At 61.1% G+C, this 56610-nt stretch carries 52 protein-coding genes (2 of these 52 running past the window's edge); 26 read left to right on the top strand and 26 right to left on the bottom strand.

Features of this window, described 5'->3' with window-relative positions:
* On the bottom strand, positions 1-99 hold the 5' end (the start) of the coding sequence (locus tag GKZ68_RS17720) for a DUF1345 domain-containing protein (RefSeq protein ID WP_173117123.1). 591 nt of this gene lie to the left of the window's left edge; only the first 99 of its 690 coding nucleotides appear in the window; its start codon is at positions 97-99; its stop codon lies beyond the left edge, outside the window.
* A gap of 102 nt (positions 100-201) precedes the next feature.
* Here GKZ68_RS17720 and GKZ68_RS17715 point away from each other — a divergent pair, with 102 nt between their 5' ends.
* The 4 genes from GKZ68_RS17715 (at position 202) to GKZ68_RS17705 (ending at position 2834) form a co-directional block, all read left to right on the top strand.
* A complete protein-coding gene (locus GKZ68_RS17715) occupies positions 202-1239 on the top strand; it encodes a nicotinate phosphoribosyltransferase (protein ID WP_367949177.1) in 1038 nt (345 codons plus the stop codon).
* Complete coding sequence (locus GKZ68_RS22785) at positions 1227-1697, top strand: hypothetical protein (protein WP_367949176.1); 471 nt, start codon at positions 1227-1229, stop codon at positions 1695-1697. Before GKZ68_RS17715 ends, GKZ68_RS22785 begins: the two co-directional genes overlap by 13 nt.
* Before the next feature lie 178 nt (positions 1698-1875).
* Positions 1876-2286 carry an antitoxin Xre/MbcA/ParS toxin-binding domain-containing protein gene (locus GKZ68_RS17710; protein ID WP_254244057.1) on the top strand — a complete coding sequence of 137 codons (411 nt, stop codon included), beginning with the start codon at positions 1876-1878 and terminating at the stop codon, positions 2284-2286.
* Positions 2287-2354: 68 nt separating this feature from the next.
* Complete coding sequence (locus tag GKZ68_RS17705; RefSeq protein ID WP_173117119.1) at positions 2355-2834, top strand: RES family NAD+ phosphorylase; 480 nt, start codon at positions 2355-2357, stop codon at positions 2832-2834.
* A gap of 613 nt (positions 2835-3447) precedes the next feature.
* Here GKZ68_RS17705 and GKZ68_RS17700 read toward each other — a convergent pair.
* The 15 genes from GKZ68_RS17700 to GKZ68_RS17630 all read right to left on the bottom strand — a co-directional run bounded on the left by GKZ68_RS17700 (position 3448) and on the right by GKZ68_RS17630 (position 22390).
* Positions 3448-4542 (bottom strand): AIR synthase-related protein, encoded by a 1095-nt coding sequence (locus tag GKZ68_RS17700; protein ID WP_173117117.1) that lies wholly within the window; start codon positions 4540-4542, stop codon positions 3448-3450.
* 165 nt (positions 4543-4707) lie between these two features.
* Positions 4708-6204, bottom strand: coding sequence for an amidophosphoribosyltransferase (gene purF, locus GKZ68_RS17695; protein ID WP_173117115.1), 1497 nt, complete (start codon positions 6202-6204; stop codon positions 4708-4710).
* 24 nt (positions 6205-6228) lie between these two features.
* Entirely contained in the window at positions 6229-6843 is a 615-nt protein-coding gene (gene purN, locus GKZ68_RS17690) for a phosphoribosylglycinamide formyltransferase (protein ID WP_173117113.1), read from the bottom strand.
* A 3-nt stretch (positions 6844-6846) separates the two neighbouring features.
* Entirely contained in the window at positions 6847-8127 is a 1281-nt protein-coding gene (gene purD / locus GKZ68_RS17685) for a phosphoribosylamine--glycine ligase (RefSeq protein WP_173117111.1), read from the bottom strand.
* Positions 8128-8157: 30 nt separating this feature from the next.
* Entirely contained in the window at positions 8158-8541 is a 384-nt protein-coding gene (locus GKZ68_RS17680) for a nuclear transport factor 2 family protein (RefSeq protein WP_173117109.1), read from the bottom strand.
* A 34-nt stretch (positions 8542-8575) separates the two neighbouring features.
* Entirely contained in the window at positions 8576-9493 is a 918-nt protein-coding gene (locus tag GKZ68_RS17675) for a phosphoribosylaminoimidazolesuccinocarboxamide synthase (RefSeq protein WP_173117107.1), read from the bottom strand.
* Positions 9494-9503: 10 nt separating this feature from the next.
* Complete coding sequence (locus tag GKZ68_RS17670; RefSeq protein ID WP_173117105.1) at positions 9504-10385, bottom strand: phosphoribosylformylglycinamidine synthase subunit PurQ; 882 nt, start codon at positions 10383-10385, stop codon at positions 9504-9506.
* Between the two features lie 36 nt (positions 10386-10421).
* Complete coding sequence (locus GKZ68_RS17665) at positions 10422-13490, bottom strand: AIR synthase-related protein (RefSeq protein WP_173117103.1); 3069 nt, start codon at positions 13488-13490, stop codon at positions 10422-10424.
* Positions 13491-13610: 120 nt separating this feature from the next.
* Positions 13611-14234, bottom strand: a complete 624-nt coding sequence (gene pyrE, locus GKZ68_RS17660; RefSeq protein WP_173117101.1) for an orotate phosphoribosyltransferase — start codon at positions 14232-14234, stop codon at positions 13611-13613.
* Between the two features lie 126 nt (positions 14235-14360).
* Positions 14361-15116: an orotidine-5'-phosphate decarboxylase gene (gene pyrF, locus GKZ68_RS17655; RefSeq protein WP_173117099.1), complete on the bottom strand. Its 756-nt coding sequence runs from the start codon at positions 15114-15116 to the stop codon at positions 14361-14363.
* Positions 15117-15848: 732 nt separating this feature from the next.
* Positions 15849-16634 (bottom strand): S1/P1 nuclease, encoded by a 786-nt coding sequence (locus tag GKZ68_RS17650; RefSeq protein WP_173117097.1) that lies wholly within the window; start codon positions 16632-16634, stop codon positions 15849-15851.
* Positions 16635-16708: 74 nt separating this feature from the next.
* Positions 16709-17305: a Uma2 family endonuclease gene (locus GKZ68_RS17645; RefSeq protein WP_173117095.1), complete on the bottom strand. Its 597-nt coding sequence runs from the start codon at positions 17303-17305 to the stop codon at positions 16709-16711.
* 43 nt (positions 17306-17348) lie between these two features.
* Positions 17349-18764 carry a carbohydrate porin gene (locus tag GKZ68_RS17640; RefSeq protein ID WP_173117093.1) on the bottom strand — a complete coding sequence of 472 codons (1416 nt, stop codon included), beginning with the start codon at positions 18762-18764 and terminating at the stop codon, positions 17349-17351.
* Positions 18765-18865: 101 nt separating this feature from the next.
* Positions 18866-20257 carry a magnesium transporter gene (gene mgtE, locus GKZ68_RS17635; RefSeq protein ID WP_173117091.1) on the bottom strand — a complete coding sequence of 464 codons (1392 nt, stop codon included), beginning with the start codon at positions 20255-20257 and terminating at the stop codon, positions 18866-18868.
* Between the two features lie 84 nt (positions 20258-20341).
* A complete protein-coding gene (locus GKZ68_RS17630) occupies positions 20342-22390 on the bottom strand; it encodes a M13 family metallopeptidase (RefSeq protein ID WP_173117089.1) in 2049 nt (682 codons plus the stop codon).
* Between the two features lie 115 nt (positions 22391-22505).
* Here GKZ68_RS17630 and GKZ68_RS17625 point away from each other — a divergent pair, with 115 nt between their 5' ends.
* The 3 genes from GKZ68_RS17625 to GKZ68_RS17615 all read left to right on the top strand — a co-directional run bounded on the left by GKZ68_RS17625 (position 22506) and on the right by GKZ68_RS17615 (position 23879).
* Positions 22506-22991, top strand: coding sequence for a hypothetical protein (locus GKZ68_RS17625; protein ID WP_217275270.1), 486 nt, complete (start codon positions 22506-22508; stop codon positions 22989-22991).
* A gap of 27 nt (positions 22992-23018) precedes the next feature.
* A complete protein-coding gene (locus GKZ68_RS17620) occupies positions 23019-23276 on the top strand; it encodes a hypothetical protein (protein WP_173117087.1) in 258 nt (85 codons plus the stop codon).
* Positions 23277-23387: 111 nt separating this feature from the next.
* Positions 23388-23879 carry a GNAT family N-acetyltransferase gene (locus GKZ68_RS17615; RefSeq protein WP_173117085.1) on the top strand — a complete coding sequence of 164 codons (492 nt, stop codon included), beginning with the start codon at positions 23388-23390 and terminating at the stop codon, positions 23877-23879.
* Positions 23880-23929: 50 nt separating this feature from the next.
* Here the strand turns inward: GKZ68_RS17615 and GKZ68_RS17610 are convergent, their stop codons facing one another.
* Positions 23930-24676 carry a T9SS type A sorting domain-containing protein gene (locus GKZ68_RS17610; protein WP_173117083.1) on the bottom strand — a complete coding sequence of 249 codons (747 nt, stop codon included), beginning with the start codon at positions 24674-24676 and terminating at the stop codon, positions 23930-23932.
* A 124-nt stretch (positions 24677-24800) separates the two neighbouring features.
* Positions 24801-26030: an IPT/TIG domain-containing protein gene (locus GKZ68_RS17605; protein WP_173117081.1), complete on the bottom strand. Its 1230-nt coding sequence runs from the start codon at positions 26028-26030 to the stop codon at positions 24801-24803.
* A gap of 158 nt (positions 26031-26188) precedes the next feature.
* On the opposite strand from GKZ68_RS17605, the gene GKZ68_RS17600 reads away from it, so the two are divergent.
* The 5 genes from GKZ68_RS17600 to katG all read left to right on the top strand — a co-directional run bounded on the left by GKZ68_RS17600 (position 26189) and on the right by katG (position 30802).
* Positions 26189-26587: a carboxypeptidase-like regulatory domain-containing protein gene (locus tag GKZ68_RS17600; protein WP_173117079.1), complete on the top strand. Its 399-nt coding sequence runs from the start codon at positions 26189-26191 to the stop codon at positions 26585-26587.
* Positions 26588-26599: 12 nt separating this feature from the next.
* Positions 26600-26893, top strand: coding sequence for a hypothetical protein (locus tag GKZ68_RS17595; protein WP_173117077.1), 294 nt, complete (start codon positions 26600-26602; stop codon positions 26891-26893).
* A 321-nt stretch (positions 26894-27214) separates the two neighbouring features.
* Positions 27215-27337 (top strand): hypothetical protein, encoded by a 123-nt coding sequence (locus GKZ68_RS22430; RefSeq protein ID WP_302051997.1) that lies wholly within the window; start codon positions 27215-27217, stop codon positions 27335-27337.
* A complete protein-coding gene (locus GKZ68_RS17590) occupies positions 27334-27948 on the top strand; it encodes a response regulator transcription factor (protein ID WP_173117075.1) in 615 nt (204 codons plus the stop codon). Before GKZ68_RS22430 ends, GKZ68_RS17590 begins: the two co-directional genes overlap by 4 nt.
* A gap of 544 nt (positions 27949-28492) precedes the next feature.
* Positions 28493-30802, top strand: coding sequence for a catalase/peroxidase HPI (gene katG, locus GKZ68_RS17585; RefSeq protein WP_173117073.1), 2310 nt, complete (start codon positions 28493-28495; stop codon positions 30800-30802).
* A gap of 118 nt (positions 30803-30920) precedes the next feature.
* Here katG and ettA read toward each other — a convergent pair whose 3' ends face one another.
* Positions 30921-32588, bottom strand: coding sequence for an energy-dependent translational throttle protein EttA (ettA, locus tag GKZ68_RS17580; RefSeq protein WP_173117071.1), 1668 nt, complete (start codon positions 32586-32588; stop codon positions 30921-30923).
* Between the two features lie 292 nt (positions 32589-32880).
* Between ettA and GKZ68_RS17575 the strand changes: the two genes are divergently transcribed.
* From GKZ68_RS17575 to GKZ68_RS17565, 3 genes are all read left to right on the top strand, one after another.
* Positions 32881-34200 (top strand): DUF349 domain-containing protein, encoded by a 1320-nt coding sequence (locus GKZ68_RS17575; protein WP_173117069.1) that lies wholly within the window; start codon positions 32881-32883, stop codon positions 34198-34200.
* Between the two features lie 78 nt (positions 34201-34278).
* Positions 34279-34500 (top strand): DUF2795 domain-containing protein, encoded by a 222-nt coding sequence (locus GKZ68_RS17570; protein ID WP_068339058.1) that lies wholly within the window; start codon positions 34279-34281, stop codon positions 34498-34500.
* A 110-nt stretch (positions 34501-34610) separates the two neighbouring features.
* The gene (locus GKZ68_RS17565; RefSeq protein ID WP_254244056.1) at positions 34611-35294 is read left to right on the top strand and encodes an ABC transporter ATP-binding protein; all 684 of its coding nucleotides are present in this window, start codon (positions 34611-34613) and stop codon (positions 35292-35294) included.
* A 58-nt stretch (positions 35295-35352) separates the two neighbouring features.
* On the opposite strand, the gene GKZ68_RS17560 is transcribed toward GKZ68_RS17565, so the two are convergent.
* Complete coding sequence (locus GKZ68_RS17560; protein ID WP_173117067.1) at positions 35353-36564, bottom strand: lycopene cyclase family protein; 1212 nt, start codon at positions 36562-36564, stop codon at positions 35353-35355.
* A gap of 136 nt (positions 36565-36700) precedes the next feature.
* Here GKZ68_RS17560 and GKZ68_RS17555 point away from each other — a divergent pair, with 136 nt between their 5' ends.
* The 3 genes from GKZ68_RS17555 (at position 36701) to GKZ68_RS17545 (ending at position 41321) form a co-directional block, all read left to right on the top strand.
* Positions 36701-38794, top strand: coding sequence for an OmpA family protein (locus GKZ68_RS17555; RefSeq protein ID WP_173117065.1), 2094 nt, complete (start codon positions 36701-36703; stop codon positions 38792-38794).
* A gap of 147 nt (positions 38795-38941) precedes the next feature.
* Positions 38942-39976 carry a PorP/SprF family type IX secretion system membrane protein gene (locus GKZ68_RS17550; protein WP_173117063.1) on the top strand — a complete coding sequence of 345 codons (1035 nt, stop codon included), beginning with the start codon at positions 38942-38944 and terminating at the stop codon, positions 39974-39976.
* Positions 39977-40043: 67 nt separating this feature from the next.
* Positions 40044-41321 (top strand): SUMF1/EgtB/PvdO family nonheme iron enzyme, encoded by a 1278-nt coding sequence (locus GKZ68_RS17545; RefSeq protein WP_173117061.1) that lies wholly within the window; start codon positions 40044-40046, stop codon positions 41319-41321.
* A 169-nt stretch (positions 41322-41490) separates the two neighbouring features.
* Here the strand turns inward: GKZ68_RS17545 and GKZ68_RS17540 are convergent, their stop codons facing one another.
* A complete protein-coding gene (locus GKZ68_RS17540; RefSeq protein WP_254244055.1) occupies positions 41491-42204 on the bottom strand; it encodes a ComF family protein in 714 nt (237 codons plus the stop codon).
* A 142-nt stretch (positions 42205-42346) separates the two neighbouring features.
* On the opposite strand from GKZ68_RS17540, the gene GKZ68_RS17535 reads away from it, so the two are divergent.
* Genes GKZ68_RS17535 through GKZ68_RS17525 form a run of 3 tightly spaced genes read left to right on the top strand, consistent with a single transcriptional unit; the run spans position 42347 to position 43901 of the window.
* On the top strand, positions 42347-42745 hold the full coding sequence (locus GKZ68_RS17535; RefSeq protein WP_173117059.1) for a carboxymuconolactone decarboxylase family protein: 399 nt from the start codon (positions 42347-42349) through the stop codon (positions 42743-42745).
* Positions 42735-43112: a hypothetical protein gene (locus GKZ68_RS17530; protein WP_173117057.1), complete on the top strand. Its 378-nt coding sequence runs from the start codon at positions 42735-42737 to the stop codon at positions 43110-43112. The genes GKZ68_RS17535 and GKZ68_RS17530 overlap by 11 nt, the downstream gene beginning before the upstream one ends.
* Positions 43113-43127: 15 nt before the next feature.
* Positions 43128-43901, top strand: coding sequence for an exodeoxyribonuclease III (locus GKZ68_RS17525; protein WP_173117055.1), 774 nt, complete (start codon positions 43128-43130; stop codon positions 43899-43901).
* 100 nt (positions 43902-44001) lie between these two features.
* Here the strand turns inward: GKZ68_RS17525 and GKZ68_RS17520 are convergent, their stop codons facing one another.
* A complete protein-coding gene (locus GKZ68_RS17520) occupies positions 44002-45948 on the bottom strand; it encodes a T9SS type A sorting domain-containing protein (protein ID WP_173117053.1) in 1947 nt (648 codons plus the stop codon).
* Between the two features lie 531 nt (positions 45949-46479).
* Between GKZ68_RS17520 and GKZ68_RS17515 the strand changes: the two genes are divergently transcribed.
* Complete coding sequence (locus GKZ68_RS17515; protein WP_173117051.1) at positions 46480-47850, top strand: sigma-54 dependent transcriptional regulator; 1371 nt, start codon at positions 46480-46482, stop codon at positions 47848-47850.
* Positions 47851-48188: 338 nt separating this feature from the next.
* Here GKZ68_RS17515 and GKZ68_RS17510 read toward each other — a convergent pair whose 3' ends face one another.
* Positions 48189-48569, bottom strand: a complete 381-nt coding sequence (locus GKZ68_RS17510) for a T9SS type A sorting domain-containing protein (protein ID WP_173117049.1) — start codon at positions 48567-48569, stop codon at positions 48189-48191.
* A 170-nt stretch (positions 48570-48739) separates the two neighbouring features.
* Here GKZ68_RS17510 and GKZ68_RS17505 point away from each other — a divergent pair, with 170 nt between their 5' ends.
* Complete coding sequence (locus GKZ68_RS17505; RefSeq protein ID WP_173117047.1) at positions 48740-49855, top strand: NAD(P)/FAD-dependent oxidoreductase; 1116 nt, start codon at positions 48740-48742, stop codon at positions 49853-49855.
* Between the two features lie 161 nt (positions 49856-50016).
* Positions 50017-51135 (top strand): type III polyketide synthase, encoded by a 1119-nt coding sequence (locus tag GKZ68_RS17500; protein ID WP_173117045.1) that lies wholly within the window; start codon positions 50017-50019, stop codon positions 51133-51135.
* A 394-nt stretch (positions 51136-51529) separates the two neighbouring features.
* Here the strand turns inward: GKZ68_RS17500 and GKZ68_RS17495 are convergent, their stop codons facing one another.
* Together GKZ68_RS17495 and GKZ68_RS17490 are read right to left on the bottom strand one after the other, a co-directional pair.
* Entirely contained in the window at positions 51530-51802 is a 273-nt protein-coding gene (locus GKZ68_RS17495) for a hypothetical protein (RefSeq protein WP_173117043.1), read from the bottom strand.
* Positions 51803-51943: 141 nt separating this feature from the next.
* Positions 51944-52648 (bottom strand): methyltransferase domain-containing protein, encoded by a 705-nt coding sequence (locus tag GKZ68_RS17490; RefSeq protein ID WP_254244054.1) that lies wholly within the window; start codon positions 52646-52648, stop codon positions 51944-51946.
* A 120-nt stretch (positions 52649-52768) separates the two neighbouring features.
* Between GKZ68_RS17490 and GKZ68_RS17485 the strand changes: the two genes are divergently transcribed.
* Positions 52769-53674: an SMP-30/gluconolactonase/LRE family protein gene (locus GKZ68_RS17485; protein WP_173117041.1), complete on the top strand. Its 906-nt coding sequence runs from the start codon at positions 52769-52771 to the stop codon at positions 53672-53674.
* A 10-nt stretch (positions 53675-53684) separates the two neighbouring features.
* Here the strand turns inward: GKZ68_RS17485 and GKZ68_RS17480 are convergent, their stop codons facing one another.
* A complete protein-coding gene (locus GKZ68_RS17480; protein WP_173117039.1) occupies positions 53685-54899 on the bottom strand; it encodes an NAD(P)-dependent oxidoreductase in 1215 nt (404 codons plus the stop codon).
* A gap of 171 nt (positions 54900-55070) precedes the next feature.
* Between GKZ68_RS17480 and gcvP the strand changes: the two genes are divergently transcribed.
* Positions 55071-56610, top strand: partial view of an aminomethyl-transferring glycine dehydrogenase gene (gcvP, locus tag GKZ68_RS17475; RefSeq protein WP_173117037.1) — the 5' portion only. It continues 1385 nt past the right edge of the window; only the first 1540 of its 2925 coding nucleotides appear in the window; the start codon lies at positions 55071-55073; its stop codon lies off the right edge, out of view.

Here is a 56610-nt window from a genome sequence, read left to right as displayed (position 1 = left end):
CGCGATGGCACCCATTAATAAGGCAACGAGCAGGCGGCCCGACGCTGGCAGGTGGCCTACCCGATGCAACAGCGCCCGCGGTTCAGAAGGTGTATTCACGGAGCCAAGGTAAGGCGCGGGGCGTGGTGGCCAGATGAGGCTTGGGTGTAGCCGGGGGCCGGGCCGGGCCTTCACTTGCAATTTTTAGCCTTGCTTTGTCCCATGAACGACGCGCCCCTTTCCGGCCTCTACCGGCCCTCGCTAGCCCTGCTCACCGACCTCTACCAGCTCACCATGGCCTACGGCTACTGGAAGCAGGGCCTGCACGAGCGCGAAGCGGTGTTTCACCTCTACTTCCGCAAAGCTCCTTTTAATGGGGGCTACGCGGTAGCGGCGGGCCTGGCGCTGGCCGTCGATTACCTCGAAACGCTGCGCTTTTCGGATAAAGATATTACTTACCTGGCTAGCCTGCAAGGCAACAAGGGCAGCCGGCTTTTCCCCGATGAGTTTCTGGCCTACCTAAAGAATTTAAAATTCACCTGCGACGTGGATGCCGTGGCCGAGGGCACGGTCGTCTTTGGCAATGAGCCACTAGTGCGCGTGCAGGGCCCGCTGCTGCAAGCTCAGCTAGTCGAAACGGCGCTGCTTACGCTCGTCAATTTCCAAACCCTTATCGCCACCAAGGCGGCCCGCGTGCGCGACGCCGCCGGCCCCGACGACGCCGTGCTGGAGTTTGGCCTGCGCCGCGCCCAGGGGCCCGATGGCGGGCTAGGGGCTAGCCGGGCGGCCTACCTCGGCGGGGCCGATGCCACCAGCAACGTGCTGGCCGGCCAGCGCTTCGGCATTCCGGTGCGCGGCACCCACGCCCACAGCTGGGTCATGACCTTTGCCAATGAGAAAGAAGCCTTCCGCGCCTACGCCGACGCCTTCCCCAACGACTCGGTGTTTCTGGTCGATACCTACGACACCCTCGACGGCGTGCGCCACGCCATCGAAGTAGCCCTCGAAATGCGCCAGAACGGCCACGAGTTGGGCGGTATCCGCCTCGACTCGGGCGACCTGGCCTACCTCTCCAAAGAGGCGCGTAAGCTACTCGACGCGGCCGGCCTGGAAAAGGTGCGCATCGTGGCTAGCAACGACTTAGAAGAAAACCTCATCACCAGCCTCCGGCAGCAGGGCGCTCGCATCGACACCTGGGGCGTGGGCACCCAGCTCGTGACGGCCTACAACCAGGCGGCTCTCGGGGGGTGTACAAGCTAGCCGCCCTGCGCACCGCCGAGGGCCAGGGCTGGGACTTCACCATTAAGCTCTCCGAGCAGCAGGCCAAAACCAGCATCCCCGGCATCTTGCAGGTGCGCCGCTACCTGGGCGAGGCCAGCCAGCCCCGCGCCGACATGATTTACAACGTGGCCGCCGCCCAGCCGCTGCCCGCCGCCCCCATCCTCCTCGACCCTGCCGATGCCACCCGCCGCCGCCCCGTGCGCCCCGGCGCGCCCTACGTGGACCTGCTAGCCCCCGTGCTGCGCCAGGGCCGCCTCGTGCAGCCCCTGCCCACCCTGGCCGAAAGCCGCGCCCACGCCCGCCAGCAGGTGGCTAGCCTCGACGCCAGCATCCGCCGCTACCTCAACCCGCACGTGTACCCGGTGGGCCTGGAGCAGGGGCTGCACGAGTTCCGCACTCAGCTGATGCTGGAGAAGCGGCCGGTGCGGCCGGCGTAAACTATCCTCTGTTAGCCAGCGTTATATTGCCAATTGGCAGCTACCTTAGCGCTAATTGGCAAAAACTATGCATCATATCGGCGGCACTTCTGCATCAATAGGCGGCCATGCTGGCTCACAGCCAGACAACCGCATTGCGGCTACCCCGGCAGCACGCGATACAGTCACGTCGATACCCGTGGCCACCGCTACCGGCGTGCGCTTTGTAGAACAGGTACGTACCGGATGGTCGTTGGAGGCTGGGCAGCAGCACGCACGGCAACTGGCGGCTAAGCTGGGTATGACGCTGCACGAACTAGCGCTGGTTCTGGCAACGGCCGAGCGAACTTTTGCCCGGCAGCTCAGTGCCAAACCCTCCGAGAAAACGCTGGCCTTTACCAAAGCCCAGGCCGAGCGACTGCTACTGTTACAAGCCCTGACCAATCACGGGGTAGAGGTATTCGAAGACCAAGGGAAATTTAACCGCTGGCTGCGCCGGCCGTTGCCCCTGCTACAACAGCAGTCGCCTTTGCAGCTGCTGGATACGGTAACCGGCTTTCGGGTAGTAGACCAATTGCTGGGGCGCATAGCCTATGGGGTGTATAGCTAGCCAGCTAGCAGCATCTAACAACTTGCTGAAAACGCCCCCCTACTTTTGAGTCGAATCTATTCTGCTTGATGCCGCAGCACGTTTACCGCATTCAAACGCAACGCTTTGCCGCTGCCGCCCTCAGCGGCGAAGGTGCCCGCTTATACGGCGGCCGCTGGAATCCCGACGGTGTACCGCTGGTGTATACCTCCACTTCGCCCGAGCTAGCGCTACTCGAAGTACTGGTGCATCTCGATGGCACGCCATTCAGCGACCTGCCGCCTTTCGTGCTGATTACCATCTCCGTGCCCGATGCAGCCATCGAAGCAATAGCCGAAACCGACCTGCCACCCGATTGGCAACAGCAACCCGCCCCCACAGAATTAGCCCACTTCCTGCTGCCTCGCCTGCAACCCGGAAATCTTTATGTCGGTTTCTCCGTGCCCTCTGTGGTGCTTCCCAGTTCACCTAGCCGCAACATACTGCTCAACCCACAACACCCCTTGATGCCGCAGGTGCGAGTAGTTTCTACAGTTCCAATCACATTTGATGAGCGGCTACGGCCGTAGAAGTGTTTATACGAGTTTCGCACGCAGCTCATGCTGGCGAAGCGGCCGGTGCGGCCGGCGTAGGCTGCTTTTACACATGAGCAAAGCTCCTACAAGCAATAAGTTAGTCTTATTGCTTGTAGGAGCCAATTATTATCATGTACGCTTTCCGAATATCTACAGTAGCCATAGCAACCATAGGGTTGACGACACTAGGTGTTGTTTCTTGCCAACGAGCGGGTGTGGTCCCACCACCAGATTCATACTTAACTTTTATCGATAAGCCGCATACAGTAGTGGTAAAGGGGCGGGTATACTATGGAAAGACTGGCGCTGACACTTTTCTAATGCGTGATTTTAGAGTAGTATTCAGCCACAAACTAAATGGCGGCATTACCGAATCAGTTACCGACAATACAATGCCCCGAACAGGACATTATCGAATTCGACTGCGAGCTGGCTATAATTATGAAGCGGCTTTAATGGTAGGTGACTGCCGAATAGAAACCCAAGAATGGGCACTCTCTAACAAGGCCCATGACTCTGTCAGTATTAAAAACTTTTACATGGACTACCCTGACAGCACTGCGTATGGCGGCTGTTTAAGTGGCTGGTATCCGCGAGCCGTTAAGCCCTAGTACTTCAACTCCCCCGCCGCAACGCGCAGCGTTACGCCGGCTTCGGCGGTGAGGTAGCCGGCTAGCTGGGCCTGGTAGCCGCTTTGGGCGAGCTGCTGCGCGGTGGCTTCGGCGGCTTCGGGGGCTACTACGAGCAGCATGCCGTTGCCCATATTCCAGTAGAGGTAGGCGGTTTCGGGGCTGATGCCGCCGATTTCGCAGAGGCGCTGCATGGCGGGCAGGGGCGCGAAGAGGTTGTCGAGCACCGCGCCAAGGCCATTTTTGAGTACCCGCTTGAAGTTGTCGGCCACGCCGCCGCCCGTGATGTGGGCCGCGCCGCGCAGGGGCAGGCCGGCGTCGAGCACTGCCGTGAGGGCGGGCGCGTAGATGAGCGAGGGCGCGAGCAGGGCCTCGCCCCAGGTGGCGTACTGGTCGGCATCGGTGCCGTCGTAGGGCTGGGTATGCCAGTTGTCGCCGAAGAGGCGCTGCAAGGTCTTGCGGGCCAGCGAGTAGCCGTTGGAGCGGAACGAGGGCGAGCGCAGGGCCATCACGGCATCGCCGGCCTGGGCGGTGGCGCCGCTCAGGGGCTGGGTTAGGCTGGGGTGCAGCACGCCGATGGCCGTCGAGCACCAGTTGAAATTCATGCGGGCGCCGGGGAAACCGCTGATGCGGTTGCCCAACTCGGCAATTTCGCCGCCGGTGATGGCGATTTTCGAGAACTGGCAGGCGTCGTGCAGGCCGCGCATCATCTCGTCCACCACGTCGTAGTCGAGGGTATTCACGTCGATGATGTTCGAGAGATTGGTGGGCACGAAGCCGGCGGCGATGAGGTCGTCGGCGGTCATGGCCACCAGGTCGTAGCCTAGCGTGTCGTACTTGTCGAGGCGCTCGCCCAGCTCGATTTTGGTCCCGATGCCATCCGAGCTGATGCCCAGGCGCTCCTGGCCGAAGCGGATTTCGTTGCTAAAGCCGCCGTCGAGGTCGCGGGCGGGCTCGCCGGGCAGACCGGCGCGGGTAGCAAACGTCTTTTTCGACCAGTTATAGGCGTTTTTCGAGGCGGCGTTGCCGAGGTCGATGGAGTAGCCGGCGTCGGGGGTTTGGGCGTTGTTCATAAAGTGTATAAACGAGATACAAACGAGATACTTAGAAGAACTTACAAGAACGTCATGCTGAGCTTGTCGAAGCATCTCTCCCGCGCCATTGGCTTAGCAACCCTAGCGGCGTGGCAGAGATGCTTCGACAAGCTCAGCATGACGTTCTTTTTTGTATGCACAGCACTAGTGCTCGGTCGGCGCGGGGGCCTTGGCACTCACCGACTCGCCCTTTTTCTCGCTTCGGTGGCTCTGGCGCTCCTCCTGGATGTGGCGCAGGTAGCGCGTCACATCGCCGGTCGGGTACTTGCCGGTGAAGCACGCGAAGCACGAGCCGCCATGGCCGCGCTCCTCGGCAAACAAGTCCTGCAAGTCGCTCAAATCCTGATAAATAACCTTGTCAGCCTCAATATAGTGGCAGATTTCCTCCTCCGTGTAGTTGGCCGCAATCAGCTCGGTGCTCATGGCCATGTCGATGCCGTAGATGCAGGGTGATACGATGGGCGGCGCGCTCGAAATAAAGTACACCTCGCTAGCCCCCGCCTCGCGCAACAAGCGCACAATACGCCGCGACGTGGTGCCGCGCACGATGCTATCGTCTACCACCGCTACCTTTTTGCCTTCCACGAAAGCGCGGATGGGGTTTAGTTTTTTCTTCACCACGTCTTCGCGGCCGGCCTGGGTGGGCACGATAAACGAGCGGCCCATGTGGTTATTTTTCACCAGCGCCCGGCGGTAGGGCACGCCGATGGCCTCGGCTAGCCCCGACGCCGAAAAGTAGCCCGACGACGGCACGTCAATCACCATATCGGGCTTGAGGCCGGCATCAACCACCTTGCGGGCAATGATTTTGCCGAGGCGCACGCGCTCGCGGGCCACCAGGCGGCCGTGGATGGTCGAGTCTTCGCGGGCGAAGTAAATCTGTTCGAACACGCAGAAGGCCTTGGGCAGCGCCTGCTGGTTTTTATAGTGAACCTTGTAGTCGTTGTCGATAAAAATGGCTTGGCCCGGCCCCACGTTCTCGACAAATTCAAAGTCGAGGTAATCAAAGCAGGTACTTTCCGACGCGAAGGCATACACCGGGCCTTCGGGCGTATCGCGGCGGCCCATCACCAGCGGCCGGATGCCCAGCGGGTCGGTGAAAGCCAGCAGGCCGTGCCCGGCAATGATGGTAACGGTGGCGTAGGCACCCTTCACTAGCTCCTGGGTCGTTTCCACTGCGTCGAAGATATCGACCACCGAAATCCGGTCCAGGTCCTTCACCCGCAGCTCCGAGGCGAAGGTGTACATGATAAGCTCCAGGTCGTTGGTCGTCTTGGGCAGCACGTGGTACTTCTCGTGCAGCAGCTTGGCCACGTCGCGGAAGTTGATGACGTTGCCGTTGTGCACCATGGCTAGCCCAAACGGATAGCTCGTGGTGAACGGCTGCGCCAGGTCCGAGTCGTTGGCGCCCTGCGTGGTGTAGCGCACGTGCCCGATGCCGGTATTGCCCGTCAGCTTCTTGATATGCTTGGGCTTAAACACGTCATTTACCAGTCCCTGGCCCTTGTGCAGGTGAAAAGTATCGCCGTCGAAGGTGGCAATGCCGGCGGCATCCTGCCCGCGGTGCTGCAGGGCAGTGAGGCCGATAATCATATCGCCCACCACACGCTCGGGGCCGTGAAAACCTACAATACCACACATAATCAGTTAATTATGAGTTAGAAATTATGAATTATGAGTTGGAAGGGTGGGGATAGCAGCCCCCGTAATAAGGTTTGCCAAGGTTTCGGCGTATAAGGTATGCTCCACGGCCAGGCCCCGGCGCTGCACTTCGGCCAGGGTATCGGCCCCTATCAAATTTACAACCTCTTGAGCTAGAATGGGTCCGGTGTCGAGGCCTTCGTCAACTAAATGCACGGTTATCTTGGTTTCGGACAGACGGTTATCAAACGCCCATTCGTAGGCGTGCAGGCCTTGGTGCTGGTGCGTATCGGCGGGGTGAATATTGATGATGCGCCCCGCAAACGCCCGCACGAAGGCCGGCGACAGCACCCGCATGTAGCCCGCTAGCACCACGTAATTGGGTCGATATTCTCGCAGAATATCAACGACTTCCAAATCAAAACTTTCGCGCTTGCGGCCTTTGGAAGGCAGGCTAGCCGTGGGCAGGCCCAGCGCGGCGGCGGCATCGAGGCCCAGCGCCGCCGGGTCGTTGCTAAATACCACGGCCACTTCGGCTAGCCCATGCAATACGCCCGCGCGCACCGCCTCGGCCAGCGCCAGCATATTGGAGCCGCGGCCGGAAAGCAGAATCGCGAGGCGGGCGAGGGGCTTGTGCATCCGTTAATAAGCGCTCGTTTCGAGCTGCGGCGTGGGGCGCTGGCCAATGTCGGGGCGCACGTATTTATCTTGAAAATAAACCAGCTCCACTTCGGCGTAGGCTAGCTGCACGGCGGTGGGTAGGTCGGGCCCGTGCGCCACGAGCACCGCCACCCGGCCGCCATTGGTAAGCAGCTCACCAGGTTGGTCGCCCGCTTTCACGCCCCCCACAAACACCTGCGTGTCCTCACCCTGATTACCAATGCCGTGAATTGGAAAACCCGTCGGAAACTGCGCGGCCGGGTAGCCGCCCGAGGCTAGCACCAGGCCCACGAAGGCGCCGGGCCGCTGCTTCACCACCGTTTGCGCCAGGGTGCCATCGAGCGTGGCGGTTATGAGGTCGAGCAGACTCGTTTCGAGCGCGGGCAGAATCACTTCCGCCTCGGGGTCGCCAAGACGCACGTTGTACTCGAGCAGCTTCGGCCCGCTAGGGGTTAGCATCACCCCGAAGTAGAGAAAGCCTACGAAGTCGAACGGCTCGGCTTGCAGGCCGCGCAGCGTGGGGTCAATAATGTCTTTACGAATAGCGGCCAGCCAGTTATCATCCAGAAACGGCACCGGGCAATACGCGCCCATGCCGCCCGTGTTGGGGCCTTCGTCGCCCGCCAGCAACTGCTTGTGGTCCTGGGCCGGGGCTAGCAGCCGGATGCGGTTGCCATCGGTGAGGCCGATGAGGCTCACCTCGGGACCGGTCAATTTTTCTTCGAGCAGCACCGAGAACCAGCCTTCGTGCAGCTCGCGCAGCTCGGTGAGAGCCGCCCTACCCTCGGCTACGGAGCTGCATACGTACACGCCTTTGCCGGCGGCTAGGCCATCGTATTTCACCACTACCTGGCCGGCTAGCTCCTCCACCTTGGCCTGGGCATCGGCGAGGCGGTCGCTGCGGTAGCTCCAGGCGCGGGCCGTGGCTACCCCGTGGCGGCGCATAAAGTCCTTGCTCCACACCTTCGAGCTTTCGAGCGTGGCCGCCTGCCGGCGCGGGCCAAACACGCGGATGTCGGTATCAAGGAAATAATCGGCTACGCCGGCCGCCAGCGGCGCTTCCGGCCCCACCACGATGAGCTTGACGTTCTGCTCGTTGCAGAAATTCTGGATAGCCGGAAAATCGGTGGCGCTGATGCCAGCCACGCTACCGGGGATGCCGGCGTTGCCGGGCAGCACGTGCACGGTCGCGCCATCCTGGCGGAGCTTGGTGGCCAGGGCGTGCTCGCGGGCACCGGAGCCGAGGAGGACGAGTTGTTTCAAATTGCCGCTCACGTTACGAGGGAGTGTTCTTTAGCTAAAATCTTGAATGAAAGCAATTAACTCGTCGCGAAAAGAAAAAACTGAGCGACCAGAAAATTGCAGCGTAGTTCCTGCCTTTATTCCGTTGGGCAAGTCGGTAGCCGTGATAGCGAAGTAGTCGATATCGGCCTCGGCCTGCTCGCCCAGCCAGCGCAAGGCCGTGATGCGCTGGGTGCGCTCCGCGAACCACGCGGCGGCCCGGATAGCCTGGCTTTCAAAGGCCTCCTTGCTGTCCAGCCGCACCGTCACGTCGCCGTTGGTCGAGTGCTCGAATTGCACAGCCGGGTGCAGGCACGCCAGCATGCCGGGCACGTCGAAGCCGTTGTAGGCTTCAATGTAGCTGTCTACCAACTTTTCAGCTTGCGTTGCTTCCATTGTAGCGGGCGTATTTACAGTGCTTTCCGCATTACTATTTGAGTAAGCCAGCCTTCACTAGGTTGCGGGTCAGGCGCTCGGTTACGTCCTCGGTATCACCGGCCGTGGCTAGGGGCTGGCCCACAACGCGCTGGTAGATGTCGAGGTAGCGATTGACGGCCTCCTGGGTCACCTCGGGGGTGAGGGCGCGGGGGTAGGCGCCATCCTTCTTATTGGCAATGAGCCACTGGCGGATATACTCCTTGTCCATCTGCTCGGCGCCCTCGGGGTTGCGGGCGTAGTCGGCGGCGCTCCAGAAGCGCGACGAATCGGGCGTGTGGATTTCGTCAATCAGAATCAACTCGCCGTCCAGCAGGCCGAATTCGTACTTGGTATCAACCAGAATGATGCCCTGCGCCGCCAGCAAATCGGAGCCGACCTTGAACAGCTCCAACGCCTTTTCGGCCATCTTGTCGTACAATTCCTGGCTTACCCAGCCCTCGCGCACGAGGTTTTCGGGGGTGATTTCGCGGTCCGACTCCTCCTTGGTGGTCGGCGTCACGATGGGGGTAGGGAACTGCTGGTGCTTAGTCATCCCGTCGGGCACGGTCACGCCCGAGAACGTGCGCTGGCCGCTCTGGTAGCCGCGCAGCATCGAGCCGGTGAGGTAGTTGCGCACCACCATCTCCACCTTAATGGGCTGCGCTTCTTTCACCAGCATGGCGTTGGCGTCCACCATGCCCTTCACGTGGTTGGGGATGATGTGGGCCGTTTTCTCAAACCAGAAGTTGGCTAGCCCATTGAGCACCGCGCCTTTGTTCGGGATGGCCGTTTCGAGCACCGAATCAAAGGCCGAGAGGCGGTCCGACACCACGATGAGACGGGTGCTGTCGTCGATGCGAAAGCTGTCGCGGACTTTGCCACGGTGCAAAAGCTGGAGCTGGGGGGTAGCGAAATACGGGAGCGTGTTCATACCGAATAACTTATGCGTGGGTGGCAGGCGCACTGGCTTCCTGGGTCCGGCGGGTGAGGTACGTGACAATGTTCTTGAAAATCGCCAGGCCCTCCCCTTCTTCCTGAAGCTCGCCGCGGCGCTTTTTCAAGCCCCAATCGGGATGGTTGCAGCCGGCCAGGTAGGCCTCGGGGTGCGGCATGAGGCCAAAAATGTGGCCCGTAGGGTCGGTGAGGCCAGCGCAGTTGAGGTCGGCGCCGTTGGGGTTGAGCGGGTAGGTGCCGGTTTCCTGGTCGTCGTGGCCGGCGTAGGTCAGGCAGTTGAGCCCTAGGTCGGTAATGCGGTCGCGGATGGCCGCGTCGGGCACTACCAAGCGGCCTTCGCCGTGGCGCACAGGCACTTCAAAGGAAGTCAGCTCGCTCAGGAAGGGTGTAGGCGTTTTCGTTTGCGCATTCACCTTGAGGCGTACCCAGCGGTTTTCATAGCGGCCCGAGGCGTTGTGCGTCAGTGTCACTTCGGGCTGAAAATCGCCACCTAGGTTGGGCAGCAACCCGAGCTTCACCAGTACCTGAAAGCCGTTGCAGATACCCAGCACAAACTTGCCGGCGGCCACAAACTCGCGGATGTCGCTGAGCAGCGTGCGGCCCGCATCGCCGGTCTGGCGGTAGCGCAGCTTGTTGGCCAGCACCACACCCGAGCCTAGGTCGTCGCCGAACGAGAACCCGCCCGGAAAATTCAGAATATCAAAGTCGTGGATGCTCACCCGGCCGTGCAGCACCTCGTTGAGGTGCACGATGGTGGCCTCACCGCCCGCTAAGCGGTAAGCGGCGGCCATTTCCTCTTCGCAATTGATGCCGAAGCCGGTCAGGATGAGGGCTTTGGGGGCCTGGGCTAGGTCTGCTAGGTCTGCCATGTTATGTTTTGTCACGTGGTCCTTGCTCACTGCTCGTTAGTGCTGGATGGCCGCGGCGGGCTCCAAGCCAATAGTTCGGTTTACGGGGCCGTTAGTCCAGGCGGTGCGCAGGTCGTAGGTCGAAGCGTTTAGCAACTCTTGCGTCCCGTGCAGCACGCGTAACTGGCCATCGGCCGTTACGCGGCCCAGGCGCGTAGCTCGCTGACCTAGGATGCCTTCGAAGGCCGTCACGTCTTCCGGCGCGATGCTCACCACAAAGCGCGAATGCGACTCGCTGAACAGCAGCGCCGTAGGCGACAAGTCGCCCGCTAGGCTACCTAGGTCAAGGTCAGCGCCCAGGCCGTCGCGGCCGAAGGTGCTCTCGGCCAGCGCTACGGCGAGGCCGCCGTCGCTCAGGTCGTGGCTGCTCTGGATGAGGCCTTGCGCGTTGGCTTCGCCCACCAGGGTGTACAGTGCTTTGGCTTCTTCGAAACGCACCTGCGGCACGTTGGCACCCAGCTCGTTGTAGAGCTGGTAGAACTCCGAGCCGCCTAGCTCATCGTAGGTTTCACCGAGCAGATAAATCACGTCGTCGGCCTGCTTAAAGTCGGAGGTCACGACTTGGCGCACGTCCTCGACCTTGGCGGTCATCGAGTAGAGCACCGTGGGCGGTACCGAGATTTTCACCCCGTCGGCCTTGAAGTCGTTCTTCATCGAGTCCTTGCCCGAAGTCAGTGGGATGCAGTAGGCCGCGCAGGCATCGCGCAGGGCCTGGCACATCTGCACCAGCTTGGCGAGCTTCTGCTTGCCGTCGGGGTTGATGGCGGGGTCGTACACCGAATCGGGCACGCAGAAATTGTCGTTTACCGACCAGAAATTCCCGTCGCCCGGCGTGAGGTTGGGCAGCTTGCCGCCCACCGAAATAATCTGCCGCACGGCCTCGTCGAACGAGCCGGCCGACATGTGGTAGGCGTCGAGGTCGCCCATGCGGGGCAAAATGCCGTTGCTCACGGCCACGCCTTCCCAGCTCTCGAAATTGAAGCGCACCACGGCAGCATCTTGCGGGGCCTGGCCGGTGGCGCCCATCAGGGGCTTTACCACCGTGCGACCCTTCACCTCGTGGTCGTACTGCCGAATCACCGACTCGCGCGAGCAGATATTGAGCGAACCCATCAGCTTGAGCAGCACGTCGTTGTAATCGAGGCTAGCGGGCAGCGCGGGCTCCTGGGCCGCGGGCTTCACGTACTCGGCCAGCAGGGTTTTGCGCGGCACGCCGTTGTGCAAAAACTCCAGCGAGAGGCCCGCAATCGGCTGGTCGTCAAACTTTACGTCGAGGTAGCCCTCAGCGTTGAAGAAGCCAATATCGGTCAATTCTACCTCCATTTCGCGACCTAGGGCCAGCAGCTCGTCCATTTTTTCGGGAGCCACGGCTAGGGTGAAACGCTCCTGCGACTCGCTCAGGAAAATCTCCCAGGGCTTGAGGCCGGGGTATTTAAGGGGCACTTTCTCCAGCTCTACCACCGCACCGCCGGGGATGAGCGCCAGCTCGCCGATGCTCGACGAGAGGCCGCCCGCCCCGTTGTCGGTGCTGCACCGGATGAGGCCGCGGCGCGTGGCGAGGATGAGGAAGTCCATCGCCAGCTTTTGGGTGATGGGCGAGCCAATTTGCACGGCCGTGGCGGGCGCGGCTTCATCCAGCTCGATGCTGCTGAAGGTCGCGCCGTGGATGCCGTCCTTGCCCACCCGGCCGCCGGCCATGATGATGCGGTCGCCGGGCAGAATGACCTTTTCCCAGCTGTCTTTCCCGTCCAATTGCATCGGCATCACGGCGCCGGTGCCGCAGTACACGAGCGGCTTGCCGCGGTAGCGGTCGTCGAAGATGATGGCCCCGTTCACGGTCGGCACGCCCGACTTGTTGCCGCCGTCCTCGATGCCCTTGCGCACGCCTTCAAAAATGCGGCGCGGGTGCAACTGGCCAGTCAGCAGTTCCCCGTCGTAATCCGGGTTGCCAAAGCACAATACGTTGGTATTGAACAGCAAGCGCGCACCGCCAATGCCAGTGGCTAGCGGGTCGCGGTTGTTGCCCAATATGCCCGTGATGGCCCCGCCGTAGGGGTCGATGGCCGAGGGCGAATTGTGCGTCTCGACCTTCCACACAAACAGCGACTCGGGGTTAATCCGCACCGCGCCGGCGTTATCCGAAAACACCTTAATGAGCCAGTCGTTGCCGTTGGCCCGCAGCTGGCGGTCTACTTCGCTGGTCGCGCCCTTGATGAAGGTTTTGAACAGCCCGTCAATCTCTTCCTCCGCGCCCGTTTCCAGGTTCTTGTACTTGATAACGGCGCTGAACTCCTTGTGCTTGCAGTGCTCCGACCAGGTTTGGGCCAGAATCTCCATTTCGCAGTCGGTAGGGTCGGCGGACAGCCCTAGGCTGAGGCGCTGCTCGCGCACGCTGCCCTGGCCGAAGTAGTCGCGGATGGCCTGCATTTCGGGCAGGTTGAGCGCGTACACGTTGTCCTTGCTCAGTTGCAGCAACTGTTCGTCGCTGAGGCCACCCAGGGCGATGGTTTCGGTGCGGGCGTCGGCCCCGCCGCCGGGGCGCGGCGTGTAGTCGCGGATGCCGTCGGCCACCGCGCCCACCTCGAAGCGGTTGATGAGTTTGTTGCCCAGCAACTCTTCGGCTAGCCGACGAAGGTCGGTGGCGGGCAACTCATTCTCCACAAAGTACAGGCGCTTCGAGAAAATGTGCTGGGTGCGGGTGTCGATGGGCTCGTTGAGGAAGTCGCCGAGCGCATTCTGGGCCGAGGTGCCCCCGTCGTCCGTCACGCCGGGGCCTTTGGCCACCAGGATGTAGCTGTTGAAACCCGCGGGCGCGGCCACTTCATCGATGGCGGCGGTGTGCAGCACGGGGTCTTGCAGGCAGGCGGCGGCAAAGTCGGCGACTTGCGCGGCGCTCATACCGGGGTAGCGCACGGCATAGAGCGCCGCGCTGCGCACCTGGCCGGTGGCTAGGCCTAGGTGGCGGGCCGCGTCGGCGGCCACGCGCTGGCCGTCGCCGTCGTGCCGGCCGGGTTGGAGACTGAGGAGGATGGAATGCTGGTTGGTTTCCAAATTAACTTTTGTCATGCTGACGGCGGCGGCATCTTATCACTGCTGCCTCCGTCAGATTTACTAATCACCACGTTGCGAGTGTGATAAGGTCCTTCGCAAGCGTATGCCAGGTAAGGGTTGACAGGTGGTAATGGATTATTTGGCATCGGGCCGACTGCCCGGCTTCACGGCCGGAATCCCGGCCAGGTGTTCCGGCACCGCATCGGCCGCGAACACGGCCGCCTGCACCGGCAACAGCGCAAAGTTCGGGAACGGAAGGCCAGCTTTCCCATTCGTACGGTCAATTAAAGAGGCCACTGCGAGTACTTCAACCCCCATTTCCTTCAACACCCGCGCTACTTCGAGGGTGCTTTTGCCAGTCGTAACTACGTCTTCGGCAATTACTACCCGCTCGCCGGGGCTCAGCGTAAAGCCGCGCCGCAGAGTCATTTCGCCATTCGCATCGCGCTCGGTAAAAAGCGACGGCACGCCCAGCTGCCGGGCCAGCTCGTAGCTCACCACCACGCCGCCCATCGCGGGGCCTACCACCGTGTCGGGCACCAGGCCAGCCTCGCGCAGGCGCTGGGCCAGCACCGCCATCGCGGGCGCGGCCAGGTCGGGCTTGCGCAAAAAGCGGGCGCACTGCACGTAGGTATCCGAGTGCAGCCCCGACGAGAGCTTGAAATGCCCGTTCAGGAGCGCACCTTCTTCGCGCAGCTGCGCTTCGAGGATGGTAGCGACTTCAGCGGCGGGGAGGTCGGGGGTAAGTTGGTTGGTCATAGTAAAATTTGCGTCTGTCATGCTGAGCTTGTCGAAGCATCTCTGCCGCTTCGTTGAATGGCTCAGAAGAAGCGGTAGAGATGCTTCGACAAGCTCAGCATGACAGACGACTTAGCGAATCAATTATTAAACAGCTACTGCGCGGTGCTCATTAATCTCGTTCATAAGCTCCCGCGCTGCTGCTGCCGAATCCTCGGCTTGCCAGATGCTGCGCGAAGCATTAATCAGCAGCCCGCCGCCGTCGGCCAGCAGGCCCGCTTTCATTACCGAGGCCAAGTCGCCGCCTTGCGCGCCTATGCCGGGCACCAGAAACCACTGCGTGGGGCACAACTGGCGCAGGCGGCCTAGGGCCGCCGCGTCGGTAGCGCCGGCCACAAGGCCAATGTTGCCGTGGGTGGCGTCGAGGTCAGCGAGCAGTTTGGCCGTGAACTCGCTCACGGGCTCGCCGCTGGCTAGCTCCGCCTCCTGAATGGGCGAATGGTTCGAGGTTTTGGCCAGGGCGAAGACGAACTTGCCGGGGCGGGCGAAGGGCACCACCGCATCGGCGCCCATGTAGGGGTTCACCGTCACGGCATCGACGCCTACCACGTCGTAGGCAAACTGCGCGTAGTGCATGGCCGTGTTGGCGATGTCGCCAAACTTGCCATCGAGGATAACCGGGATGCCATCGGGCACGGCGGCCACCACTTGGCGCAAGAGCTGCGTGCCGTTGCCCCGGCTCAGGAAGAAGGCCAGATTAGGCTTGAAGGCAGCGGCGTAGGGCGCGGTTTCGGCGATGACCTGCGGCAGGCGGCGCGTCACGTCTTCGTCGGAGCCGGTGGGGTCGAGGCCCACGCAGAGCAGCGTATTGGCCTGGGCAACGCGAGTGAGGAGCTTTTGCATAGCTGGTAGCGAAATGTAGCGCGGACCTTGTAGTCCGCGTTTGGCTCATATTGCGGGCGCAGACTACAAAGTCCGCGCTACAAATTAGGCAAAAACAAAAGCACCCGGCAGAACCAGGCGCTTCGCAGTCAAATATTTAGGTGATATTATCGCATTTTGCCCGGTCAACGTTTTTGCGGGCGTGGGTGACGCGCACGCTGGCACGGGTACCGGCCGGGCATAAAAAAACCGCCTCATACAGATAGGGCGGCAACTGAAAGAACGAAGCAAAAAACGAATCGCAGGACGAATGGCAAACGGCGGCAGCCGGCCGGGCTTTCCGCAGCACGGCTTGGGTAGCCGTTTCCTGCTTCATCCACTGGCGGTTGCTTGCGTTCACAGTGCAAAATTACCCATTCTTGTTTTGAGCGCAAGGCTATGTTTAACAAAAAACCTTTTAGCAGCTTTTCTCGGTTCGCGTTTTCTGCGCTGCGCTAGGCGCTTAGGCCGTTTTTAAAGGATTAAAAAAAGTTTGCCACTGTCCCACAGTTTGCCCCTCGGGGTAAGCTTACCGTAACTTTGACCGTTTATTTCGCAAGCTATTCAAGCGGCTAGCCATTCAGCCTGAATCTTTTGTGTATGAGCAAGCCCCGTTGCGCTGGAGGTAGGGCAGCGGGGCTTGCTCAGGTGGCGCAGATTTTACAGCCCGCAGGTGCCGCAAGTCGGGCGCGGACGACAAAGTCCGCGCTGCTATTACTTAAACGCCTCGTTGAGCACAGCGGCCAGCCGCACGCCGGCCTGCTGAATGCGCTGCTTCATTAGGTCGGCGTGGGCGGGGTAGTAGCGGTAGTCGGGGTCGGGTTTTTGGGCGGCCTCGGCGTAGAGCTTGCCCGACTCCTGGTACGACTCCCAGAGCCACTCGCCAGGGTCGGCGGTGGCTTGCCACTGCTTGCGCTGGGCCTCGGGCAGCACGCTGTACTGCTGGCCCAGCTCGGTATAGGTGAGGCCCTGGTAGTCGAGCAGGCCGCTGTCCCAGAGGCTGTGCAGGTTGGTATCCTTGCCCCGGTAAGTCAGCTTAATGTCGTTGCCGCCCTTGTCTTCGGCGCGGCCGGTGTGCATGGGCTGGTGCACATCGCCCACAATGTGCACCACGAAGATGAGCGCCTCAGCCCGCTGCTCGCGGGTTTTGGCGGGGTCTTTCATCTCCTTGATTTTGGCTACCAACACGTTGTAGGCGTTGGGGTTAGCCTGGCCTTTCAGGGCGGCCAGGTACTGGTCGTGGTCGAGGCCCATGGCCGTATTTACGTAGTGCCAGGGCGCGGTTTCCTTATACTCGGGCAGGTAGCGCATCTCGTCGGGCTGGGTGCTCACGAGCGCTAGGGTCTGGGTACCCAGCAAGGCGGCTACTTGGCGGCACGCCTTTTCGGAGAGGTGGTGCGCGGCAATGATGCCGATGGCGCGGTGGCCATCCATACCCCACGCCCACAGGCGCAACGGCAGCGCGGCCAGCAGGGCCAGCGCCAATACTATTTTCTTCATCAAACAGCAACTCCCTGACCGGCAAGGACACCTTGCCGGTCAGGGAGTTGCAAATATAGGCCGAGCTAGCCAGCTTAATCTTCAGTAAAAATCCCGGCCCATTCCAGCGCTAGCCCCGGCAGCGTAGCCACCGGAATTGGGCCCGGCTCGGTATACTCGGCGGTCAGCTTATACTGGCCGGCCACCAGCGTAAAGGCGGCTACTGTCTTCACGCCAGGATACACAATCCAGTATTCCAGCACGCCGCTTTCCTCGTAGAGGTCATACTTGATGCGCGTATCGCGAGTGGTATTGCCGGGCGACACGATTTCGATAATCCAATCGGGAGCGCCCAGGCAGCCCCGGTCGTCGAGTTTGGCTAGGTCGCAGACTACGCAAATATCCGGCTGTACCACCGTCCTAATTTGCTGGTCGCCATTAGCTCCGCCCGTGGTCAGGCGCACGTCAAAAGGGGCGTGGTAAACACGGCAAGAACTACCAGCCATAACCGGTAAAATCTGCCTCAGCAAGTTAGTAGAGTACTCCTGGTGCCGCCGGCTAGGCCCCGCCATCGGCCGCATCACCTCGCCCTTGATGAGTTCGACAAACTCGTCAAATTTCCACGTCAGATAATCGGCGTAGGTATACGTTTTAGTAAGGTCGAGCTGCGAAAACTGCGTAATAGGCTCCATAGCCGGACGTTTTTGGTAGGCAGTATAAAGGTAGCTCTACTCCCTAAAACTCAACGTGCAGCCGCAGCGCCACCACGTGAATAGGCCCCTTGCGGTCGCGGTTGTAGCCGGGGTTTACGGCAAACTGATAATCGGGCGTGATGGCGGCGTGATACTTGGGAAAGTCGATGCTGTAGTACAGCTCCGTAATGAGCTCGGGGGCGTAGTTGAGGGTGCCATCGCCGAGCATAAAGCCGTAGCCGCCGGCGGCCAGGTAGTCGCGGTGGCCGGGCGAGAGGCCGTTGACCACGGCGGCCAGGCCCAGGCGGTCGGTGGCGCGGTGCCAGCGCGCGCCGGTGCTTACCAGGCCCAGGCTCACGCTCTGGTCTACCTCCGTGAAGGCCCAGGTTTCGTTTTTGCCATCGTTGTAGCTCAGGCGGCCAAAAGCGCCCAGCTCGTGGCCCAGCTCCTGCTCTACGTTGATGGCAAAGCCGGTTTTGCCGTGGCTAGGCCCGCGCACGCTGATGATGCTGGGGTGGCCATTGACGGTGGGCGCGGCAATGGCCTGGTAGTAGTTGCCCATGGCCGCCACGTTGTGGAAGCCCAGCACGCGCACCGTGCCCTGGTGGCCGCGCAGGTTATAGGTTTTGGTGATTTCCACGGTTTCGCCGTGGGCTTTGGCGTAGTCGTAGTCGAGTAGCGGGCCGTTGGCGTAGGTAGGCATCAGGGTGGAGGCGGCGCGCACCGCAAAGCTGGGCGTGATGTATTCGAGCACGCCGCCTACGGTGTAGCCGCGGGTGTTGGCCGGGTAGTCCCAGGCGCCGGCGCTCATCAGCGTCCAGTTCATAAACTGGGTGCGCGGGTCGTGCGAGTAGCTATTCTGGTCAAAATAATCGGCCAAGCACAGCTTACCGGCCGTGACGCTGAAGTAGCGCACCGGGCGCGGGCCGCCCACCTGGTTGAGGTCGTCTTCATCGTCCACCATTTCTGAGCCAATTGCAAAGCGCTGCTGCAAATACAGGCGCGCCAGGTAAAGCACCGGCTCGGGCGAGCCTACCCGGAAGGTTTCGCCGTTGAGGGCGCCGCCCAGGCCCGAAGCGCTGCTCAGGCCACTGCCGCCCGACACCTCGGGGTTGAGAATCACAACCGCGTTTTTCCAGAGCTGCCGGCCCAGGTAAAGCGTAGTAGTGAGTGAGGTGGCGGCACTTTCGCGGGGCCGCAGACTCAGGCTGTCGGAGTAGGGCGCCGTAAAATTGGCGTGCCACTGCCGGATAATCGTCTGCTGAAAGTGCAGGCTCCAGCCGTGGTAGTCGTTGGGCTTGCCTTCATCAACGTGGATGGGCTGCTGGGCCGAAGCGGCCGCCGGCTGCTTGCCCGGCGTAGCCGACGAAGGCGGCGTGACGGCACCCTGGCCGTAGACTGTGCCAGCCAGGGCCAGCAGGCCAGCCACTGCCAGCGCCCGCAAAGTATAAAAAGTCATCAAACAAGGAAAATAATGGCCGCAGGCAATACGCTCCGCAAAGGTAGGCCAGAGCCGGAAAAGCGTAAGATAATTGCCTAATCCTAGGCTGGCTACCCTACTTACAAAAGTGTGCCGTGCAAGAAGGCATAGGCTACGGTGAAGTAGATAACCAGCCCCGTTACATCCACGAGCGTCGCCACGAAAGGGGCCGACGAGGTGGCCGGGTCGAAGCCTACCTTCTTGAGTAGCAGCGGCAGCATGGAGCCCGCCAGTGAGCCCCACAGCACGATGCCCACCAGCGCAAAGCCCACCGCCAGCGCCAGCGGCACCCAGTGCGGGCCGTAGTCGCGCAGGTGCAGGCCCTGCCACAGCGCAATGCGAATGGTGCCCACAATGCCCAGAATGACGCCTAGCGACAAGCCCGCCAGCAGCTCGCGGCGCATCACCTGCCACCAGCGGCCCACCGTCACTTCGCCCAGGCTCATGGCCCTTATTATCAAAGAAGTAGCCTGCGAACCCGCATTGCCGCCCGAGCTGATAACCAGTGGCACGAACAGGGCCAGCACTACGGCCTTTTCAATTTCGCCCTCGAAAAAGCCCATTGCGGTGGCCGTAAACATCTCGCCCAGGAAGAGCACCACCAGCCAGCCGGCGCGCTTCTGCACCATTTTCAGCAGCGGAATCTGCAAATACGGCTCGTCGAGAGCCTCGGAGCCGCCGAGCTTTTGCATGTCCTCGGTGTCTTCGCGCTCGCGCAGGGCCAGGATGTCATCGAGCGTGACGATGCCCAGCAGCACGCCGTGGGCGTCGGTGACGGGCAGCGCGATGCGCTGGTGGCGGCGGAAGTCGGCCAGGGCCTTTTCCTGGCTTTGCTGGGCGCTGAGGCACACAAAGCGCCGGTCCATGATGTCGCGCACGTGCGCCGTGGCAGGCGCCATCAGAAAATCGCGAATGTGAATATCATCCAGCAAAACGCCTTTGTCGTCAACCACATACAGCATCGTCACCGTTTCGGCGCTGGCGCCGTGGCGGCGAATGAAGTCGAAGACTTCAGCCATGCTCCAATCTTCGCGCAGGGCAATATAGTCGGGCGTCATGAGGCGGCCCACACTGTCGTGCGGGAAGCCCAGCAGCTCGAGCGTGATGCGGCGCTGCTCGGGGGCTAGCCGCTCGACCTGCGCGCGCACAAACTCGGGCGGCAGGCGCTCGAAGAGGTTGGTGCGGTCGTCGGGGGCCATGTGGTTGAGCATGGCCGTGAGCTGCTCGGGGGCTAGCTGGCCCAGCAGCTGGTTTTGGGCCGAGGGCGTGAGGTACTCAAACACCCGCGTGGCCTGGGGCAGCGGCAGCAACCGGAACACAATCAGCAGCTCGCCTACTGGCCGGTGGGCGATGAGGTGGGCCAGGTCGGGCGCGGCCAGAGTGGGCAGCAGCGTTTTCAGGCCCCGAAAGTCGCGGTGCGCGAGCAGTTCGTGGAGCTTATCGGCAGAGGTGAGCGGCACGGCAGGAGCCATAAGAGCGGGCAGAATCAAGATTTTGCCCGCTCTTACGTAAGCTCGCCCCAAACTGCCATACCCAGCAGCTAATCAAGCCTTAGCTCACCAAATCTTCACCCGCGCCGAGTCGGGAATATATAGCTTCTGGCCGGGCTTCACCCCAAAGGCATCGTAGAAGGCGGGCACGTCGGCCATCGGGCCATTCACGCGGTACTGAGCCGGCGAGTGCACGTCGGTGAGCAGCTGCGAGGCCAGGGCCTCGTCGCGCACGTGCATCTGCCACCCTAGCGCGTAGCCCAGAAAGTAGCGCTGCACCGGCGTGAGGCCGGCCACTTTCTTGCCCTCTTTGTACTCCTTGGTTTTTTTGAAGGCGTCGAGGCCGATGACGATGCCGCCGAGGTCAGCAATATTTTCGCCGGCCGTGGCCTTGCCGTTGATGTGCATCGAATCGAGCAAGGTGTAGTGGTTGAACTGCCGCACAATCACGTTCACGCGTTGGTTGAAGCGCTGGCGGTCGGCCTTGCTCCACCACTCGTGCAGGTTGCCGTGGGCGTCGTACTGGCTGCCCTGGTCGTCGAAGCCGTGGGTCAGCTCGTGGCCGATGGTGCTGGCCCCGGCGTAGCCATACACCAGCGCGTCGTCGGCATCAGCATCGAGCAGCGTCGGGATGGCGAAGGCCGCGGCGGGCAGCACAATCTCGTTGTTGCTGGGGTTATAGTAGGCGTTGTAGGTCTGGGGCGTCATGCCCCACTCGGTGCGGTCCACGGGCTTGCCGAGCTTGCCCAGCTGGTAATTGTACTGCCACTGGTTGGCGCGCATTACGTTGGCGGCCAAGGAGCTGCGGTCGATTTTCAGATTCGAGTAATCCTTCCACTTGGTGGGGTAGCCTACCTTGGGCATGATGGCCTTGAGCTTGCTTTGAGCGACTACTTTGGTGGGCGCGCTCATCCAGTCCACGTTCTGGATGTGCTGCGAGAACGACGACATCACGTTCTTCACCAAGGTATCGTAGCGGGCCTTGGCCTCGGGCTTGAAGTACTCTTTCACGAAGAGCTGACCCAAGGCATCGCCCAGGGCGTCTTCCTCCATGTCGAGCACGCGCTTCCAGCGGGGGCGCATGGCCTTGGCGCCGCGCAGCTGTGTGCCGTAGAACTTAAAGTTCTCCTCCACGAAAGGCTGGCTAAGGGTCGGCGCATATTCGCGGGCCAACTGCCAGGTGAGGTAAGCCTTCCAGTCGTCCACCGACTTGGTTTTCAGGAGTTGGCCCACGGTCTGGTAAAACTCGGGCTGCCCCACAATCACGGTATCAACGCTGGTGGCGCCGAGCTGGCCAAACCACGACTTCCAGTCGATGCCCGGCGTCAGCTTGTCGAGCTGGGCTAGGGTCATCTTGTTGTAGTTCTTGTAAGGGTCGCGCAAGTCGGCGAGCTTGCGCGACGACTTGGCTAGGCCAGTTTCCAGCGCCATCACCTTGGCGGCGCTGGCGTTGGCCGTGGTCGAGTCCTGGCCCAGCAGCTTAAACATGCTGGCCACGTGGCGCACGTAGGCCCGGCGGATGCCCTTGGTGCGGTTGTCAGAGTTGAAGTAGTAATCGCGGTTGGGCAAGCCCAGGCCACTCTGGTGCAGGTACAGCGCCATCTTGTCGCTGTTCTTCTCGTCCTGGCTCACGCGCGGGCCAATGAGGGCGCGCACCCCCAGCTGGATTTCGTGGGCCACTACGCCCGGCACATCGGCCGTCGTTTTGATGGCTGCGATGCGGTCTAGCTCCGGCTTGATGGGTGTGTAGCCCAGCTGGTTAGCCTTCACCGAATCGATACCTATGGCCCAGAAGTCGCCAATTTTCTGCTGGTTGCTACCCGCGGCGGCGTTGGCCTTAGCAGCTTCCACACTGGTTGCGCGCAAGCGGGCGTACACTTCCTTCTGCACCTCAATGCCGATGCCCGAATTGCTTTCGGAGGCCGGAATCGGGTGGTTTTTAATCCAGGTGCCGTTGGCGTAGCTGAAAAAGTCGTCGCCCGGCGCCACGGTGGTGTCGAGGGCGGCGCGCAGCAAGTCGGGCTGCTTGCCCGCGCTAGCCGAAGACGTAGAGGATGAATTACAGGCCGTAGCCAGGGCGGCCAGCAGCGGCAGCGCCAACAGATTTTTGTTCATTTGCAAAAAAAGGAAAGAGCCTAGCCAGAAGCGCCACAATAGTAGTGTTGCCCCAGCCATAGTAGCTAACGGTCGGCACTTTGCGTAGGACGGTTGCACCGCTGCTGCTTCCCGCATGACCCTTACCCACCTGCTCCTGCTCAATTTTACCCTGGCGGCTTATCTCACCGGCGTTATCTGGGTGGTGCAGCTGGTCACGTACCCAGCACTGGCGCTGGTGGGCAAGGCCGAGTTTGCCCGCTACCACGCCGCCCACACGCGGGGCATGGGCTGGGCGGTGGGCGCGCCTATGGTGCTGGAGCTGGCCCTGGCCGGCTGGCTAGCCTGGGCGGCCTACCCGGCCTGGGGCGCCGGCCGGGCGCTGGGGCAGTTGGCGCTGGTAGTGCTGGTGTGGCTAGCCACGTTTTTCATTGCCGTGCCGTTTCACAATCGGCTCGAAACCGGGGGCTACAACTACATTGCCCTCGACGGCCTGCGGCGTACCAACTGGCTGCGCACGCTGGCCTGGACGGCCCGCGCGGCCTGGCTAGGGTGGTGGCTGTGGCAGCTATCCGCGTATTCGCTGCCGGCGCTGCCCAACATTCGGGCCATCGCGCCGTAACTTGCGGCCTAAAATCCGGCTTATCTCATGATGATGAAACGTTTCCTGCCCGCGCTGCTAGCCTCAGCGGCCCTCACGCTGACCCTGGCCGCTTGCAGCTCGCCCGACGGCAACCCCACTTCGACCGAAGACGACGTAGCCACCACCACCCTGCCGCCCATTCCGGCCGCCGTGGACACTACCGGCGGCAAGAAGGCCCCCGCTCCCGCCGCCAACAGCCCCATGCGCGAGCTCACGGCCCCCAACGCAGTGGAGGACATCAAGAAGATGCAGCCGCAGATGTAACCCGCGGCATTACTTGCTTTTACAGATTTAAACGCCCTTCAGTAGTGCGTGATGGCCTGTGCCAATAAGTTGTTCGCCAGCTTATTGGCACAGGCTTTTGCATACCTTTCTATGACTACCTCCCCTACCCTCCGCCGCGGCCAGGAAGCCGATTTGCCCCGCGTGCTCGCCCTCATTCAGGAACTAGCTGCCTACGAGCGCGCGCCCGATGCCGTGACCAACACCCTGGAGATGATGCGCCACGACGGCTTCGGGCCGGCGCCGATTTTCGGCTTTTTCGTGCTCGAAAATGGCGATGACCTCATCGGGCTAGCCCTCTTTTATACCGCTTACTCGACTTGGAAGGGCCGGATGATGTTTCTGGAAGACCTGGTGGTGACCGAGGCCGCCCGGCGCGGCGGCTACGGCCGCCTGCTCTTCGATGCCGTGGTGGCCGAGGCCCAGCGCACCGGCGCCCAGCGCATGAAGTGGCAGGTGCTCGACTGGAACGAGCCGGCCATTGCCTTCTACAAAAAGCTCGGCGCCACCATCGAAGGCGAATGGCTGAATGGCAACCTCAGCGCCGAGGAGCTGCGCGCGTACCGCTTTGCCGGGCAGGCATAAGCAGCAAATAGTAGCCACTACTGAAGCGCCAAATGCCTGGTAGCAGAACGTTATCGCTTCACTATCCGAATACTGCGGCTACCCTGGTCGTCGGTGAGGCGCAAGATGTAGAAACCGGGGCGCATACCGGCCACGTTGAGCGTGAGCACGTTGAGCCCGGTTTGCACGGCCACGAGCTGGCCCCGGTGGTAGCGGCCCAGCTCGTCGTAGAAGCGCAGCGTCAGGTTGCCGTTGGCCGCGGCCGGGTACACTACCTGGAGCTGGTCGCCGGTGATGGGATTAGGAAATGCCTGCGCCTCGGGGCCGCCATCGGTGAGCAGCGGCAGCGGGGCCGCGTAGTCGGTGGTGCCATCGGGGCGGCGCAGGCTCAGGCGGTAGTAGTGCAGGCCGGCGGCGGGGCGCGGGTCGGCCAGCGTGTACTGGCCGCTGGCTAGCCCGGCGCCGGCCGTAGCTACGGCCTGCCACCCCCCGCTGGCGGCCGTGGTGTCGAGGCCCGCGCTGCGCTCCAGCACGAAACCCGTTAGGAAGCACTCGGCGCGGGTGCTAAGCGTGAAAGCAGGCACCCCGCCGGCCACGGTAGTGGCCAGGGCCGTGAGGGGCGCCGGCAGCATCGCCGGCCCGCCGCAGCCCCGGTTGCGAAAGCTGCGGGTGCGCAGCACCAGGCGCCCGCCCGCCACGTCGGAAGCCGGGCTGAGGATGCGCAGATTGGCGCCGGCCGCAATACCGTAGTGCATGATGGCGCCGGGCCGAATGAGGTGCGTGAGCTGCTGCGCGTGGCCCAGCTCGTGCGTGGCCACCGACTCAAAATCGTACTGCCCGCCCCGGCTAGCCCCGGCCCAAACTGAAACGGCAGGCTGGTGGCAAACTGCTGGTCGATTTCGGACACGTAGAAGACAACCTGCCCCTGCGCGTTATAGCAGCCTAAGTAATAAGACGTAGTGCGCCCCAGCACCCGCGCCGGCAGCGTGCCATCGTCGAAAGCCACCACGTTGTTCTGGTCCGAGGCAATGGCATTGGTAGTGGCCGTGGTGCCCAGCTCCCAGTTGACGCCCGTGGCGCACCGCCACTGCGCCAGCCCGCGCTGCCAGGCCGCCCGGCCGCCGCATTGCTGCTAAAATTGGGGCCGAAGTGAAACGTAAGCCCGCCCGTCGTATTGGTAGCAATGTGGTTGGGGCGGTCGGCAAAAGTGCCGGCGGTATTATCAATATTGCTGAGCGCGTACACGATAGTGAGCGCGGCAGCCGAGGTAGCCGAAGTGCCGTCGTTGGTCGTGACGCCGACCGTGCCAGTGCCGGCGGGGTGGCCATTGCTGGCCAGCGAGGGCACCAGCACCTGAATCTGGGTATCGGTCCAGCTCAGGTAGTCGCGGTCGAGGGCGCGGGTAGTGGTAGCGCCGCCGTCGTCGGCATTGCGAAAATCGACGCCCCCGCTGCCCCGGCTGCTGCCAAAGCCACTGCCCCGAATGGTGAGCACCGCCCCGGTACCCGCCCTCGTCTGGGTAGGGCTGAAGGCCGTGACAACCGGCGCCAGCGCTTGCTGCGTCGAGTTGGTAGCCGCCGCTTTGGGGCTAGCGGCGCGCTTGGCGGCCGCCAGCAGGCGCGGGTTGGCGCGCAGCACCTGCGGCGGCCGGCCGCTGAGCTGCGCCGTTTGCTGGCTAGCCTCGGCCCAGCTGACATAAGCGCGGGCGGGCTCGGCCGCCGTGCCCTGGGCCAGGTCGTAAGTGATGACGCCCTGGCTCGAAGCGTAGGCCGCATAGGCCGGCGCCACCCCCGCCCACGGGGCCGGCATCAGAAAAAAAATACCCTGCTGGCCTACTGGCAAGGGGCGCAGCGTGTTAGTCAGTTCCTGCCGGGCCAGGCCTACCTGGCCGCCCTCTACCAGCAGCGGCAGGGCGGCGGTGTCGGCCAGCGCGCCTTTCAGCACCCGAAATACGCGCAGCCGCTGGCGCGTAAAAAGATGAGTGTGGCTAGCATCCCATTCGCCGCGGGCATCGCGCACCTCGGCCTCTACGATAAGGCCCGCGGCCCGTACCCGCTCGGGGGCGCTCAGGGGTAGCAGCAGGCACGGTAGCTGCTGGGCCGCCAGCGGCCCGCTGATATTTACTACCAGCAGCCCCAGCAGCCAGGCCCGCAATAGGATAAAAAAGCGCATCCGCGAATGTACCGCCACTGGCCGCAACCACCGGCCAGACCGGCCCCCAAATCTTCGGCACATTTTATGAAACACCCATGAGCTATTGCGCGTGGTTTGCGTATCTGCTCTTACTTCCCCACCTGGGCTTTGGGCCAAGGCCCGGCTTTTCTTCTCATATGACCCGATTTTCAACTCTGCTGCTCGGCTTATTGGTGGCCGGCACGCTTCCCGCGCTTAGTCAGGTGGCACCCCACGCGGCGGCCACCGCCACCCCACCTCACCCCTGCGGCACATTTAATGGCCGCATAATGGCGGGCGATAAGCCGCTGGCCGGCGCCAGCATTTTTGTGAAGGGCACCAGCATTATTCTCATTACGAATGAGGAGGGCTTTTTTACCCTGCCGGCCTCCGTAGTCAGCTTTCCGACGCTGGCGGTGAGCGCCGCTGGCTACGCCCCGCAGGAACTCACCTATAGCTCCTGCACACCCGTAACGCTGGAAATGCAGCTGCTGCCGGGCACCCGCATCAAGCAGCATGGCAAGCGCAAGGGCTTCATCATGAAAACGGGCTCGTAGCGCCCGCTGGCTGTGCTGCCATCTGCCGCTGCATTTGTGGTGAGCCGCAGCTTGCGGCTGCCGGGCCTGGGCCTACTGGTGCTGCCAGCCTTGCCGGCCCCGACCTGGCTAGCCAGCGCCGGCCTGCACACGGCGCTGGCTTTGCAGCTGCACCGCCCCGGCCAGCCGCCCTTGTCGTTGACGGCTACCATTGAGGAGCTTACGCCGGCCGACGGACCGCCGACCCGCGCCCTGCTGCTCGAAGCCGACTTAGGCGACTCGCTGCCGCTTCATGCCTGGCTAGTAAAAGAATCTGTCAGCCACTGAATACTTGTAGTATTCCAAAAAACGCGTACCTTCCCCCGGTTTTCGGCTAGCAGCTGCTAGCCAAGTGGTTGCAGCCGGTAAGCCGGCGTTTTCCTGCTGTTTGTGCTTCGCTAAACTAAGGCTGGCGGCTCTGCTCCGGCGGCCAGCTTTACCGCCCTCCCGCTAGCGGGTGAGTAGCGCGTAGCTGCCTTTGCGGCTCCCGTGCCCCTTACCCCAGGCCGCGCTCAGGGGTGCCACTGGTGTGCCTGACTTTCTGGTTGGTTTATTTGGTTCCTGAGTTTTTTGGCGGCCGGCTACAATTCTTTTCCTTATTTCTTAGCTATGAACACCTCTACCGCTGGCCCTGCACCTGGTTGCGCGGCTTTCCTCCTGGCGCTGCCCTGGCCTGGCATTATGTGCACTACCCTAGTCGCGCTGGCCCCGCAGCCAGCCCAGGCCCAATGACGACTACTGCTATGGCCCTGGTGGCGGCCGCCCCCACCTTGTTTCGACAAGGGTTGCTGGCCTTGTTTCGTGAGCGCTGGCCCCAGGTGCGGCTTACTCTCACGGCCGATGCCACCCAGGTAGCCGACCTGGTAGCGCATCGCACCTTTCGGGTGCTGGTGCTCGACGAGGCCCTGCCGGGTCTGGTACTGCCCGCACTGCTCGCGCGCCTGCATCGGGTGCGCCCTAGCCAGCGCTTGCTGGTGCTGGCTGAGCCGCGCAAAAGACCGTCGGCCGATAACCTAGCAGGCTGGCCCGGCACCCGGCTGCGAGTGCCCCGGCACGTGCCGCCGCCCGCCCTGGTAGCCACCCTAGCCCCTTGGCTGGAAGTACTACCCGAAGCAGCCTCATTGCCGCCAACGCCGCCGGCACTGTCCAGTGGCTTCAGCGCCCGCGAACTAGAAGTGCTGCGCCTCGTGGTAGACGACTGCTGCAACGAGGAGATTGCCTCGCGCTTATTCCTGAGCGTGCGTACCGTAGAAAGCCACCGCCGCACGCTGCTGCACAAGGCGGGCACCCGCACGCTGGTGGGCTTGGCCGCCCGCGCCGTGCGCGAAGGCTGGGTAGCCTAGCCAGCTCACGGTAAAAAACGTTAACGCTGCTTAGCGAGAAAGCCTTGGGCGAAAGCCTGCACGAAAACGGTAGCGTAGCCTGCCTGGCCGCCACCGCCACCGTATATCTGGAGCGCGACGGCAGCAGCTCGGTGGTCAAAAAGCAGCCCTAGCCTACACCGGCCGGCTGGCCTGCCTGCGCAGGCGGGTAGCTGATTTAATTAAATCTTAAGCTTACCACTATTACCGGATAAGCTGCGCTGTCGTTTAAGGCAATGACCCCAGTAGCGCAGTTGGATTTGGTCGCCGAGCGCACCCCAACTGCCGAAGTGCCTATTGGCGCTAAGCTGGTCGCCTGTAAGCCCTTATCGAATAGCATGCAAAAGTCTTCGTGTACGGGGCTGGGCCCACCGCTTTTGCTAGACTGCTGCTGGCTTGCCGTGCGCTACTTGCTCAAAGCCAGCAGCCCCTTATTCAACTTACCTTCTACAGAGCGCTAAAGTAGCGTACTGAAGCACAGTACCAGCTACTTGGCTTATCTGAACTATTTTAAAAAAGCTTACCCATGCTCAATATCACCCACGACAAAACTGACACCAAGACCTTTGAGATGGGGGGCAAGTGCCCCTTCGGCGGCGACCGCATTGGCGGCGCGGAGGGCACGCCCCCTACCCTATCCGACTGGTATCCCAACCGGCTGCGGGTGGAAGTGCTGCACCAGAATAGCCCGCAGGCCAACCCGCTGGGCGAGGATTTCAGCTACACCGAGGCTTTCAACTCCATTGATTTAGAGGCGCTGAAGCAGGAAATCAAGGGCTTCTTGACCTCGTCGGTAGACTGGTGGCCCTCGGACTACGGCAACTACGGGCCGCAGATGATACGCATGGCCTGGCACTCGGCCGGCACCTACCGCATTGCCGATGGCCGCGGCGGCGCGGGCGAGGCGTTGCAGCGCTTCGCGCCCATCAACAGTTGGTGGGACAACGGCAACACCGACAAGTCGCGCCGCCTGCTGTGGCCCATCAAGCAGAAGTATGGCAGCTCGCTCTCGTGGGCCGACCTGATTGTGCTGACCGGCAACTGCGCGCTCGAAATTATGGGCTTTCCGACCTATGGCTTTGCCGGCGGTCGCCACGATGCCTGGGAGGCCGACAATGCTACTTACTGGGGCCCCGAGGTGATACACGATTTGCGAACGGCTGAGTCGCCCGACAAAATGGTGAGCCGCGATAAGCGCTGGCGCGGCCACAACGGCGACGCCGACTACGACCTCGAAAACCCGCTGGGCGCCACGCACCAGGCCCTTATTTACGTGAACCCCGAGGGCCCCTACGCCAACGGCGACCCGCTGGGCGCAGCGCGCGATATTCGTATTTCGTTCTCGCGCATGGCCATGAACGACGAGGAAACCGTGGCCCTCATTGCCGGCGGCCACGCCTTTGGCAAAAGCCACGGCATGGTGCCAAGTACCGAAATTGGCATGCCCCCCGAAATCGCGCCGATGGAGGCTATGGGCCTGGGCTGGCACAATCCCCGGGGCAAGGGCAATGCCGAAAACACGATGACCAATGGCATCGAGGGTAGCTGGACGCCCAACCCCACGCAGTGGGATAACGACTACCTCACCAATCTATTCAAGTTTGATTGGAAGCAGGAGAAAAGCCCGGCCGGCTCGCTGCAATGGACGCCCGTGGACCCTAGCGCCCCTAAAACACCCGACGCCCACATTCCCGGCCAGCTGAACCGGCTGATGATGATGACGACCGACATCGCGCTGAAGGAAGACCCGGAGTATCGGAAAGTGTGCGAGAAATTTCTGCACGATTTCGACGCCTTCACCCAGGCCTTCTCCAAAGCCTGGTACAAGCTGACCCACCGCGACATGGGCCCGCGCGAGCGCTACCTCGGCCCCGAAAAGCGCAACGAGAACGACCTGCTGTGGCAGGACCCGATTCCGCTGGCCGATTACGCCCCCATCGACGCGGCCGACGTGGCAGCGCTGAAAAAAGATATTCTGGCCTTGGGCGTGTCGGTTTCTGACCTCGTGTACACCGCCTTCTCGGCGGCCGTGACGCACCGCCACAGCGACAAGCGCGGCGGCGCCAACGGCGGCCGGCTCGCGCTAGCCCCGCAAAAAGACTGGGCGGTGAATCGCCGCACGGTGCCCGTAGTGGCCGCCCTGCGCGGGCTCATGGAGAAGTTTAACGGCTCGGCTACGGGCGGCAAGAAGGTATCGCTCGCCGACCTCCTCGTGCTGGGTGGCTGCGCGGCGCTCGAAAAGGCTGCCGCCGATGCGGGCGTGCCTACCCAGGTGCCCTTTACGCCGGGCCGCCGCGATACTACCCAGGAGCTAACTGACATTGAGATGTTTACCTGGCTCAAGCCCGTGGCCGACGGCTTCCGCAACTACCTCGACAAAGGCTTCAGCGACATCTCGCAGGGCGTGACGCCCGAGGAAATGTTTCTCGACAAGGCGCAGCTGCTGGCCCTCACCGCTCCCGAGTGGGTGGCGCTGACCGGCGGCCTGCGCGCGATGAACGCCAACCACGACAACTCGCCCTATGGCATCTTCACCGACCGCGTGGGCGTGCTCACCAACGACTTCTTCACCACGCTCACCAGCACGGAGTACGACTGGAAAAAGGCCGATGCCACGGGCATGACCTTTTCGCTCGAACCCCGCGAAGCCGGCAAGAAGGGCTTCATGGCTACCCGCGCCGACCTCGTATTTGGCTCCAACAGCCAGCTGCGCGCCGTAGCGGAGGTGTACGCCGGCCGCGACGGCCATAAGCGCTTCGTCAAAGCCTTTGTAAAGGTTTGGGACAAGGTGATGATGCTCGACCGCTACGACGTGAAGGAGGAAACCGCCTTATAGCATAAAGTAGCTGCACCCGCTGGGGCTACCTAGCCAAAAACGTGGCTAGCCTATCATGAAGCAAAAAGGCCGTAACGCAGGATTCTGCACCACGGCCTTTTTGTTTACCTTAAAATTATTAGTTCAACTTCTTATAGCGCACGCGCTTGGGCTCCACATCGCCGAGGCGCTTGCGCTTGGCTTCCTCGTAGTCGGTGAAGTTGCCCTCGAACCACACTACTTCCGAGTCGCCCTCGAAGGCCAGAATGTGGGTGGCTAGCCGGTCCAGAAACCAGCGGTCGTGGCTGATGATGACGGCGCAGCCGGCGAAGTTTTCCAGCGCGTCTTCCAAGGCCCGGATGGCATTTACGTCCAGGTCGTTGGTCGGCTCGTCGAGCAGCAGCAGGTTGGCGCCCTGCTTGAGCGTCATAGCTAGGTGCACCCGGTTCTTTTCGCCCCCGCTGAGGGTACCAACTTTCTTCTCCTGGTCGCCGCCGCCGAAGTTGAACTTGCTGACGTAGGCCCGCGAGTTGACGGGCCGGCCAGCTAGCAGCATGGTTTCGGTGCCGCCCGTGATGGTGTCAAACACCGACTTGCTGCCATCGAGCGAGTCGTGCTGCTGGTCGATGTAGGCCGTTTGCACCGTGGGGCCCACTACGAACGTACCCGCGTCGGGCGCCAGTTGGTCGGTTATCATGCGGAAGAGCGTGGTTTTGCCCGCGCCATTGGGCCCGATGATGCCCACGATACCGCCCTGCGGCAGCGAGAAGCTCAGGTTCTCAAACAGCAGCTTATCGCCGAAGGCTTTGCGCAGATTCTCCGCCTCAATTACTTGCGCGCCCAGGCGCGGGCCGTCGGGGATAAACAGCTCCAGCTTCTGCTCTTTGTCCTTGGCTTCTTCGCCGGCCAGTTTCTCGTAGTTGGCCAGGCGGGCCTTGCCCTTGCTCTGGCGGGCTTTGGGCGACATGCGCACCCAGTCCAGCTCACGCTGCAAAGTCTTGGCGCGCTTGCTTTCCGAGTTTTCTTCCTTGGCTAGCCGGTCGGTTTTCTGTTCCAGCCACGAGCTATAATTGCCTTTCCACGGAATACCGGTGCCCCGGTCCAGCTCCAGAATCCAACCCGCCACGTTGTCGAGGAAATACCGGTCGTGGGTTACGGCGATAACAGTGCCCTTGTACTGCTGCAAATGCTGCTCCAGCCACAGCACGCTTTCGGCGTCGAGGTGGTTGGTGGGCTCATCCAGCAGCAGCACGTCGGGCTCTTGCAGTAGCAGGCGGCACAGCGCCACGCGGCGCTTCTCGCCGCCCGAAAGGTTGCCGATGACGGCTTCTTGGGGCGGGGTGCGCAGGGCGTCCATGGCGCGCTCCAACTTGCTGTCCAGGTTCCAGGCGTCGAGCTGGTCGAGGCGCTCCTGCACGGTGCCCTGTCGCTCGAGCAGCTTGTCGAAGTCGGCATCTTCAGCTCCGAAGGCTTCGTTGATTTCGTCGTATTCTTTGAGCAAGGCCACGGTTTCGGCCACGCCTTCCTCTACCACGTCGCGCACGGTTTTGCTAGGGTCGAGTTGGGGCTCTTGCTCAAGGTAGCCCACCGAGTAGCCGGGCGAAAACACCACCTCACCCTGAAACTGCTTATCGACGCCGGCAATGATTTTCAAGAGGCTCGACTTACCCGAGCCGTTGAGGCCGAGCACACCAATTTTGGCGCCGTAAAAAAATGAGAGGTAAATATTTTTGAGAACTTGTTTCTGCGGGGGGTAAATTTTGCTTACCCCGGCCATGCTGAAAATAATGGTGGGCTGGTCGGACATGAGAATAGGCGGAAGGATGCGTGGAATTTCACAAAGCTACCGTGTAAAAGCAGCTTGGCTAGGCCGCGTCGGCCCGAAAAAAAAGTCGACTGCGGGGCCTCAAAATCAAGATTAACGCTTAAAGCCCCGCATGAACTGGCCTCATTCGGAAACCTAATGCCCGGAAGTACGTCCTGCTAAGCGCTCACAACCAATTTTCCGCGTAAACTTGTAATTCATTCCCCTATCACGTTCGGGGCCGACTGCCGCGCTCGCCGACGTTTTTGCCTCACTCTATCTTTCCCATTCCCCAATGGAACTCACCGACCACCCGCTCACGGAAGCTCGCCGCTATGGCTACGTGGAAGACGGGGGCGTGTGGCTGCGCCCCGTTTTGGGCCAGCCAGCCCGCCGCATCGGCCAGGTAAAAGACACCGACGATGATGCGCTGCGCTACTTCGCCCAGCGATACGAAGCCTTTCGGACTAAAATCGACGAGCTCTTGCAACGCCTGCAAGCTGCTGATAATCAAGGGTCTTTTCTGATGAAGCTGCTGCACCTGCAGGAGCAAACCAAGCAGCACGACGGCCTCGGCGACTACGAGAGCCTGCACCGCCGCCTCAAGGAGGCCGAGGAGCAGCTCAACGTATCGGTGGCCCGCAACCGCGAAAAGAACCTGGCCACCAAAATCAGCCTCATTGCCCAGGCCGAGGCCCTGCGCGATACCGTGGAGTGGATTTCGGCCAGTGAAACCGTGAAGGAACTGCGCCAGGCCTGGCTCAAAACCGGCCCCGTGGATAAGGCGTTGACTGAGGAACTGGAAACCCGCTTTCACGGCGCGGTGCAGAACTTCTTTGACCGCCGCAAAGCCTTCCAGACCGACCGCAAGGCGCTGGCCCGCCGCACCGTGGAGCGCTACCGCGAACTGGTGAACCAGGCTGAGGCGCTGAAAAACTCCGACCAGTTTGAGGCTACCTCGCGCCAGCTCAAGCAGTTGCAGACGGCTTGGCGCGAAGTCAACGGCACCTTGCCCAAAAAGCAGGCCGCTGAGCTGTGGACGAAATTCCGGGCCGCCAACAATCATTTTTTCGAGCGACTCAAAAAGCATATCGAAACCCAGCGGCCGCCCGAAGTGCGCCCCGGCGCCGCGCCCGGCTCGCCCGAGGAAAGCTTGCTGCGCAAGCGTGAGCTAGCCAAGCGCGCCGAGGCCCTCATTGCCCTGCCGCCCAACCAGGGCGTGACCCAGGCCAAAAACCTGCAAGCCGAGTGGAAGCAAAGCGGTGCGGTGCGCGGCCCCGAGAGCGACCAGCTCTGGCAGCGCTTCATGCTGGCCTGCGATAAAGTATTCGAAATGAGTGCTTTGGACTACTACCTACGCAAGCGCCAGGCCGAAGGAGCGGCCCCGCTAGCCCCCGCCGAGCGCGCCCAGGCCGCCACGGTGGCCCTACGCAAGTTTATTGAGAGCGACCGCCAGGAGCTGGCTACGCTCAAGGATAACCTGGGCAAGCTCAACTCTTCGCCCGCCAATGACCAGTTCCGGCAGCTATTGCAAGGAAAAATTCGCACCTTCGAGCGAAAAATTCAAACGAAAACGGAGCTGATTGCCCTTTTTCAACTCCCCATCACGGGCTAACCTTCGTTAGTATGCTTGCGTAGCAACCGAGCAGCTTATATTTAGCAACCTTTTTTCCCGTCTTTCCAATTTTCTACTATGTACTGGACTCTTGAACTTGCTTCCTACTTGGAAGATGCGCCCTGGCCCGCCACCAAAGACGAACTAATCGACTTTTCTATCCGCTCGGGCGCCCCGATGGAAGTGGTTGAAAACCTGCAAGGTCTGGAAGACGATGGGCAGCCCTACGAAAACATCGAAGAGGTGTGGCCCGACTATCCGACTAAGGAGGACTTCATGTTCAACGAGGACGAGTACTAGGTTAGTTACCAGTGAGTAGGGATTAGTTATCAATTGTAAATCAAGCACAATTGTCCACTGCTCACTATTCACTGTTCATTGAAAACTTAATCGCGGGGTACCCCAGCCGGGTGCTACTCCGCGATTTTTCGTTAGTACTACCCGCTGCGCCCACCTTCGTGGCCGTGCTGGGGCACAATGGCGCGGGCAAAACCACGCTGTTTCGGGTGCTCACGGGGCAGCTGCCCTACCAGGGCTCGGTGCGGCTGAGTGGCCCCGAGGAGCTACGCACGCTGCGCGCACCGGCGCTGGCCCGGCGGCTGGGCTACCTGCCCCAGCGCGGGGCGCTCGACTTCAGCCTGGCCGTGCGCGAGCTGGTGGTGATGGGCCGCTACCGCCACCACGGCTTATTTAGCACTTACGGGGCCCACGACTATGCCCGCGCCGACGCGGCCCTAGCGGCCGTGGGCGCCAGCCACCTGGCTAGCCAGGATTTTCGGCAGCTATCGGGCGGCGAGCAGCAGCTGGTGTGGCTAGCTCAACTCAGCCTGCAAGCGGCCCCGCTGTACCTGCTCGACGAGCCTACGCAGCAACTCGACGTATACCACCGGCGGCGCGTTTTTTCCTTATTAAGTGATTGGGTAACTGTTGAAAAGCGCACCATCTTGTGCAGCACCCACGACCTGGATAGCCTAGCCGAGATGCCCGGCTTTTTGCTTAATCTGTCGCGGCCCCGGCCGCCACTGGTGCCTATCAGTGCAGAAGCGGTGCGGGCCGAGCGGGAATTCTTAGAGCGCAAGGCTTCGCCGGGTTAAAAGGGGTTTCGCGAGGTGAGGCTGGCAGCAGCCTACCGAAAACCATGCGCAACCCCTTTTAACCCGCCGAGTCTTTGCGCTGCCCTGGCCGGCCGCGCAGCACGTGCGCGATGGAACGCATAAACGGCCCAGGTGCCACCGAGCTCATCACGCGCAGATTATCGGTCCAGCTGGTTTTTTCGTCCAGAAACCGGAAGATGCGCGCCACCGGGTTGCGCTCAAATAGCTGCCGGAAGATGTCACGGGTCATTTCGCCTTGGCGCTGCATAATGTCGAGCAACAGCGTGTCGAACAGGCGAAATTGCCAGCGGTCGCCAGTGAGGTCGGCCGGCGGCTGGCCAGTAGCCGCCAGTGCTGCCGCTAGCCGCGCCGACTGCGCCTGAATGCGCCGGAAAGCGTAGCCCGTGCTGGGCTTGGCCCGCCCGGCGCGGGTGCCCAGGTTGATGATGCGCGCCCCCACCCTAGCCGGCAGCGGGTGGTCAGTCATTGGAATAGCGCCCGTTTCTTCGGCCGTGATGCGATAATCAGCAGCAATTAATTCCAGGTTATTAGCAAGATAGTCAAGTAGCTGCGTCTCATATTCGGCCTTAGGCAGCACCCGCGCCGAGAAGAGCGTGTACTCGACCAGCGCGCGGCGCGGGCCGAAGGGCAGCACGTACATAAAGCGCGCCTCACGCTGCTGAGCGCTCCGAAAATCCATGAATTCGACTACTTCGGGGTCGAATACGTCGCGGGTGGTTTCAATCTCCCACCCTACAAAGTGCTGCAGCAGGTAGCGGTACGTATCGGGCCGGGGCTCGATGGCGGGTGGGCGGCTATCGAAGGCATAGCTAGCCGTGAATTCTTGGCCGGCCACGGTGCGAACCCGCACGCCACCAAGCGTATTTTCGAGGGTCAAAACCTCATCCCGTAGCACCGTAAACTGAGTTGGCAGGCTCGCCAATGCCTGCTGTACGAATTGGTAAAAATCTAAGCCCCGAATGGTCCGGTAACGATACCGGCCCAGGTCAAAAATCTGCGCGAAACCGGGGCTGCGGAAGACAATTTTCCTCCATTCACCCACCGCTAGCGCGTCGAACGGCGTGGGCTCATCGGCCCAGAACGACCAGGTGCGGTCGTTGCGGTTTTTGGCTTCAGGCTCGATGAGCAGCACGCGCTTGTTGGCCAGGCGTGGCTCCTGGGCTAGGTGGTAGGCCAGGCTCAGGCCGGCCGCGCCGCCACCCACGAGCAGGTAGTCATAGGCAAGCATAGATTTGGGGGCCTCGGGCATGGCACAAAGATGCGCCACACAATACGCTTTGCCGATTTAGTGTTAGGTTCGTAGCCACAAGTGTTTGGCTAGCTTCAAACTAGTATTTTTTTTAGTATTTCCTAGTGCGTTTTTACGCTTAACATTATCTTACGCTATGACCTTGAAATCGGTGCTCTTTTTTCTGCCGGCCGTGGCCATTGGCTGGCTGGCTGCCCCGACTGCCCAGGCCCAAACCGTGCTGTGGGCCGCGAAGGTGGAGGCCGTATCCTCCCAAAAAGCCAAAGGCAAGGAGCCTTTCGCGCCCGAAAAAGTGCTGGGCGAGCCCAACGCCCAGCCGCTAGGCCAAATCAGCAATGAGGCCTGGATTCCGGCCAAGGACGGCTCCAATGAGTTTATCGAGGTGCGCTTCGCTAAGTCGCTCATTGCCCAGCAAGTAACGGTAATTGAGAACTTCAACCCCGGCTCAGTCACCAAGATTGAGCTGGTTGACATCAAGGGCGAGCACCACGAGGTGTATACCAACAAAAACCCCGGCCCGCTGCCCGAGTCTTACCGCACGCTTCAAGTTAAGTTTAAGCCCGAGAAATACCGCACCATCGGCGTGCGCGTAACCATGAACACGGCCAAGGTGGAGGGCGTGAATCAGCTTGACGCCATTGGCATCGCCAACGTGGTAGTGCAGATGGTGAAGCAGGATTTTAAGGCTCCGACGAAGACCGATGTCGAAACTGTGCAGATGGACTCGACGCTTAAAAACCTGGGGCCCAGCGTAAACAGTCGCTACGTCGATACCCATCCCGTAATTTCGCCCGACGGGCGCACGATGTTTTTTGCCCGGCAGTTTCACCCCGGCAACGTGGGGGGCGCCCGCGACCCGCAGGACATCTGGTACTCGAAGCTGGTGAGTGGCAAAACCCAGAGCTGGAGCACGGCCAAAAACCTGGGCACGCCCCCCAACGGCCCCGAAGACCCCAATGGGCTAGCCTCGGTGTCGGCCAACGGACAGGTGGCTCTGCTCATCGGCGTGTATGAAGACGGCCTCATGCAGCCCAAGGGCTTTAGCCTGAGCCGGCACACGCCCGGCGGCTGGAGTGTGCCGCAGAAAGTGCCGATTGACAACTTTATCAACAAAGACCCCGAGCACATTGACGGCTTCTTGGCCACTTCGGGCAAGGCGCTGCTCATGGCCGTGGAGCGCCCCGACGGCCAGGGCGGACAAGACATTTTTGTGAGCTTTCCGAAACCCATTCCGGTGGGTGAGCAGCCTGACCCCAAACGCGTGACGCAGTGGACCAAGCCCATTAGCCTAGGGCCTAACATCAACACGCCAGGCGCCGACTTTGCCCCGTTCCTGGCCTCGGACGACCGGACGCTGTACTTTGCCTCGGACGGGCACGGCGGCTACGGCAGGAGCGATATTTTTTACTCGAAGCGCCTCGACAGCACCTGGACCAAGTGGAGCGTGCCGCGCAACCTCGGCCCGGTGGTGAACTCGCCCGATTTTGACGCCTACTACACCGTGTCGGCGGCCGGTGACAACGCCTACCTCGTGTCGACCCGCAACGGCACCGATGGCTCGAAAGATATTTTTCGCATCGCGCTAGCCCCCGCGTTCAAGCCCGAAGTGGTGACGCTGGTGCAGGGCAAGGTGCTCGATGCCGTGACCAAGAAGCCCATCCGGGCCATTATTCACTACGAAAACCTGGTGACGGGCGAGGAAATCGGCGTGGCTGAATCGTCGCCGGTCGATGGCTCCTACACCATCGTGCTGCCCGCCGGCGTGCAGTATGGCTACCGTGCCGAGGCCGTGGACTACATTGCCGAAAACGCCAGCCTCGACGCCACTGCCGCCGACAAGTACACCGAGAAAAACCAGGACCTGTTCATGGTGCCCTTTAAGGTGGGTCAGAAGGTAAAACTCAACAACATCTTCTTCCCCCAAAGCAAGTACTACTTGCAGCCCAGCTCGTTTCCCGAGCTACTGCGCCTGGTGAAAATTCTACGCGATTACCCGACCGTCGAAATTCTCATTGGCGGCCACACCGACAACCAGGGCGACCCGGCCCTGAACCTGAAGCTGAGCGAAGACCGGGTAGAAGCCGTGAAGAAATACCTGGTGAGCAAAGGCATTGATGCCAAACGCCTCACGACCAAAGGGTACGGCGGCACCCAGCCCATTGCCAGCAACGACCAGGAAGAAACCCGCCGCTTCAACCGCCGGGTCGAGTTTACGATTACGAAAAAGTAGTCCTTGACACAAATAAAATTTGCCATTGCGAGCGCAGCGAAGCAATCGCCCCGGAATAACTAGCGTTAGAACGAAACGGCGCGAACGACACGTTCTGGGGCGATTGCTTCGCTGCGCTCGCAATGACAGACGAAGGCCTACTTATTTATGCCCCATGCCGCGCGCAGCTTCTTTCTCCCCCTCGGGCTAGCCCTGCTAACTGGCAGCGCCGCGCAAGCGCAGGATGTTTATTTTTCCCAGGCTTACGCCAATCGGCAGGCCGATAACCCTGCCTGGGCGGGCATCGTGGACGACTACAGCGCCACGCTTGGCTACCGCAACCAGTTTCCGCAGCTAGCCGGTGCTTTCGAGACGGTACAGCTCGCGGCCGACTGGCGCCTGCCCAAGCCCGGCCTGCACCACGCGCTGGGCCTGCTCGTGAGCCAGGACCGTGCCGGCGGCGTGGGCTACACGCGTTTTAGTGCCGCAGCGCAGTATGCCTACCACACCCGCCTTACGCGCACGCTAGCCCTCAGCGGCGGCGCGCAGGTGGGCTACGGCCGCCAGCGCGTGGGCTACGACAACTTCACTTTTGGCGACCAGTACAGCGCCGACGGCAGCTACACCGGCGCCACGGCCGAGAGCCTAGCCGGCTTTCCGCCCATCAACTACTTCACGGTGGGCGTGGGCGGCGTGCTGTATGCCGAAGAGTTTTGGGTAAGTCTCTCGGGTCAGCATCTCAATCGGCCCGACCTTGGCTTTAGGCAGCAGGCAGGCCTGCCGCTGCGCATTTCGGTGACTGGCGGCTACAAGCTCTTTCTGCAAAAACCCGTGGGTGCGGGCAAGGGCGAGCAGCGCGAAATCAGCCTCACCCCCACTCTCAGCTACTCCCGGCAGGGTGGCTCGCAGCGCTCGGAAGCAGGTGCCTACTTCCTGGCCGACCCCGTGACGGTGGGCGCTATTTACCGCAACCTGGCTAGCCCCGACCTCGGCACCCAGCATGTGGTGGCGCTGGTGGCGGGAGTTGCCTTCGGCGATTTGCGCGTGGGCTATGCCTACGACGTGGGCGTGAGCCCATTAGCGAGCGCCTTGGGTGGGGCGCATGAAATAACTTTAACCCTGCGTGCGTTTGACAAGCTGGAAAGCGCCTTTCGCCGACTGAAAAGACGGAATTATCCAAAAGCCCCTTGCCCGGACTTCTGATTCTTTGTAATATTGCAACCAAATTGCTTGTCATAATCTATTAGCGCCCTCGACACATTCCTTTGTTATGAGAATTACCAACTATTTGGGCTTACTGGCCGCCGGTTCGCTGGCCCTGGCAAGCTGCGGCCACAAGGGGGCCCCTACGGCCACCAACCCGGGCAAGGCCTCCTCCACCACCGGCATCGAGTATAATACCGATGAGGGCATGAAAGTGACGGATTTTAAGAAAATCCCGACCGGGCCGGGCCTCGTCTACATCGAGGGTGGCCGCACGGTGCTGGGCTCGCAGGAAGAGGACGTAACCAACAACCACGACAACCTGGAGCGCACGGTGACCATCGCCTCGTTCTTCATGGACGAAGCCGAAGTAGCCAACATCCACTGGCTTGAATACCTACACTTTATCCGTAAAGACTCGTCGGAGGAAAAGTATAAGGCGGCCTTGCCCGACACCACCGTGTGGGCCCGCGACCTGTCGTTCAACGACCCCTACGTGACCTACTACCTGCGCTATCCCGGCTTCCGCTACTTCCCGGTAGTGGGCGTAAACTGGCTGCAGGCCGATAGCTACTGCGCGTGGCGCACTGCTAAGGTGAATGAAAACCTGGCCAAAGGCGGCGGGGGCAAGACCAAAGGCGGCGGCTTGTTCAAGAAGAAAAACAAGAAGGGTGACACCGGCACATCGGCCGAAGGCGGCGCAACTGCCGCTAGTGCCGGTGCCCTAGCCGATGGCAAGGGGGGTGCCTCTATCGAGAACGGCAACTCGCTGCCCAACTACCGCCTCCCCACCGAGGCTGAGTGGGAATACGCCGCTCAGGCCCTCGTAGGCACGCAGGAAGTAGGCAACGAGAACCAGGAAGAGAAGCGCATCTACCCCTGGGATGGCCGCTCGACCCGCAATCCCTATGGCAAAAATCAGGGCCAGTTCCTGGCTAACTTCAAGCGTGGCCGTGGCGACTACGCCGGCATCGCTGGCAGCCTAAATGACGGCGCCATGATTACGGAGTACGTATATGCTTATCCACCAAACGATTACGGCCTATATAACATGGCCGGCAACGTAAATGAATGGGTGCAGGACGTGTACCGCCCGCTGTCGTTCCAGGATGTAGAAGACCTCAACCCCTTCCGCCGCAACGGCGTGGGCGACGACGCCAAGAACTATGACACCAAGGGCTACCAGAGCCTAGTCAACGACCACGTGCGCGTGTACAAAGGTGGCTCGTGGCGCGATGTAGCCTATTATCTCTCGCCTGGCACCCGCCGGTTCATGGCTGAAGATTCGGCTACCTCGACCATCGGCTTTCGCTGTGCGATGATTAACGCCGGCACGAACAAGTAATCTGAACCACGGATTCGGCGGATTTTTCAAATTAACCAAATTTTACAGATGTAAAAAAGGCCGCCCAACAAGGTGGCCTTTTTTAGTTGCCTACCTGCAAATTCTTGAACGTTAATCGCCTACAAAATCCGGTTGATTTGAAATATCCGCCGAATCCGTGATTCAGCTACTACTCGGCGCAGGCGATGGTGGCGATGCTAACAGCGCGGGCACCGGCCGCCAGCAGGGCTGCGCCGCAGGCTTCGAGGGTGGCACCAGTCGTGAGCACGTCATCGACTAAAAGGATATGGCGACCCAGCACCGCCTGCGGCTCAGCTACTTCGAACACAGTAGCCACGTTTTGCCAACGCTCGGCGCGGCCCTTACGCGTTTGCGAAGCCGTGTGCTCGGTGCGGCGCAGGGCGTGGGCAGCGCTCGGGCAGGGCAGCGTGGCAGCCAGCCCCGTGGCGAAGGCTTCGGCCTGGTTGTAGCCCCGGCGCGCCAGTTTGCGGCGGTGCAGGGGCACCGGCACGATAAGGTCAAACTCGTGGCTAAGACCCGCATCAACTAGCTCGGCACCGTAAAGCTGGCCTAGCGCACTACCTACTTGGCTTTTGCCTTGATATTTAAGCTGATGCAGCAAGTGTTGCACCCGGCCGTGGCGCAAAAAGCGCAGGTAGCTAAGCGTGTGCTGCACTGACAGCTTACCCCAAAAGCGCCGAGCTAGCGGGTTTTGTGCGGGTGGCAGCAGGTGGTAATCAGTATAAGGCAGCTCGGCGCGGCAGCCGGTGCACAGGTGCACTTCGCCGGCCACCAGCGGTTCGCGACACGCCAGACACAGGCGTGGAAAAAACAGGGCTGCCAGGTCGGCCAGCAACGGGCGCAGTATCATTTCGGGTAGCACGGTGGTTAGGTAATCAGTTGCGGCTCAAAACGGGCCCAGGCCCGTCCTTTGCAACTCGCAGCGGGCTAGCCCGGCTAAGGTACTGCCCGAAAGCAGCCGAGGCAATTGCTGCTTCATTTTATCAATTCTATATTTTTAATCCGTGTCGCTTACTACCGACTTCAACGACTACCGCCAGCGCATGAACGAGCGCGTGCTATCTTATGATAATAAGGTAATTAAGCGGTTTTTCAACCTCGACACCAATACCTACGCCGCCGGGGCTATCGATGTCAAAACCAAGGAGATGCTGGGCCTGGCCTGCTCGCTGGTGCTGCGCTGCGATGATTGCGTGAAGTACCACCTCGGCAAGTGCCACGAGGAAGGCCTCACCGACGACGAGGTATTTGAGGTCTTTTCGATTGCCAACCTCATCGGTGGCAGCATCGTGATTCCGCACTTCCGCCGCGCCGTGGAATACTGGGAGGTACTACGCGCCGAAGCGGCCCTAGCCAGCCCCGCCGGCCACCAATCGGCTACCCGCCCACCCCATGAGCACTAATAATCAATCACTTAATATCGAAAGCGAGGCTGAGTTTAACCAGCGCTGGGACGAGCTGTTAGCTGGCATGGAGGAGCGCTTTGGGCGGCGCCCCGACCTCAATGCGCTGCTGCTACTCATTGGCGTGCAGGAACTGGGCCAGGGCGTAGCCGAATTTACCAAGGAGCAAAAACAGGACCTGATGCACATTGCGACCTGTAAGCTCTTCAGTATCAGCGGGCATTATGCCCTGGAGCACGTGGATGCCGAAGGCTGGCCGCACTACCAGCTGCTGAATCCGGTGCCTTTTGCCAATCTCAAAGAGCAGGAACGAATGCTAAAATGGCACATCCTTGAGTATTTCGATGCGCTTGATGACGAGCAGTAAACCAAGTAGTTAGCTTTGAAAATTGTTTCGTATAACCTCAACGGCCTGCGCTCGGCCTTGGGCAAGGGGCTGCTCGACTGGGTGGCTACCACGCAGCCCGACGTGCTGTGCGTGCAGGAAATAAAGGCCGGCACGGCTCCGCTCGACGTAAGTGGGCTGGCCGCGCTGGGCTACCGCGCCTACCTGCACCCGGCCCAAAAGCCCGGCTACAGCGGCGTGGCTACCTTCAGCCGCATCGAGCCGCTGGCCGTCGTAACCGGCTGCGGCGAAAGCCTTTATGATGGCGAAGGCCGTGTACTGCGGCTCGATTTTGAAAGCGTATCGGTGCTGAACACCTACATGCCTTCGGGCACGAGTGGGCCAGCGCGGCAGGCCTTTAAAGTGGCGTGGCTGCATTGGTTTCGGGCCTATGTAGCTCGTTTAAAGCAAGATGCGGCAGTTCGCCCGCTTGTTATCGGCGGCGATTTTAATTGCTGTCAGACGGCCATCGACCTGCACAACCCCAAAGCCAACCAAGCTAGCCCCGGCTACACCCCCGAGGAGCGGCAGTGGTTTAGGGAGATGCTAGCCGACGGCTTTACCGACTCGTTCCGGTACCTACACCCCGAGGCGCCGGGCCATTATTCGTGGTGGAGCTACCGGGCTGGCTCGCGGGCCCGCAACGTGGGCTGGCGCCTCGACCATCTCTTACTCGACCAAACGCTGTTGCCGCGCCTGCGCGGAGCCGGCCTCTGGCCCGATGCCGTACACTCGGACCACTGTCCGGCCTGGGTCGAGCTAGCTAATTGATTCTTGCAAAAATACAAAATGAAATACCCCTCCGCGCCTAGCGTGGAGGGGCATTTTGAGAGGTACTTTTCGCGAAAAAACGAGGTGAATAAATAAGTTATCAGTCGGCTATTTGCAGGCGCTGCGACGCTAGTTGTTGGCCGGCAGCATTGCGCAGCACTACGTGGTAGATGCCGGCGGCCAGCCCGGCCGTGGCCACAGTGGGCGGCGCGGTGGCGCCTTCGCTGCCTACTACACGGCTATGCAGCAGCTGCCCCATGAGGGAATAAAGCTCCACCGTATAGCCGGCGCTGAGGTCGGTGCTTGTGGCTAGGGTCACGCGCTGCGCGGTAGCCGGCGCAGGGTTAGGATAGAGTGCGAAACCTGCTTTGGCCGAGTTTGCAGCCAGCACTACCACGGCTGACAGGTGCGCCTGGCCATCGGCATCGAGTTGCCGCAGGCGGTAGTAAAGTATACCGGTCTGGGATGCTGCCTCGTTGTCAGTCAGCGAGTAGTTGCGCACTGTGGCGCTACTGCCGGCGGCAGCCACCTGCCCGATGGCGACAAAGCCGGTGGCCGGATTGGCGGTGCGCTCTACCACAAAGCTGGCACTGTTTGCTTCGCTGGCGGTAGTCCAGCTGAGGATAGCCGCGCCTGAGGTAGCCGCGCGGCGCGCGGCAAAGCTGATGAGCGATACAGGGAGCGGCCCGGTCGGCGTGACAATCGCCAATGAGCCGTTAGAGCTGTCGGAGAACGCATAGTACACGCTGGTGTTGCTCACCGCGCTGGCTAGCCCGCCAATCTGAATACCCACCTTCGAAAAATTCTTGGTGGTATTGAAGCTCACCGTCTGGCGGCCATTGGGCAGCACGTTCAGGGTGAGGAGCGACGAGCCGCTAGCCGTTTCCAGTACATTGCCGTTATCGTCGTAAGTAATGAGCGTGACGCGGCTCAGGGCAGTGGCATCGAGCAGCGAGTTATTGCCAATCATCATGCCGGCGCGGTTGCCAGCGCTGCCGGCACCATTCAGGTCGAGGCGCAGAGTCGAGTAGTTATTTACGCCCAGGGGCACATTAATGGTAGCGGCCGAATTGGGGTCACTGGCGGCATTAGCCGGCGACGATACCGAGCAGTTTACGCAGGCCGTTCCATTTGAATACGCTTGGTAATGGGTAGAGGGGTCAGCAAAGCTGGAAATAATTTGCGGGGGCGAGGTCGAAGCCACTCCAACCCCGTAGTACAGCTGCAGATTATCGAGCGCGGCTACCGCATCACTACGCTCAATCGACACGGCATCGAAGGGCATGGTAGCCTGGAAGCTCACCAGCGACTTACTATCCGGCAGCACGCTAAGGCCCAGCAGCGAGGAGCCCGACGCAGTTTCCTGGAGCACCCCGTTTTTGTAGGTTTTCAGCACCAAGTGGCCCAGCACACTCGCATCGAGCAGCGTATTGTCTTTACCGATGACGAAGCCGGCCTTGTACGTACCGGGGGCCGTGCCATTCAGCCCTACCGTAAGCTGGGCCGGGCAATTTACCGAAGCCAGGCTGCTGAAGGTGGCATAGTTGGTGGGGTCACTATCTACCGTGTACGAAGGATTGGTTACTTTATCGGTGCAGCCTGCCACGCCATACTGGCCGATGGCCGCACCCTTCGAATTGGAAGTGAGGCCCGTTACCTGGGCAGCGGTGTTGGCACCAATGCCGTAGGCATAATGCACATTAATGGCCGTGCCCAGGCTCAGCGCCGAGCCGAACTCAACCTCTACTTGGTCGAAAGGCGCCGTCGAGAGTAGCTCCATCTGCACGGGCGCACCTTTGCCAGCGAGTAGTTGCGCCTGGGCGGCGCTAGCTCCCACTACCATCGCATCCTGGGGTGCATTAGGTGTGTTGCCCGTGCTGAGGTAAGTGCGAATCGTAATGGTGCCCAGGGCATTCAAGCTGAGCAGTGAGCTGTTAGGTGAAAGCAACACCCCGCCCCGATAGCCCGCCAGCGCCGTGCCGTTGAGCTGGTAGCGCAGCTTAACAGTACCCGCCACGGGCAGGTAGGCCACCGCCGTTATGGTCACGCTCCCCGCCGGGGTTACCACGCTAGTCGTTACGCCGGGGCCACATAGCCCCAGCGCACAAGTAGTTGGCGACGCACTAATGGGGGCCCCGGTAGAATAGTAAGCAGCAGCCTGTGCCCTTACCGCTATCAGCAGCAAGCCTAGCATCAGAGTAGTTGCGGAAAAGCGGTTAACCGCAACCGACGCCGAGCGAAAAAATTTAACTATTTCAGGAATTCGCATTGCTCTGGTGAATAAAGATTTAGCATGTTCTTTTTCCACCAAATAAGCAGCCAATCTTTTAACCCCTTGTTTAACAGGTAAATTTTATAAACTATATTTACAGGACCTCTCCCAAAAAGAAACTTTATCTTCTTAAAAAAAGGAATTTTGTCTTTTTTGAAACTGTAACCTCGCGCATTTAGAAAGATTTTCTTAGTATTATTCAACAATCATTAAAAAATCATCTTACACTCATTTTATAATTTTACTAATGAAAGTCCACTTTTACCTAAACATTAATTTTTCTTAACGCGCCCACTCTCTTGTGTTATGAAAAATTCTGTCTACTATCATGTCTGGCTTATTGGGCCTGATAGCGCCTATATTACCAGGCTTTGCCATCGCCTTAGCCTTAACCCCGACTACCTGGTACGGCGCTTTACCACGATAGCGCTGGCCCTGGCCCAGCGCTCGTCGGCGACGGCCCTGCCCGATGCCCTTATCCTGGATAGCGATGGCCCGGAGGGCCTGCCCCGACGCTTGGTGCGCAAGTTGCGCGAGCGCCTGCCAGCTGCTCATTTCTTTGTGCTGACCAGCGAACCCGATACTGAAACGGAAACTGACTTACTTGCCCAGGGCATCAGCCAGTACTTGGTAAAGGACCTGCAAAGCCCCGAGCGGCTATGGCAGGCACTGGCAGCGGCCCAGCAGCCCGTAAGTGTGGCTCCCACCAAACCCGAGGCACCGACCGATATGCTGCTCGGCCAGCACGCCAGAATGCAGCAAGTGCGCGAGCTGATTGCGAAGGCCGCCCGCACCACCATTACCGTATCGGTGAGTGGCGAAACGGGCACGGGCAAGGAATTGGTAGCGCAAGCCATTCACGCGCAGTCGGGGCGGGCAGGGCAGCCGTTTGTGGCGCTCAATATGGCCGCCATTCCGCGCGAGCTGTTGGAGAGCGAGCTATTTGGGCACGAGAAGGGGGCTTTTACGGGTGCTACGGCGCGGCGTATCGGCCGCTTTGAGGAAGCCAACGGCGGCACCCTGTTTCTGGATGAGATTGCCGACCTGGAGCTGATGCTGCAAGCCAAGCTGCTGCGGGTGCTGCAAGAGCGCGCCGTGACGCGCGTGGGTGGTGCGCAGCCCGTGCCTTTCGATGTGCGGCTGGTGGTAGCTACTCATCGCGACCTTGCCGCCGAGGTCGAGGCCGGCCGCTTTCGCGAAGACCTGTACTACCGCTTGCTGGGGCTACCCATCGAGCTGCCGCCGCTGCGCCAGCGGGGCCACGATATTCTGCTGCTGGCCGAAGCCTTTGTGCACACGTTTAGCCAGCTCAACAAGCTGCCCGTGCGGGCGTTTAGCGAAGAGGCGCGCAGGCGGCTGCTGAGCCACGCCTTTCCGGGCAACGTGCGCGAGCTGAAGGCGGTAGTAGAGCTGGCTGCTGTGCTGGCCGATGGCCCACAGATTGAAGCTAGCGACATTCCGTTTCGCACGGCGCCAGGCCCACGCGCCACGGAGGCCGTGGCCGCCCCTAGCAGTACTACGCTGGTTTTCCCGTCGCTACGCGAGCAAACGCTGGCCATTATGCAAACTAGCCTCACGGCGCTGAACGGCGACGTAGTAGCCGCCGCCAATCGCCTGCGCGTGGGCCGCTCCACCCTTTACCGCCTCATCCAGAGCGGGCACTTACGCCTCCTCTAGCTGGCAGGCCTAAAATGCCCGAATTTTAGTGTAACCCTAAGCGGGCCACACGGGTTAAACTACCCGTGCCCCTGGGCTAGCTGCCTGGTTGGTTTTTTATTCACATTGCCTTTCCTCTTACAACTATGTGGTTCCTGTTTTTTGCTCTGCTAGCGGCGACTGCGCTCATGGCTCTTGATACTGCCCGCCGCGTGCGCAACATGGTCAGCCCGGTACCGGCCCGCTAGCTTAGCCTGGCTATTGAACAGAAAAAGCAGCCGATGGGCTGCTTTTTCTGTTCAATACCAATAGCCTTTAAGAAAATCTATTCCACCAGTCTGGCCGCAATTCCTTTAGTATCAACGAATAACGAGCTTGCAGAGCTGGCTCGAATTATCGGCTTCCAGCTTTACGTAGTACAGGCCGTTGGCAAACCGGCTAAGGTCCAGCGTTTTGGTGTAGCGCTCGTTGAGCTCGGTGAGCGTTTCGTGGTACATAACCGTGCCGATAACGTTGATGATGCTCACTTCTACCTTGCGGCCCTCAAGGCCGCTAATGGTGAGGTGCACAATACCAGTGCTGGGATTGGGATATACTACCAGGGTTTTGTCATCGAGTGCCGGCCGCACCACCGTTTGGTGCGCCCCCCGAATGGTAGTGGCGTGGGCTGGCCCCGAGCTGCTCACGTAAAGGCCGAGGCTAGCCAACCAGAGTAATCCAAAAAGTAAGGGTTGTTTCATAATATAGTCAACCAGAACACAGTAGCCGGGTGGGATGAAAGTTAACGACGAACCGGTTTTTTGGTTTCGCAAAAGTACACCGGTTCGCCGCCTACCTATACGTTTACTTATCTAAAGCTGGATTTTTACCCGGCCAATCCGTGATTTTACCCAATATAACTTTTACTAGCATGCTGATAGTGGGCGGGGGCCTGGCGGGCTTGGCGGCCGCGCTCGACCTGGCCGGGCGCGGCCACCGCGTGGTAGTGGTAGAGCGACGGCGCTACCCCTTTCACCGGGTGTGCGGCGAGTACGTGAGCAATGAGGTGCTGCCCTACCTGCGCCGGCTGGGGGCCGACCCGGCGGCGCTGGCGCCGGCGGCCATCGGGCAGTTTCGGCTATCATCGCCGGCCGGCCGCCTGCTGGCTAGCCCCCTCGACCTGGGCGGCTTTGGGGTGAGCCGCTACCAGCTCGACGATTTTCTGTACCAAAAGGCAGTATCCCAGGGCGTCGAATTTATTTTTGCCACCGTGGCCGACGTGACCTTCGACGCCGCCACCGACGTGCACACGGTGCACCTGGCCGATGGCCGGCAGCTGGCCGCGCGCCTCGTGCTCGGCACCTACGGCAAGCGCAGCGCCCTCGACCGGCAGCTGGGGCGGCCGTTTTTCGGGCAGCGTTCGCCCTACCTCGGGGTCAAATACCACCTGCGGCTGCCGGGCTTTGCGCGCGATGTTATTGAGCTGCACAATTTTCGGGATGGCTACGCGGGTATCTCGGCCATCGAAGCCGACAAGCTGTGCTTTTGCTACCTCACCACCCGCGCCAACCTCAAGGCGGGCGGTGGTACCATTGCGGCCCTGGAGGGCGAGGTGCTGGCCCAAAACCCGCGCCTGGCCGCTATCCTCACCCATGCCGAAAGGCTCTACCCGCAGCCCGAGGTCATCAATGAAATATCCTTCGCCCCCAAGCTGCCCGTCGAGCAGCACCTGCTGATGGTGGGCGACGCGGCCGGCCTCATCACGCCGCTCTGCGGCAATGGCATGGCAATGGCGCTGCACGGCGCCGCGCTGGCCGCCCCGCTGGCGAGCCGCTTCTTGCGCGGCGAGCTGCCGCGCCCGGCGCTAGAAGCCGCCTATACCCAGGCCTGGCAGCGGCAGTTTGGGGCGCGGCTGCGGGTGGGGCGCGCGGTGCAGGGGCTGTTTGGCGGGCCGGTGCTGAGCGAGCTGGTGGTGGGCAGCCTGCGCTATTGGCCGGCCGCCGTGCGCGCCCTTATGCGCCGCACGCACGGCACGGCGTTTTCCTGAAAAAACCCGCCGCCAAGCTAGCCGTAAAGCCGCGCAAACCCCCAAACCGCTCCCCATTTCGTAGATGGCTAGCCTTGGCAGCTAGCTGGCGCATTTTTTGTGAAGCGTCCGCCAGCGCGCTATTCCTAACTGCGTAAACTTGCGCTTCTAATTACTTCCTGATGCCCAGCTACCTGGGTGCCATCGGCACCGCTACTCCTGCCCACCGCCTTACCCAGCCAGTGATTGCCGATTTTATGGCCGGGGCGCTGGAGCTAGACGCGGGCGGCACGCGCAAGCTGCGGGCCCTCTACCGGGTGTCGGGCATCGAGCACCGCCACTCGGTGCTGGTCGACTACGGCCGGGAGAATGGCGACTACGATTTTTTTCCGAACACGCCGGGCCTGGAGCCTTTCCCGAGCGTGAGCCAGCGCATGGCCGCCTACCGCCGCGAGGCGCTGCCGCTAGCCCTGGCCGCCGTGCAGGACTCGCTGCGCCAGGCGCCGAGCATCGCGGCGGCCAGCCTCACGCACCTCATCACGGTGAGCTGCACGGGCATGTACGCGCCGGGGCTCGATATTGAATTGGTAACGGCGCTGGGCCTGCCCTCCTCAGTACGGCGCACCTGCGTCAACTTCATGGGTTGCTACGCGGCCGTAAATGCCCTGCGCCTCGCCGATGGCATGGTGCGCGCCGACCCCGCCGCCCGCGTGCTGGTAGTGAGCGTGGAGCTCTGCACCCTGCACTTTCAGAAAAGCCACGAGGAAGACCACTTGGTGAGCAACGCGCTGTTTGCCGATGGCGCGGCGGCCTGCTTGGTGCTGGGGCAGCCGTTGGCCAGCCCCGCGCCCAGCCTGGCGCTGCGCGCCTTTCACTGCGGCCTGGCGCCCGAGGGTGTGCAGGACATGGCCTGGCACATCGGCGACTTTGGCTTCGAGATGACGCTCTCGGGCTACGTGCCGGCGCTCATTCAAAGGGGCATCGGGCAGCTCACGGCCGACTTATTAAAGGATTTGCCGGTGCGCCGCGAAGACATCCGCCACTTCGCCCTGCACCCCGGCGGCCGCAAAATTTTGGAAGCCATCGAGCAGGCCCTGGGGCTGACCAAGGACGACAACCGCTACGCCTACCAGGTGCTGCGCGACTACGGCAATATGTCGTCGGCCACGGTGCTCTTCGTGCTGCGCGAATTATTGGCCGCCGCTAGCCCCGCCGACCACGGCGCACCGGTGCTAAGCTGCGCCTTCGGCCCAGGCCTGACGATGGAAGCCATGCTGCTGGAGATAGTGGCGGGAGAGTAATTTTTACATATTGCAAACGGTCGTGGCTGTTGCAGAAGTCGGAACAACGACCTTAAAAGCCTCCTAAGTTGGCGTCAAGCAAATAAAAAGGCTTTTAAAGCGGTCCTTTCCGGCGATTGTAGGCTCAACCAACCCATTCGTGAGGCCTACCCGAGGGTTCTGCAACAGCCACGGTCGTTCATAGAATGTAAAAATCTCCACTATTGCTGATAGAAAACGTTCTTTGCTAACAACTTGATATGGTAGTCATCTAGCCAATCGCAATCGACACCTATACTTTCTATATAACGTTTAAATTTCCAAGGGTCAAAGCGATAGTTGCCTATTTCATCCAAGTCGAAAGACACGAGTTTTCCATTCTTGAATTCTATCGCACAACGATTGCTCAGCGCATTTAAGCTGCTGTTTCATCATTGCTTAAAGCCATATACAGGGCATACATGACCACGAAAGCAAGCAGCACAAATAATCCATCTATCGGAACCATACTACCCAGGCCTGCAAAAAGTAGCGCGGCCACCACCCCGCAAACACGCGAGCTGCGTGAAGTGCCTTTTTTAGTTAACGCATAGATGATGACGAGTCCCACTATCACAAAAGGCCCTAAAATGACAAAGCCGGTCAATTTAAGGATTGCATTTTCGTCTAAGAAGAGAGCTAGTAGCATTACTACAAATTTATTGTTCTTCTAAGATTCGTCCTCGACGAAAGCTTATGTGAAGTGGCTTTTTCAAGAATTATTCAACTACTTACGCGGCTGTGTAGCCGCAATAAAACACAAGCTTAGTCCTTCGATAAGCTTCTCAACTTAAGTATAGATGACTACCTGCCACCGAAAGGCCCAGCACCAGCGCAGCGCGTACTGCGTAATGCCCGCCTCGGCCAGTAGCCGCACCCAGTCTTGCCGCGAGAAGGCGCGCGCTACCGAGAGCGGCGCATCGTGCTGCACCAGGCGCGAGCCACCAAGCAGCCTGGTCAAATATTTAATGCTGTAGTAAGCTAGCGGGTGGCGGTGCAGGTCGTTGATAATTACGGCTAGCCTGGCCTGCTGGTGCCAGCTGCGCAGTAGGGCCACCAGCTCGGCATCGGTGAAATGGTGGCAGAACAGGCTTGCCGTGAGCACCTCGTATTGCTGGGCAGCAAACTCGGGCGAAAAAATATCGGCCTGCCGATACGTGATTTCGGGATAGGCCTGGCTTTTGGCGGCGGCGTAGGCCAGCATAAATTCGTTGGCATCGATGCCTACCAGCTCGGCGGGCACGCCGTGCCGCCGCGCCCAGCGGGCCACGTGCCGCAGGGTGTCGCCGCCACCGCTGCCCAGGTCGGCCAGGCGCAGGGGGCGGCCCTGGGGGAAGCGCGGCCGTAGCCGGGCCAGCGCGGCCAGCACCGGGCGGTAGCCCCCTAGCCAGGTATTTATCGTTTCGAGCTCATCGAGATTTTGCCGCAGCTCGTCAGTAGCCAGGGTGAGGTCGTCCATGAGCTCGGCGGCGGTGGCGCGGGTCGTCAACTTCATAGCAGCAAAGGTGAACTGGGCATGAATGTTTTACGTACTGGGACTAAAGCGATAAATAATAGCAGATTATCGAGAGCATGTACTAACTTTGAAGTCCCTCGCCGGCGCTTTTCCCACGTTATGCCCACACCTATACGATTGCGTAGCCTGCTAGCGGCGGTTTTGCTGACTGCGGCCCAGCCAGCGGCTACTCCGCCGGCTTCGTTTGGGTTTCCCGATGGCGTGGCTGTCGATGCTTCCGGCACGGTATACGTGGTCGATACCGACAACGCTGCCGTAGACAAAGTGAGCCCTGGCGGTGAGGTAACCCCCCTTAACGCGGGCACGCTAGCCTACCCTACGGGCGTGGCAATAAGCGCTGCTGGCACGATTTACGTAGCCGATGCCGGCAGCCACAGCATTGTGCAGGTGAGCCCGGCCGGCGAAGTAAGCACCCTGACGCACAGCAAGGAGCTCGTATTTCCGGCGGCGGTGGCCGTCGATACCGAGGGCAATGTATACGTGGCCGACTCGGGCAGCGAGCCGGGCAGCGGCACCGTGCAAAAAGTGAGTGCTCGCGGTGCTCGCACTACCCTAGCCAAGGGCCTGAATAAGCCGGCTGGCATCACCGTGAGTGCCCAAGGTATTGTGTATGTGTCTGATACCGGCAACAATGTGGTGCGCCAGATTGAGGCCGATGGGCGCGTTACGGCCCTGGCCGCTACGTTTAACCATCCGCGCGGCCTTGCCCTCGATGGTACCGGCGCGCTACTGGTAGCCAACACTTACGATAACAATATTCGCCGCGTGAGCCCCACCGGGGAGGTTACGCTGCTAGCCGGGGGCTTCAATTTTCCGGCGGGCCTGGCAACTGCCCCGGTTGGCATTGTGTACGTAACTGATACGGGCACCAGCTCGGTGCGCAAAATTGGCCCCGATGGGCAGGTATCGGTGCTAGCCGGAGGCGGGGGCAGCCCCGCACCAGCTCCGCAACTCACGGCCGATAGCTCGGCCAGCAGCCACGCCGATATTACCCGGCACAAGTAACCCCCTTAGCTCAGGCCACATAAGCAGCCAAGTAGGCGTAGCGCGGCAACAGCCGCCCGCCGCTGGCAATGGTGGCCCGGGCCAGTACACCGGCCGCATCGCCGCCGAGCAGGTGCGGAAACATCTGGTCGAGCAGCTGGCGGCCAAAATCGCGGCTGGCGTTGCGCGGCAGCTCGCAGGGCAGATTATCCACGGCCATTACGGTGATGTTTGCGGGGCTCGAATAGGGTGCTTCCAGCTCGCCGCTAGCCGGGTTGTAGTCGAAGGCAGGCTGCTCAATAGTAGTGCTGCGCTTGGTGAGCGGGATGGAGCCATTCACGTCACAGGTCACATCAGCAATCGTATTCAGTTTAAAATCAAGCCGGCGCGTATCAGCTTCCTCAAATAGGCGCGGAGCAGCCGGGTCCCAATAGGCGCAGGCAATGAGCAGGTCCGTGACGGGCAGAAAGTTGCCGAACGTGGACTCGTAAGCCGTAGGCTCCTGGTGAAAATTAGCCGTGTCCCACACCCGGCCATCGCGGCGGCGGTTGTAGTCCGAGCTGCGCAACTGGGTGTACACCGGCTCGTTAAAATCGAGGTAGAGGTAGTCGTACACGCTCACCCGCCGGATGCCCATGCGGCCCAGCACCTCCACTGCGCCCTGCGCCACCCGGCCCGAGCCCGTCACGGCTATCTTGATGGGCGGCAGGCGCTTGACCTTAAAAAACTCTTCCTGCATATCTTCCATATCCACGCACTGCCAGGCCGGCTTGAGGGTAAATAACCCGTGCTTGCGGCCGTAGGTCAGCAGGCCGTTGTAGGCGCCTACTATGCCCGCCCAGTGCCCAAAGGCCACCACGCGCTCGCCGGCCGCATTGGTCAATAGCTCATAGTCGATGAGCGTAATCTTTTCGCGCAGAATGGTTTGCAGCAGCACCCGGTTGCGTGGCTGCTGCTTCACGGTGTGTGAGAAGAAGAAATACGTCTTGCCGGGCAGCAGCCACTCCACCGGCACTTCCTTCACCCCTAGCAGCACCTCGCAGGCTGCCATATCCTCGCTCACCTCCAGGCCGAGGTCGCGGTATTCCTGGTCACTAAAAGCGCGGGTGACGCTGGGCTGCACCCGCACGCGCAGGCCGGGGTAGGTGTCTTGCAGCTCGACGCATTTTTTGGGGGTGAGGGCCACGCGGCGGTCGGGTGGGGTGCGGCCTTCGCGCAGCAGGCCAATGAGGGTGGGAAAAGGCATAGGCGATAAAGTCCATAGGAGAACGTTATGCTTCACTATATTCAGCATCACGTTCTTTTTTGGCTAAGAGCGGACATTAGAGTCCAAAAGTACACCCCTAGCCGGACCAAACCGGGCGTACCTTTGTTACGGAAAAAGTTGCCTTCTTCTCCCCTCCCCCAGCCCACGTGTATGTCGTTTAGATTCAAGCCCGCCGACGTGTTTGAAACCCGCCACAACGCCCCCGACCAGGCTAGCCAGCAGGCCATGCTGCAAGCCGTTGGGGCCGCCGACCTGGCCCAATTGATTGCCGAAACGGTGCCCGCCGCCATTCGCCTGCCCCACGCCCTCAGCCTGCCACCGGCCCTCACCGAGCGCCAGTTTTTGAAGCGCTTCAAGCAGATTGCCAGCCAGAACAAGGTGTATAAGAGCTACATCGGGCTCGGGTATCACGACACCACGCTGCCGCCCGTTATCCAGCGCAACATTCTCGAAAACCCCGGCTGGTACACCGCCTACACGCCCTACCAGGCCGAGATTGCCCAGGGCCGCCTCGAAGCGCTCATCAACTACCAGACGATGGTGATTGACCTCACCGGCCTGCCCATCGCCAATGCCAGCCTGCTCGACGAGGCCACCGCCGCCGCCGAGGCGCTGCACATGCTGCACTCGCAAACCAAGAAGAAAAACGCCACCAAGTTCTTCGTCTCGGAGCAAGTTTTGCCCCAAACGATTGACGTGCTGCGCACCCGCGCCACGCCGCTCGGCATCGAGCTGGTTATCGGCGACCACCGCACGGCCGACCTGAGCGACGAGGCCTTCTTCGGCGTAATCGTGCAGTATCCCGGCGCCAATGGCACCGTGTTCGACTATACCGAGTTTATTGCCAAAGCGCAGGCTAATAACCTGTTCGTAGTAATGGCCGCCGACCTGCTGGCCCTCACGCTGCTGACTTCGCCCGGCGAGCTGGGTGCCGATGTGGTGGTGGGCTCGTCGCAGCGCTTTGGCGTGCCGATGGGCTTTGGCGGGCCGCACGCGGGCTTCTTCTCGTGCAAAGACCAGTTTAAGCGCGTCATTCCCGGCCGCATTATTGGGCAGAGCGTGGACGCGGCCGGCAACAAGGCCTACCGCATGGCGCTGCAAACCCGCGAGCAGCACATTCGCCGCGAAAAAGCGACCTCTAATATCTGCACCGCGCAGGTGCTCTTGAGCGTGCTGGCCGGCATGTTTGCCGTGTACCACGGGCCGAAGGGCATCCGGCAGTTTGCCGTGAACACGCACCTATTTGCCCAGATTCTGGAAGCCGAGCTGAAAGCGCTAGGGGTCGAGCAGCTGAACAGCCACTATTTCGACACGCTGAGTTTGCGCCTCGAAAGCCACGAGCTGCAGCAGGCGTTGAAGACCGAGGCCGAGGCAGCCGGCATCAACTTCCGCTACTACGAGGATACGCTGGTGTGCATCAGCCTGCACCAGAACGTGGAAATCGACGACGTGCGCGACATCGTGGACCTCTTCGCCAAGGTGTTGGGCAAGGAGGTAGCCACCCCGGCCGCCCCCACCGCCGAGGCCGAGCTGACCCTAACCTGGCCCGAAAACCTGCAGCGCACCAGCGAGTACCTCACGCACCCGGTCTTCAACACGCACCACGCCGAACACGAGCTGCTGCGCTACATGAAGCAGCTCGAAAACAAGGACCTGAGCCTCGCGCACAGCATGATTCCGCTAGGGTCGT

It is taken from the genome of Hymenobacter sp. BRD128, assembly GCF_013256625.1.
In the GTDB taxonomy this organism is placed as follows: domain Bacteria; phylum Bacteroidota; class Bacteroidia; order Cytophagales; family Hymenobacteraceae; genus Hymenobacter.
The sequence above is the reverse complement of the archived record's forward strand: the minus strand, read 5'-3'. Positions and strand labels throughout refer to the sequence as shown.

What these genes read in the sequence shown, in the direction of transcription:
- pyrF (WP_173117099.1), bottom strand. Translation starts at nt 15,116, where the DNA reads ATGCAAAAGCTCCTCACTCGCGTTGCCCAGGCCAATACGCTGCTCTGC.
- GKZ68_RS17510 (WP_173117049.1), bottom strand. Translation starts at nt 48,569, where the DNA reads ATGAAACAACCCTTACTTTTTGGATTACTCTGGTTGGCTAGCCTCGGC.
- GKZ68_RS17665 (WP_173117103.1), bottom strand. Translation starts at nt 13,490, where the DNA reads ATGACAAAAGTTAATTTGGAAACCAACCAGCATTCCATCCTCCTCAGT.
- GKZ68_RS17605 (WP_173117081.1), bottom strand. Translation starts at nt 26,030, where the DNA reads ATGCGCTTTTTTATCCTATTGCGGGCCTGGCTGCTGGGGCTGCTGGTA.
- GKZ68_RS17545 (WP_173117061.1), top strand. Translation starts at nt 40,044, where the DNA reads ATGAGAATTACCAACTATTTGGGCTTACTGGCCGCCGGTTCGCTGGCC.
- GKZ68_RS17640 (WP_173117093.1), bottom strand. Translation starts at nt 18,764, where the DNA reads ATGACTTTTTATACTTTGCGGGCGCTGGCAGTGGCTGGCCTGCTGGCC.
- GKZ68_RS17620 (WP_173117087.1), top strand. Translation starts at nt 23,019, where the DNA reads ATGATGATGAAACGTTTCCTGCCCGCGCTGCTAGCCTCAGCGGCCCTC.
- GKZ68_RS17705 (WP_173117119.1), top strand. Translation starts at nt 2,355, where the DNA reads ATGCCGCAGCACGTTTACCGCATTCAAACGCAACGCTTTGCCGCTGCC.
- katG (WP_173117073.1), top strand. Translation starts at nt 28,493, where the DNA reads ATGCTCAATATCACCCACGACAAAACTGACACCAAGACCTTTGAGATG.
- GKZ68_RS17590 (WP_173117075.1), top strand. Translation starts at nt 27,334, where the DNA reads ATGACGACTACTGCTATGGCCCTGGTGGCGGCCGCCCCCACCTTGTTT.
- GKZ68_RS17630 (WP_173117089.1), bottom strand. Translation starts at nt 22,390, where the DNA reads ATGAACAAAAATCTGTTGGCGCTGCCGCTGCTGGCCGCCCTGGCTACG.
- GKZ68_RS17490 (WP_254244054.1), bottom strand. Translation starts at nt 52,648, where the DNA reads ATGAAGTTGACGACCCGCGCCACCGCCGCCGAGCTCATGGACGACCTC.
- GKZ68_RS17570 (WP_068339058.1), top strand. Translation starts at nt 34,279, where the DNA reads ATGTACTGGACTCTTGAACTTGCTTCCTACTTGGAAGATGCGCCCTGG.
- GKZ68_RS17480 (WP_173117039.1), bottom strand. Translation starts at nt 54,899, where the DNA reads ATGCCTTTTCCCACCCTCATTGGCCTGCTGCGCGAAGGCCGCACCCCA.
- GKZ68_RS17600 (WP_173117079.1), top strand. Translation starts at nt 26,189, where the DNA reads ATGACCCGATTTTCAACTCTGCTGCTCGGCTTATTGGTGGCCGGCACG.
- mgtE (WP_173117091.1), bottom strand. Translation starts at nt 20,257, where the DNA reads ATGGCTCCTGCCGTGCCGCTCACCTCTGCCGATAAGCTCCACGAACTG.
- GKZ68_RS17675 (WP_173117107.1), bottom strand. Translation starts at nt 9,493, where the DNA reads ATGAACACGCTCCCGTATTTCGCTACCCCCCAGCTCCAGCTTTTGCAC.
- purN (WP_173117113.1), bottom strand. Translation starts at nt 6,843, where the DNA reads ATGCACAAGCCCCTCGCCCGCCTCGCGATTCTGCTTTCCGGCCGCGGC.
- GKZ68_RS17650 (WP_173117097.1), bottom strand. Translation starts at nt 16,634, where the DNA reads ATGAAGAAAATAGTATTGGCGCTGGCCCTGCTGGCCGCGCTGCCGTTG.
- GKZ68_RS17555 (WP_173117065.1), top strand. Translation starts at nt 36,701, where the DNA reads ATGACCTTGAAATCGGTGCTCTTTTTTCTGCCGGCCGTGGCCATTGGC.
- GKZ68_RS17575 (WP_173117069.1), top strand. Translation starts at nt 32,881, where the DNA reads ATGGAACTCACCGACCACCCGCTCACGGAAGCTCGCCGCTATGGCTAC.
- GKZ68_RS17505 (WP_173117047.1), top strand. Translation starts at nt 48,740, where the DNA reads ATGCTGATAGTGGGCGGGGGCCTGGCGGGCTTGGCGGCCGCGCTCGAC.
- GKZ68_RS17700 (WP_173117117.1), bottom strand. Translation starts at nt 4,542, where the DNA reads ATGAACAACGCCCAAACCCCCGACGCCGGCTACTCCATCGACCTCGGC.
- GKZ68_RS17625 (WP_217275270.1), top strand. Translation starts at nt 22,506, where the DNA reads ATGACCCTTACCCACCTGCTCCTGCTCAATTTTACCCTGGCGGCTTAT.
- pyrE (WP_173117101.1), bottom strand. Translation starts at nt 14,234, where the DNA reads ATGACCAACCAACTTACCCCCGACCTCCCCGCCGCTGAAGTCGCTACC.
- GKZ68_RS17645 (WP_173117095.1), bottom strand. Translation starts at nt 17,305, where the DNA reads ATGGAGCCTATTACGCAGTTTTCGCAGCTCGACCTTACTAAAACGTAT.
- GKZ68_RS17495 (WP_173117043.1), bottom strand. Translation starts at nt 51,802, where the DNA reads ATGCTACTAGCTCTCTTCTTAGACGAAAATGCAATCCTTAAATTGACC.
- GKZ68_RS17485 (WP_173117041.1), top strand. Translation starts at nt 52,769, where the DNA reads ATGCCCACACCTATACGATTGCGTAGCCTGCTAGCGGCGGTTTTGCTG.
- GKZ68_RS17670 (WP_173117105.1), bottom strand. Translation starts at nt 10,385, where the DNA reads ATGGCAGACCTAGCAGACCTAGCCCAGGCCCCCAAAGCCCTCATCCTG.
- GKZ68_RS17715 (WP_367949177.1), top strand. Translation starts at nt 202, where the DNA reads ATGAACGACGCGCCCCTTTCCGGCCTCTACCGGCCCTCGCTAGCCCTG.
- GKZ68_RS22430 (WP_302051997.1), top strand. Translation starts at nt 27,215, where the DNA reads ATGAACACCTCTACCGCTGGCCCTGCACCTGGTTGCGCGGCTTTCCTC.
- GKZ68_RS17550 (WP_173117063.1), top strand. Translation starts at nt 38,942, where the DNA reads ATGCCCCATGCCGCGCGCAGCTTCTTTCTCCCCCTCGGGCTAGCCCTG.
- GKZ68_RS17680 (WP_173117109.1), bottom strand. Translation starts at nt 8,541, where the DNA reads ATGGAAGCAACGCAAGCTGAAAAGTTGGTAGACAGCTACATTGAAGCC.
- GKZ68_RS17560 (WP_173117067.1), bottom strand. Translation starts at nt 36,564, where the DNA reads ATGCCCGAGGCCCCCAAATCTATGCTTGCCTATGACTACCTGCTCGTG.
- ettA (WP_173117071.1), bottom strand. Translation starts at nt 32,588, where the DNA reads ATGTCCGACCAGCCCACCATTATTTTCAGCATGGCCGGGGTAAGCAAA.
- GKZ68_RS17515 (WP_173117051.1), top strand. Translation starts at nt 46,480, where the DNA reads ATGAAAAATTCTGTCTACTATCATGTCTGGCTTATTGGGCCTGATAGC.
- purF (WP_173117115.1), bottom strand. Translation starts at nt 6,204, where the DNA reads ATGTGTGGTATTGTAGGTTTTCACGGCCCCGAGCGTGTGGTGGGCGAT.
- GKZ68_RS17530 (WP_173117057.1), top strand. Translation starts at nt 42,735, where the DNA reads ATGAGCACTAATAATCAATCACTTAATATCGAAAGCGAGGCTGAGTTT.
- GKZ68_RS17615 (WP_173117085.1), top strand. Translation starts at nt 23,388, where the DNA reads ATGACTACCTCCCCTACCCTCCGCCGCGGCCAGGAAGCCGATTTGCCC.
- GKZ68_RS17500 (WP_173117045.1), top strand. Translation starts at nt 50,017, where the DNA reads ATGCCCAGCTACCTGGGTGCCATCGGCACCGCTACTCCTGCCCACCGC.